The following is a 57,671-nucleotide window of genomic DNA, read 5'->3' as shown; positions in this document are numbered from 1 at the left end:
GTTTGTGCAAACATTTCCAGGCTACTTCAGTAAACGTGTTACTGAATGGCGCACCAATAAAGGTAAGGAAATGTATGCAAAACACAAAACGTTATTGCAAAAGCTCAATGACAAATACGGTGTTCCTCCTCACTATTTGCTAGCCTTTTGGGGCTTAGAAACAAACTTTGGAAACTACAAAGGCAAAATGCCGGTGCTCGACTCACTTGCCACTCTTGCCTGTGACAAGCGCCGCAGTAGTTATTTCACGCAAGAGTTTTTAGTGGCTGTTAAGCTCTTTGAGAGAGAAAAGCTAAATCGTGAAGAAATGGTAGGCTCGTGGGCAGGGGCTATGGGGCACACTCAATTTATGCCATCGGCGTATACCCATTACGCTATTGACGGCGACGGCGATGGGCAAATTAACCTTTGGGCCAGTGAGGAAGACGCACTATCCTCCGCCGCCAACTTCCTTTCCAACTTAGGTTGGGAGGCAGGGTTCAGATGGGGGCGTGAAGTACAGCTACCCAATGACTTTAATTACCAACTTTCGGGCTACAAAAACCGCCAGTCTCTCAGTGAATGGAATGACATTGGCATAAAGCGCACCGATGGCAGCGAGCTTGGTAACGCTGACACGTCTGCTTATGTGATTGTGCCAGCTGGTCATCAAGGGCCCGCGTTTATTGCTTATAAAAATTTCAGAGTGATCATGCGCTGGAATAACTCAGAGTTTTATGCCATTTCTGTTGGTGTACTGGCAGATAAAATATCCGGAGCGTCTGGTATTCAAGCACCTCTTCCAGATCTTCCAGCGTATAGCCGAAAAGACATCATTGCTCTGCAAGGAAAGCTAAACACATTAGGGTTTGACGTAGGTAAGCCCGATGGAATTATTGGGCCTGCCACACGTGAAGGGATCCGCAATTACCAGCTCGCAAATAAGATGATTGCCGATGGTTTTCCCGGGCTTGATGTGATGAATGCATTAGATATTTCGCTAGAAAAACGCTCTTCATAATGACAAAGCCGCGCCTTCGCTTACTAGAACGCGCGGCTATTATCTGTGATGCGGGTTTTGTATAGCGCTTAATGGAATTGTGTAAAAAGTTTAGAAATCACTTGGCCTTGCCTTAAGAGCTTTCTTGAAAAGCGCTTATTGCATCTCGCCATTGTGCTACGAAAGCGTAGTCACCGGCCCTTCTATCACCATTGCTCGGCAAATCGGCAAGGTTATTTTCGATGGGCTCATGGGCTAAACGGCGTGCCAAATAAAATACCTCAGAAAAGTGACCCGAACACTTCACCTCACTAGAGGCTCGAAAGATATCTTCAACTAAGCGCTCTTCAATACCCCACAATGTCAGCAAATAGTAGGTAATAAGCGCACTTAGAGGTTGCGACGCTTGCTGCAAGTCCTCGTTGTAGACAGTGTCGGGCGAACCAATTAAATAGAGTTCACCAATGCAAGCGAGCATACACATTGAAAACGCATATTCGGCTTGCTCGCTTGGAAACTCTCTTAACCGCATTAACCTGCTAGCGATAAATGCTGAGGCAAAAGCGTGCTCAACAATGTCGCGAAATCGCGAATCGTTGACATCGTATGTTTCACCCAGACTTGAAGCAATAGCAATAGATTTTATCGTATTTAAGCCAACTCGCTTTACCGCCTTATCAATAGACGACACTTGAGTGCGAAAGCCTAAAAATGGTGAGTTAGCAGCCTGCAAAACTACCGCTACTAACGTAGGATCTGTTTCTACTACCTTGGCGACGTCGCTAAGTTCGACATTTTGATTTTTGAACAATTCGTCTAGTTTTTGGCAGGTTTCGTTTAGTACTGGAAGATGTTCCAACCGACCGAGCGCTCTTCTTATATCGATGTTTAGGGGAAGCGCCTTAAGACGAATAACCCTGTTAAACACGTTATTAATATCATCGTGCTCGAAAGGTTTTGAGATATAGATATGTACATTTGAAGCAACAATCTCTTTTATATCAATGCGAGTGTCGCCAGTCATTAATAGTCTAATTGCCTCTGGATTATGCATTCTACATTCAAGCAACACATCGTCGCCACGCGTTCCAGGCATCAGCCTATCGCACATGACCAAATCTGGTTGAATGACACCACTTTTAAGATCGCTAAGCGCCTCTTGGCCAGACTCATAAAGATGGACCGTCCATAATGGCGCTATCCTTCTCAGCGCCCTCTTTAACGATTTTAAAATCAATTGTTCATCATCAACAATGAGCACCTGATTATTAGACATCCCTTCTCCTCATACTTTAAAGGGTTGTTGAGCTAACACCTTCAACAACTGCTCTTCCGTTAGCGGCCTACTGTAATGATAGCCTTGCAACTCCTCGCAGCCCATGTTCTTTAAACATAGCGCATGTTGCGCAATTTCAATACCTTCGGCCACTACTTTCATGCCGATAGACTGGGCCATCGCCACAACATTTTTCACCACGTTATAGCTTTTTTCCTCACTCTCAACACCTTGAATTAAGCTTCTATCTAGTTTTACCACGTGAGCAGGCAATTTTAATAGGTAGTTTATCGCGGTATGGCCTGTGCCAAAATCATCGATAGCCACTTGAATGCCCAAATCAGACAGCCTGGTTAGCTGTGTACAGCAGCGTTCAAAATCATCGATAGCTGCCGACTCTGTAATTTCAATACAGGTGTACTCAGGAATTAAATCGCCACTGTCGATGAGGGCTTTTACTTTATCAACGAAACAGCCGTCGAGTAGTTGTTTTGGCGACACATTGAAGGCCAACCTAAAACCATCTGATAACGTAAACGAACGCCATCTCATTTGGAAACGTGCGGTCTCATTAAGTACCCACTCGCCGATATCGTTAATTACTGAACCCTCTTCAGCAATGGGAATAAAAACATCAGGTGCTATAACTCCGGCAATGGGGCTATTCCAACGCAACAAGCTCTCCAAACCAACAATGCGGCCGGTTTTGGCGCATACTTTAGGCTGGTAAACTAAGCTAAATTCATTATCAAAATTAGCTGACTTGAGGTGCTGCAGTACGTCGTGAGATTGCGCTAGATTGTTCCCGGAATATTCGCCTACCGGTGGAGGCATTTTTCCTGAAGATTCATTAGCAAGTATTTGGCTTAATAAATGGGCTTTATCTCGTTTTCGCACTCCAGCGTTTACCTCTTCAACAATACGCTTATTGTCCCAGGGTTTACGCAAAAAACGTTCGGCAATATCATCGTTCATACACTCGATAACGTCATCGGTGTCAGCATCGCCACTTAAAATAAAGTTACATGAAAAAGGTTGGAAACGACGAGCCTCTCGTAAAAAAGTAACTCCGTTCATTATTGGCATTCGATAATCGGCAATGATCACATCAAACGATTGATTTTTAACAACTTCAAGAGCTTCTGCAGGGCAAGACGCTTTAACTACGTGATAGTCTTCGTAAAGAAGCACGCGCCCTAATGCTTTTAGTACACTTGCCTCGTCATCAACGAGCAGTACCTTAGATTGTTGCTGCTGCTTTAACATCATCGTTTACTCGTTACTTATAAACTGCTCACTACATAAGAACGCCGCTTATTCAAAAAACTCTCCAGCAGATTAGCTGCAAAATAGAATATGAGTGCGAACATCGTGTGCCCGATTTTACTAATATAAAAGAGGCTTAGAACTAATCCATTAGTACTTTCTTCTGCGCTAACATAAACCCCTTTTTATGGGCAAGTCACATATTAGATACGTATAAATTGCGTATAAAAACACCACAACTTTTGCAAATGCCAGCAAAAACTAGCTAAGAGTATATTTTACCAGCTAATTAGAAATAGACATCATTAAAAAGTTGATACATTTACGACAATAGCGACACAGCATGAAATTTCCACTCAAAAAATGGCTTTTTTTTGAAATTATCCCTTCTCTAACGCGACAATTCTGCACTCAAACCGTCAAAACGTCATATATAAGGCATTACTTATAAACAACCGAGTAGAGATTAGACAAAGTAAAGTATGCATTAAAATACTTAAACCGTTCTTTTTAACCACATTGTTACATTCGCTTTTTAGTCTTATTTGTAGGTTTAGCGATAGCAGGGTCGTCGGGCCAAAAGTGCTTTGGATATCGCCCTTTCATTTCCTTCTGTATCTCTTTGTAACTGCCCTGCCAAAATGTATTTAAATCACTGGTTGTTTGCAGCGGCCGGCCGGCGGGAGAGAGAAGTTCGCAGATCACAATAACCTTCCCACCAGCAATGACGATAGGAACTGATTGTGAGTACATTTCTGTGAGCTTTACGGATAAGACAACATCTCCATTTTCTCTGTAATCCAATTTACCCTCTCGCTGGGTTGGAAGAGTTACCGATGTCGGTAACATTTGCTCTAGCGCATGCTGTTGCGACCAAGTGAGGCCGTTGCTCAATGCAGTCTTCCAGGAAAGGCGTTGTAATGCTTTTAATGAAGTGCAGTTCGCAAGTTGCTCTGAAAGCCACTGCCTCGCATGCTGCACAAGGTCATTGAGTGAGTTTGGCCAAGTAGCATCACTGTCAAACCCTTGCTGTAAAGGCAGGTTGTGCTTCGCAGCTAGTTTTACCCGCCGCCACCACTGCCAATCAGAATCGGACAGTGGCCACTCTTTCAGCGGTATCGCTTCCAAATAGTTCAACCATGCCTCGACAGTGGATTGCTGCCAGTAAGATTTGTTTTTTCCCCGTTCCTCTTTCGAGACAGGTTTACTCTCAAGATCTATTGCATAAAAACCGGTAATAGTTCTTGCCTCCATGTCACCGGTTGCCTGATTAAGCCGAACTTGTTTTTTCTCATTGAAAGCGTTGGGAAAGACAGCGCGCAAATAGCTATTGGAAACAGGCTGGGCTAGACGAATTTTTATTGTATTGTCGATATGCTGTCCGTGCAAAACTGCTAGCCATTGATACGGCGATGCGGCTGTTAAGCTGTCAATAGTAGCTCCCTTTCCACTTGCTAACTTGTAATCTGCAGATACAGTATTGCTATGAGGCCCTTGTTTATGCCTTTTCTGCTGAAGCGATTTTATATCTTGCGTGCTCCCTGTGCGCAGATAAGCAACCTGTAACGGAAAGGCAATGGCAATACATAATCCAATAGCGTCATCATCAAGCATTGAAAGTGAGAGCCCGTTTTTTTCTAGGCCAACAAAGCGTTCAAACCGGCTTGCAAGCTTTAGAAGCTGCGCCCTATCTTTTGCACTCAACCCGCGAAGCGTGTCTCCTACCAATGGGCTATTTTGCCCCTGATTACGTTGGCCTAGTTCGGTGCTTTCGCTTAGTGCCACAATAAAGGGCGCTGCTTGCCTCATGGCGTTTTGCATGGCTTGACTTATTGAGGCTTCACCAAAAGCACGACCTCCCCGCTTACAGGTTAAGAGCAAATTTGCTAAATGAGGCTGACAAGGAAGCTCGGCTATTGATTTACCATAATTGGTTATTGCTCCGTTTTGGTCGACACATCCTAGCCGCTGCAACTTTTTAAGTGCTACAGATTCTTGAGTAGCACTAGGCGCCGTTAACAGCGCCAGCTCGCTTGGCCTGCTTCCCCACGCGTAAGTATCGAGTAACAAACCAGTAATATCTTCTTTTTCAATTTGCGCAGCACTGTGTTTGGCGAGACGTTCAAAGCTCTCTTTACTGCAAAGCCTGTAGCATACGCCTTCGCTTACCCTACCCGCTCTTCCCGTTCGCTGCACTGCAGATGCTTGAGAAATACGCTGCATAATAAGCTGTGTCATATCGCTAGAGGGGTGATATTGAGCGCTATTTTCCCACAAACTGTCTATTACCACGGTAACCCCTTCAATAGTTAGGCTGGTTTCAGCGATATTAGTGGCTAAAATAATTTTTCGACGACCGTACTCATCAGGAAATATAGCGCGCTCTTGGGCAGCTTTGCTCAGTGCACCATAAAGAGGTAGAACCACCGCGTCGTCATGGCGGCTCATGATGTCGATATCGCGCTCAACTGCATTAATAACACCGCGACTTGGCAAAAACGCCAATATATCTCCATGATGGCGTGACACCGCATTTTTTATGGCCAAAACAGTATTGCTAACAATATCTTTCGCTAGAGTGTCCTTACCATAAAACACTTCCACAGGATACGCGCGACCTTCTGTACTCAAGTGACTAACCGTGATTGGACTGTGCTCTTCAAGAAGCTGGTTTAACGGCTCAAGTTGAAGAGTTGCCGACATCACCACAAGTCGCAGGTCTTCACGAAGTCCTGCCTGTACTTCTAAGGCTAAAGCCAGCCCGAAGTCACTATGGATACTTCGTTCGTGAAACTCATCGAACATGATAACAGCAACACCCTGTAACTCTGGGTCTTGTTGAATCATGCGAGTTAACACACCTTCGGTGATTAACTCTATGCGAGTTTGTTGACTCACCTTAGTTTCACCACGAATACGATAACCTATGGTTTGTCCTACCGGCTCACCAAGCTGCTTTGCCAGAAAACCGGCTAGGTTTCTCACCACTACTCGTCGCGGCTGCATAAGCAACACCTTGCCTTTCAACTCGCTGGATAACAGCGCCAAAGGCAATATTGTCGATTTACCAGCCCCCGGTGGAGCACCTATAACGATGTTATTTTTTTGAATATCTCGGCATAATGACTCTACTAGAGAGAAGGCGGGTAGATGTGCAAGGTTGTTTGCCACTGCCTTTGACGAATGATTTGACAAACTATCTGATGAATTGGAATGCATAACGCCTAGTAACGAAGAACAAGCTGATATCGGCAATGTACCTTAAATATGCACCGCAAGTGTACCCATAGGCATGACTAATTGGGCTTTTCTACAGATTTTCTTAAGTTGCTCATTTCTATCGCAGTTTTTCCAATAGTTTGTGCCGATTAGCCTAGCTAGGTTACGCCAACATGTATTGCTGTCTTTGCTATTTTGTAAACCTTTGCCGTTATCAATTGGTAACTATAAAGGTGCAACTAGGGCGACAGGACAGATATCGGCAGCATGTATTAATGATGAGGACCAACAGATGAGGACCAACATATGCGATGCTTCATAGGTTTAGATTTAAGTGCAACACAAAAGTTAGCATTAGAAAGTTGGCAGCAAAAGGCGATGCCAGAAGTGATTCCTCGCCAAAAAGTGAAAAGTAAAGAAAGTACATTTACTGGTAAAAAGCGTGATAAAAAAGCCAAAGGAAACTTTGTCGCTAACGAGCCAGCTGCACCTTACGCTGTTCCAGCGGCAAACTATCATATGACATTGTGCTTTTTAGGCAGCATTTCGCACCGACAACATGAGTCACTGTTAGCTGAGTTAGATGCACTCTCTGAAGAACCTTTTGCATTTACCCTCGATAACGTTGGTGTATGGAATGGCCCTAAAATACTTTTTGCTTCGCCAACCTCCCCTCCCAAGCCACTCATGACTTTAGCGAAACAAGTTCGCAAATGTGCGAGACGTTCTGCAATAGAAATAGACAGTAAAGAATATAAACCTCACGTTACTATGGTACGAAAAGCGACATCTGCTATGCCGCTTCCGCTTTTTTCGCCAAACATTGATGTTCAGGTTGACGCATTTCACTTGTTTGAGTCGGTTTCAACACCACAGGGAGTCACCTATCCTATTCGCCATTCTTGGTCACTGGAATACAGTATGTCTGTTAGAGAAAAGCTCAGAAGAGGGATCACTGAGTAGGGTATTCATTATTATAGTCAAGGCTTACCAGACCATTGGTGCGCTAATTTCTTTACATCACTATCGTTGACAGGTAAAAAGGGGTCAACCTTTATCGAAGTCTCCTTTTATCAATGCAACAAACTTATAAATTAGTCATAGATTGTCCGGATCAGGTTGGTCTTGTAGCCAGTGTTTCTCAGTTCTTAGCAGACCATAACGCCACTATAGTAGAGGCAAGTCATCATACCGATCTGCAAACAGGCCGTTTCTTCATGCGCCATGAAATTGGTGCCAGTACGCTTACGCTGAATGCCGAAAGTTTTGTGAAAGAATTTACTCCTCTTGCCAACGAATATCAGATGAATTGGAAGTTTACTGATTCATCGAAAAAGCAACGAGTTGCGCTTCTGGCTAGCTTAGAGTCCCATTGTTTAGTCGATATTCTTCACCGTTGGCACACGGGTGAATTGTACTGTGACATCCCCGTCATTATTGGAAACCACCCGCAAATGAAACAATTTGCTGACTGGTATAAAGTCCCTTTCCACTGGGTAGACTTTAAAGCCTTGGGAAAAGAAGCCGCATTTGCTCAAATTAAAACGTTACTGCAAGAATACAAAATTGACCTAACTGTTCTTGCACGTTTTATGCAAATACTCCCCGATACGCTGTGCCAAGAGTTGCAGGGCAAAGCAATTAATATTCACCATAGTTTCTTACCAAGCTTTGCCGGCGCGAAGCCATATCAACAGGCCTACGACCGTGGCGTAAAATTAATTGGTGCAACGTGTCACTACGTTACTAAAGACTTAGACGAAGGCCCTATTATTGAGCAAAGTGTAAAGCGAATTAGCCACAGTGATAATGCAGCAGATATGGTGCGCAAAGGTAAAGATTGTGAAGTCACCGCTCTTGCTCACGGTGTGCGTTACCACTTAGAAGACCGTGTCATTATTCACAGAAACAAAACCGTGGTATTTGCGTAAACGTTCATTTTAAAGGAGGCAATCTAGCCTCCTTTAACTATGCTTTTGTTACACCGGACTCACACGCATTGCGCGTCTGAGTTTCATGTAATACCACAGGTTGGATAACGCAAATAGCGCTTCTGTAATAGCCAGTCCCCAGGTACCCGTTACTATGCCGTACAGAGTAAAGTTTAACGACCCCACTATCATGCAAATTCTTAACCCCGCCTCTTTGCAGTGAAGCTCACCGAAACGATACGCCATAAACGTAAATACAGGCATGGTTTCAATAAATGACGTTTTCCCCGTTAGGTTGTTCACCGTTAACACAAGGCACATCATAGATATCAGCGTTATATAAGTGGCAATAGGTGACAGCAGTTTCTGTTTTATTAGACGATAGCTGGTACTTAATCCCGCCACCGTAATAACGATTGCTCCTCCCCACGCTTGCTCAAATACCAGTAATGAACCAATGGCCACACAAAGACCCAGATTCAACAGCAGCAACTTGCGTTCTGTGTTGGACCAAAACGAGGCAACGGCAAACGCAACCGGAAAAGCATGTAACAAAAATTCAAACATCGCGCTTCACTCATAAAAATAAGAAGAAAAAAGGTTTTTAACGGCAGAGATTTTTACCGGCGAAGTGTAATTTTTAGCATTCAAAATGCCAATCAAAAATTAATCAATTTCGACGAACTACATACGCCTTCGCCGTGCTGCGAATTTGCCGTTTAAACCGCGATAGGCCTACGAATTACGGTAAAGAGCATTTATCTTATATTTGCATTGCCTTACTATGGGGTTACGTCGAAGTCATATAGCAATACGACGATATAAAAACATAACAAATGACAGGAAGTATCATGGGAAAATTTAAAGCCTCACTTACCGCTATGGCTGTTGTTGTAGCATTAAGTGCATGTTCAGAACAAAAAGTAGCCGAAACATCAGTAGCGCCAGTACCAGAAACAAGCACTGCAGACGCTTCAGGTACAGCACAATTCGATAATGTCTTATTACAAGAATTCAAAGGCCCCTACGGCGGCGTACCGGCATTCGATAAAATGTCGCTGGAAGATTTGAAGCCTGCGCTTGAAAAAGCTATGGAGTTAAACCTAAAAGAGATTAATGCCATTGCCAATAACGAGGCGCCACCAACGTTTGAAAACGTAATCGTTGCTATGGAGCGCGCTGGTGATGAACTAGGCCGGGTATTTACCTATTACGGCATCTGGAGTTCAAATAAATCTAGCCCTGAGTTTCGTGCAATTCAGGCAGAGATGTCTCCAAAACTTTCTGCTTTTTCGACAAAAATCACGCAAAACGAAAAACTGTTTGCCCGTGTAAAAGCAGTTTACGAATCTGATGAGTTAAACACGCTTACGCCTGAAGAACAGCGTATTGCTTGGATGACATATAACCGTTTTGCCCGCAATGGCGCAACGCTAGATGGTGAAGCGAAGAAACGCTATGCCGAGATTAATCAAGAGCTTGCTACCCTGCATACCAAGTTTTCTAATAACGTACTTGCGGACGAAGAAAATTACGTAACTTACATTACAGAAGACCAGCTCGACGGTCTTCCATCCTCGTTTGTTACTGCGGCGAAAGCGGCGGCTGAATCTCGTGGTGAAGAAGGCAAATATGCCATCACTAACACACGTTCTTCTATGGACCCGTTTTTAACGTATTCAACAAACCGTGACCTGCGCGAGAAAGTATGGCGTACCTATTATAATCGTGGCGACAATGCAGACAACTTTGATAATAACGAAATTATCAAACGCATTCTGACCTTGCGAGATGAGCGTGTTGAACTGTTAGGTTACGAAAACTATGCTCAATGGCGCTTAGAAGATCGTATGGCAAAAAACCCCGAGAACGCCATGGACCTTATGATGAAAGTATGGCCAGCAGCCATTGCTAGGGTTGAAGAAGAAGTCGCCGACATGCAGGCCATTGCCAACAAAGAAGGCGCAGATATTACGATTGAGCCTTGGGATTACCGCTTCTATGCTGAAAAAGTGCGCCAGGCGAAATATGACTTAGACTCAAATGAAGTAAAACAATATCTACAGCTTGATAAACTTCGTGAGGCTATGTTTTACGTAGCGGGTCGCCTTTTCAATTTTAACTTCACTCCTGTTGAGGAAGGAAAAGTGCCAGTATTCCACGAAGACGTAAAAGTGTGGGAAGTCACCGATAAAGACACCGGTGAACACATTGGTTTGTGGTATCTAGACCCCTTCTCTCGTCAAGGTAAGCGCTCGGGCGCATGGGCAACAACCTACCGCTCATACACAACATTCGATGGTAAGAAGACCGTTCTTTCTTCAAACAACTCTAACTTCGTAAAGGGTGCTGAAGGCGAAGCTACACTCATTTCTTTCGATGACGCTGAAACGTACTTCCACGAGTTCGGTCATGCCCTTCACTTCTTATCGGCAGACGTGAAGTATCCATCGTCACACTCTGGCGTTAGAGACTACACAGAGTTTCAGTCGCAACTTCTTGAGCGTTGGTTAACCACAGACGAAGTGATCAATAACTACCTTGTGCATCATGAAACTGGTGAGCCTATCCCTGCTGAACTTGTTGAAAAGATTAAGAAAGCATCTACGTTCAACGAAGGCTTCAAAACCACTGAGTATATGGCTTCTGCTATCATGGATCTGAAGTATCATACAACTGACCCAAGCAAGATTGAGCCAGATGCATTTGAAAGCGAAGAGCTGAAGAAAATAGATATGCCTGAGGAAATAGTGATGCGTCACCGTTCTCCACACTTTGGGCATGTTTTCTCGGGCGAAGGTTATGCTGCTGCATATTATGGCTACATGTGGGCAGAAGTGCTGACAGCAGATGCAGCAGAAGCCTTTATGGAAGCGCCGGGCGGTTTCTACGATAAAGAAGTAGGTGAGCGTTTAGTGAAATACTTATTCTCTGTACGCAATGCCATGGATCCAGGTGAGGCCTACCGCAAATTCCGTGGAAGAGACGCAAAAGTTGATGCACTAATGCGCGACAGAGGTTTTCCAATTCCATCAGACAGCGACCAATAAACAACCTGTTTACAAAGGTCACATTCCGCTTACAAAGCCGCCAAATAGGGCTGTCTCTTATACACAAATCCCTACTAAGTAATTAGTGGGGATTTTTTTGAACTCTTCCTTCCAACTCTGATCAGATCTTTCACTTAACTCATTGGGAAAGATTATGATTGATAATGTAGAGTGGGCTGAAAAAACGTTTGGAGAAGCAAATCTAGGAGATCCTCGTCGTACATCTCGTCTGGTAAAATTAGCTGCAACACTTGCCAATACACCAGGAAAGCCTCTTGTGAATATCACTGAATCCCCCGCCGATATGGAAGGAGCATACCGCTTCATTAGAAATGAAAGTGTAGATGCGACTTCAATCGCTGAAACTGGATTTAACGTTACAGCTGTACAAGCTGCGCAACACAAAACATTACTTGCCCTAGAAGATACTACGACCATTTCATACAGCCATAAAAGTATTCGAAACGAACTTGGACACGTGAATCAGGGTAACCGTTGCCGCGGTATGCTTGCCCATAGTGTCTTACTTTTTGCGCCGGAATCACAAGAAATAGTTGGACTGATTGAACAGTCGCGTTGGACACGAGACATAACAACGCGTGGTAAAAGAGCGAAACATGCATCGACACCATACACTGAGAAAGAAGGCTACAAGTGGGAGTCAGCATCAATCAATATGTCAGCAAGACTGGGCGCAAAGATAGATGATGTGATATCCGTCTGTGACCGAGAAGCCGATATCTACGAGTACCTACTTTATAAGCTAACAACTCAGCAGCGGTTTATTGTTCGTTCAATGCAAAGTCGGCACATTGAGGAAGGCGAAAACAAGCTATATCACTATGCCAGTCAGTTAAAAAGTGCAGGGCACAAGCAAATACATATTCCGCAAAAAGGAGGGCGCAAAGCACGAAACGTGACGTTGGATATTGTATTTGCTCCCGTTACGCTCAAGGTTCCTAGCAATAAACGTGGTGAATCACTTCCTTTATACTACGTCGGATGTGTAGAGCGCGGTAATTCAAAAGAGGCGTTATGCTGGCATTTACTGACAAATGAACCCATCACAAATCAAGCGCAAGCACAAAAAATAATTGGCTATTACGAGCATCGTTGGTTAGTAGAAGAATATCATAAGGCGTGGAAAAGTGACGGTACTAATATCGAAGCTTCGCGCTTACAAAGTAAGGAAAACGTTGAGCGTCTAGTCACAATAAACGCGTTTATTGCCGTAAGGATCCTTCAACTCAAATTCGCAAAAGACCGACCGGACGATAGTAGCTGTGAAGAAGTCCTATCACCTAAAGCATGGAAGTTATTATGGTTAAAACGAGTGAGTAAGACACCACCTGACTCAGCCCCCTCAATGAAATGGGCCTATACGGAGCTTGCAAAGCTAGGAGGGTGGAAAGATACAAAAAGAACAGGGAGAGCGTCTGTGAAAGTCATATGGCAAGGATGGTTCAAACTGCAAACCATCCTTGAAGGCTATGAGCTAGCCCTGTCTCTTGATATCGACTTGTGATCAAGAGACAGCCAAATAGGGCGGTTTTTTTCATTGACCCTATGGTCAATTATGCCGCACAATTACGAGCCTGATATTGTTACCACTTAAGGTTAACTTTAGCGGACACTGGTCGATATTCTCTATTCGACAGCTTTAAAAAAATCTGTGCGGCAAAATAATAAGAATACTGCATAGTGTAATCAGCCAAATAGCGCTGTTTTCATTCGGACGTTGCTATGCCTCAATGCCACGTCACTTTTTCAGCATTAACTTACGTGGTCGAAAGCTATGACTTTCAGTATTAAACAAAAACTCATTATTTCTCTCATTGTTGCTGTGTTAGCAGCATCCATTTTAGTTGGTTCCATTAGCCAATGGATTGCACGAGATCTCGTTAAAGAGAATATGGAAACCCTGCAACTTCCTGCACTCCTTAAACAAATTGGCAACCGGGTTGATAGTGAAGCAAGCGTAATGCTAACGGTAGCTCATGGCATAGCGTCGAACCCAGATATTCTCGCATGGTCGGCTGCGGGTGCCGACAGAAATGGCGAGCAAAGGTTGCTGAGCTATCTCAACAACATAGTGAATTTTAACGACCTCACCGTTGCTTCTTTTGTAGATAGAAACACCTACAAATATTGGAATCAAGACGGCTTTTTACGCACATTAAAAAATGATGAATTTGACGGTTGGTTTTTTGCCTACAAAGACAGCGGTGAGCCTATTTCGCTGAGCTTATATAACGAGCCAGGCGAAGGCTATCGACTGTTTGCCAATTATCAGGAGGTCAACGGTCGCGGTATGTCTGGCGTTGCAAAATCGGTAGACGAGTTACTTACTATCATCAATGCGGTTAAGATTGCACAAACAGGCTTTGTATATTTGGTTGATGGCTCGGGCACTGTGATTGCGCACCCCGATACAAGCTTATTGGGTAAAGCCAAGCTGGCTTCTGTAAGTGATAGCAAAACCGCCTCTACGCTTCTTACAAAGCAAGATTTTGCCATGGCCACTAGCGAGCAAAGCAACGGTAAAATGCTGTTTGCGAGTACCTATGTGAAAAAGGCGGGATGGTATGTCGTTGCTCAGGTACCAGAGAGCGAACTTTACGCTTCGCTAAACGCAGGTAGCCAACAAATTATTATTTGGGCGCTCATTATTGCTGCGGGTTTTGCTGTGATCGGAATTTGGTTAGCAGGAACGCTCACAAAGCCTTTAGAGTCTCTGGCGGATATTTTTCAACAACTAGGTCAAGGCGGCGGTGATTTACGGGCTCGGATTCCCGTGCCCGAGCAAAAAGAAATTGCCAGACTGGTAGAGGGTTTCAATCAGTTTATTGGTCATCTGCATGCCACTATCACTCAAGTCGCTACAACGAGCCAGGCACTTAAAAGCTCTGCTGCAGACGTAACGCAACAATCGCAGCAAACTGAGCTTTCAACCAAGAGCCAGCGAGACCAAACGCTACAAGCAGCAGCGGCTTTAACTCAAATGGGAAGCACAGTAAATGAGGTGGCGCAATCTGCTACCCATGCAGCACAAAATGCAAATCAAGCGAATACTAATTCTGTTGCAGGCCGCCAAATAACCCAAAAGGCCGTTATGGCCATTCAAGACTTATCAGGGCAGATTCAATCAGTATCTGGTGTTATTCAGTCTCTTGATGAGCATACTGCAGCGATTGGCGGCATTCTTGATACCATTCGAGGGATTTCAGAGCAAACTAATCTACTTGCGCTGAATGCGGCTATTGAGGCTGCGCGAGCCGGTGACCACGGAAGAGGATTTTCGGTGGTAGCGGACGAAGTGAGAACCCTTGCGCAACGTGCAGCACAGGCTACAGACGAAATTCAGGTGAAAATTGATAAATTTCAACAAGACTCCAAGTCTGCTGTAGATCAAATGGAAACCAGTCGCGCTAAGACTGACGACGTTGTATCTGCAACTAACGAAATTGATGTATTACTGCAAAAAATCACGCATGAGATCTCAACTATCAACGATGTAAACACACAGGTAGCTACTGCGACTGAAGAGCAAGCTGTAGTGGTTGAGGATATTAGTCGCAATATTAATGACATCAGTGCCTCAAGCGAAGAGACATTAAACGCTACACATATTTTGGTAAGCGTTAGCGATAAATTAGATGCACTTGCAAAGGCGCTCTCGGTAGAGGTTAACCGATTTAAAATATAATACTGCTCTTTTCTCGTGTGAGTCTGGCTTTAACCTGAAAGCCAGACTCACTAATGTGCTTGATGTGAGAGCTCCTCTAACTGGGCATTATTGCCAACGTGTTGGTATAAAAGCTATGTTGTATTGTGGGATTTTTTTACAGTTGTTGTACGGTTTGTATAAGTTGCTGCTATCGCTGCTATAAAACCTGGGCTTTTGAAAGTGAAGCAGCACGCCCTTCAGTGGCTTCTTCGCTGAACCAGTAAGCCCCTTCGCTATCTACGCATACCCCTTCAACTTGTTTGTATCCTTCCAGCGGCCAAATATTCACTACCGCAAATGTGCTAGAGAGTGATGCCATAAACGCTGCGAAATTTCCAAACGGATCTGACTTGTACCCTACAACCACATATTGATTTTTGCTTGCGTCATAATCGACGCCCGTTACTACACCCGGTAACCCTTCTATTGATGCGAAAGGTGTGAGCATTTGCGCTAGTTTTTCCTCATTAACTCGATCATTGATTTGGTAAATATGGGTATTACCAGAGCGCCAACTTTTCGAAAATAAAAGTAATTCACTGCCTTTCTTTACCAAAGCTTCAGCGTCAAAATCATGGGCATAGGGAATATTACCCGCAGGGTTATTATCTGCATATTTTATAACAAGGGGCGTTACATTATTGATGTCTTGACGACTAACCTTATACACTTCTAGCTGTTCTCGCTGCCCTTTATTGTTGCCAATGTCTGCAACAAATAAGTATTCGTCGTCTGCGGTAATGGCTTCCCAATCATTATTTCTGATCGATAGTGCTAATTCTTCTGTTATCGTCCCATCATAACTCACGCTATACACCACTGGTGCATTTCCAGAATCGTTAATAGACAATATTTGATTGTCGTCGGCACAAGACAACCCGGATGTTTCCGAAAGTGCTTTTGGGAGCATAATCGTCTTAGTAATATTTAAGGGAGTCGAGGGCACTGGAATCGAGGAGCACGCACTTACAAGTGCGGTTGCAGTAAAAGCGAAGGTTAAACCCAAGATTAATTTCACACGAATTCTCAATGTAGCGTATTCATTCCATTATATGAGGTTATCAGATATTGTTTATCCGTCTTGCAAAAAATCGCAAGTAATGAGGTATTGGTCTAAACATTGTGTGCTAGCGTAACCATAAACAAATATTAATAAAGTAGCAGCACGTAACGCATCGCTACGGAATTAACGGGTGTAAATAAGGAAATAATCGTGTCTGACCCCTTGCTCTCTCTTGTTTCTGTTGGTTTGCTATCTATTGGTTGCCAATACCTAGCCTATAGAATTCGACTTCCCGCTATTCTCCCCTTGTTAATAGCAGGTATATTAGTGGGGCCAGTTTTTGGCGTACTCGATGCAGACGCATTGTTTGGCGACCTTCTATTCCCAGTAGTCTCGCTGTCTGTTGCTATAATTCTTTTCGAAGGGTCTCTTACACTCAAATTTAAAGACATAGCCGGTCATGGCAATATGGTGCGTAACTTATGCACCGTTGGGGTATTAATTACCGGCGCTATTTCTGCTGCGGTTGCGCACTATAGTTTGGATCTTACTTGGCAGCTTTCGTTTTTGTTTGGCGCTATCGTAACGGTAACTGGGCCCACCGTGATAGTTCCAATGCTAAGAACGGTAAGACCGCATACTAACCTAGCTAACATTCTTCGATGGGAAGGTATAATTATCGATCCGATAGGCGCCCTGCTCGCCGTTTTGGTTTTCGAGTTCATTGTTGCCTCGCAAGAAAATGCAATCTCACAGACGTTTATTGCTTTTGGTAAAACTATCGGCATAGGCTCTGTGCTTGGGCTAGCATCTGGCTATTTCCTTGGGCTATGCGTTCGCAAAGATTGGATCCCACACTACCTTCTCAACACTGCGGTTCTAACAATTATCTTAGGTGTCTTTGCGGCCTCTAACTATGTTGCTCACGAATCTGGGCTATTAGCCGTCACGATTACCGGCATGGTAATGGCAAATATGAAAAATGTGGATGTGGAAGATATTCTTGAGTTTAAAGAAACCCTGAGTGTGCTTCTGATATCTGGGTTATTTATTTTGCTAGCCACTCGACTCAACCTTAATTCAGTTGCAGAAGTTGGCTGGGGCTCTGTGATAGTGCTGGCCACCATTATGTTTGTAGCAAGACCCGTGTCTGTTCTTATATCGAGTATTGGCACTGGCTTAAAGCTGAATGAAATAGCGTTACTAAGTTGGATAGCTCCTCGTGGTATTGTTGCCGCAGCAGTGTCGGCGCTTTTTTCCTTGAAGCTTGAAGAGATTGGTTATGAGGGCGCTGGTATCATAGTGCCCATTGTGTTTATGGTTATCATTGCCACTGTGGTTGTGCAAAGTGTAACAGCGCGAACGGTAGCAACTCTTCTTAAAGTGCGGGCACCAGCGCCAACGGGATATTTAATATTCGGTGGCAGTAAATTTAATCGAATGCTAGCCGCTGAAATGATCAATCAGAAACTCGACGTAATTGTTACAGATACAAATTGGGATGCCATACGCGAGGCCAGAATGATGGATATCCCTGTGTACTTTGGCAACCCTATGTCAGAGCATGCAGCGCGCCACCTAGATATATCGACTATTGGCACAGTGCTTATTATGTCACCGTACAAGCAGCTTAACCCGCCAATTGCCTACCACTTTGAGCATACGTTGGGAAAAGACAAAGTTTGGGCACTGACTAACAACGAACAATCCACGAGACCTAGCCATCAAGTTAGTGAGCAGTATGCAAAAAAACTTACCTTGTTTGATGAAGGCGTAACGTATGGCTATTTAGCCTCTGCCGTGGCTAGGGAGTCAACGATAAAAACAACGCCACTGTCAGAAGAGTTTGATTATGAGCAGTACATCCACAAATACGGCGATAGAGCGACGCCACTTATTGCCATAGATGCTGATAATAAGAGCTTTACTTTTGTTAACGGTAGAGAACTTGAACCTAAGCCGGGATGGCGTCTTATCAGTCTTGTGGAGCCTGAAAGAGTGTCAGTGTCTGAGGAGGCGTCAGCGGAGCAAGGCTAAGCGACAAAGCAGTGTATAAAGAAATGTAGTAAGAAAACCTCCTGCCAGCGGCAGGAGGTCTCTCCCTGGAAAACGCGTGAAACAGTGCCCATTAGTTTGTGAGCTTTGTTATTTGAGTTTTACCGAAGTCACGTCGTCTACCGTCTTATAGCAAAGGTCGAACCACTTTTAATATTCTTTTTATTTTCATGCGGTTACATAAAATTTAATGTAATTTAAGAGTATGGCGAATCATACAACGTCCCAATTCTGTGCAGGAGCGCACAGTTTCGGGGTTCGATTATTAGCCAAAAGTATAAGGTATCAAAGAGTAGGCTGAGTGTTTTACTCACATTACCGTTCAGTAAATCCAGCTATACACTCAATGGTCTTATCAAGCGCTCCACTGTTTTCTTCGAGCACCAAGCCTGCAGCTCTTCCTGCTTTTTTGCAAAGCTGATCAGAAGATAAAAAAGTATTGCACGCCTCGGCAATACTCACTGCATCTTGAATAATCGTTAGTGCCCCTCGTTCTACTAAATAGTGGCAGATTACAGGGTTATTATAAACGTTAGGCCCCATTAGAATGGGCAAGGAAAATGCGGCGGGCTCAAGCGCATTATGTCCGCCCTTTTGTGCAATAGAACCTCCAACGAACGCTATTGTAGCCACAGAATAAGCATCATTGAGTTTGCCCATCTCATCAAGTAGCACAACGCTCACGCCCGCGTGCAAAGTTGTCCCGACTGAACTACGAGTAAAAGGTATTTTTTTTGTCGTTAACAGCTCTGCTACTTCATCAAAACGCTCTGGGTGTCTGGGCACAATCACCACTTTCAAATTCGGATGCACGTTCCACAATATGGCAGCGGCTTCTAATATTTGAGATTCTTCGGGTGCATGGGTGCTTCCCGCCACCAATACGGGGCCATCATGCTGTTCTAGCTTCATGAACCCTTTGATATTCTGATTTACAGACGCTGCTTGATCGAACTTAATATTATTTGTCAGCGTTAGCTTGTTTGAAGAAAGCCCTAGAGAGAGGTAATTCCGGTAGTCATCTTGCCCTTGAGCACAAACGTGACTGATTTTGAGCAGTAGAGGTTTAAATAGCTTACCTATTTTTTTATATCGAACTGCAGATCTACTCGTCATTCGCGCGTTTATCACGATAACCGGGATGTTTTGCTTCCAACATATGTGTATTAGATTGGGCCATAACTCAACTTCAGTGATAAGCATAGCCTTTGGTTGTACACGCCGTAACATCAGTAACATGAAGATTGGCAAGTCGAACGGTAAATAGAAATGATTGACCTTGTCGCCGAAGATATCCCGCACTCGAGCAGAGCCTGTAGCGGTTGTAGTGGTCACCGTTATGCTTGTGTTAGGTTCTGCTACAAGTAATTGCTTGATAACGCAGGACGCCGCTACGACTTCGCCGACTGAGACACAATGAAATAAATAGCCATTCTTTTGACGAGGCGCAGGTACCATACCAAAGCGCTCAAAACGCCCGTGAGAATTGTCCGCACCTTGACTATTTTTCTTTCCCGCGAGTTTGAATAAAACCAGAGGTATGAGTAAAAGAAGAACGAGCGAATACAAATAGCGACATAGTTCATCGATGAGAGTGGGTTTTACACTGTCTCGCTGGTCAGCAGACATAATGTATCCTTAGTCCTTAACACAATGAGAATAGCTAACACGTTATGTGTTAACCATAAGGTATATGGTAGGTGAGTATACTCGTTTAAAGAGTTTCTATCAGCGCCAAAAAACAAAAAAGCCGCTCAAGAGCGGCTTTTTTAGAGACTAAAAAAGAGAACGATTAAACGCCTGCTTTTTCAATAACGTCTACAAGCATCCAAGTTTTGTTCTTAGATAGTGGACGACATTCACGTACTGTTACTACGTCGCCTTTATTGCATACATTACTTTCGTCGTGGGCGTGAAGCTTAGTAGAGCGCTTGATGAACTTCCCATAGATAGGGTGCTTAACAAAACGTTCAACTACAACAGTAATGGTTTTATCCATCTTGTTGCTAACCACACGACCTTGCACTGTACGAATTTTTTGCTCAGTCATTACGCATCAGCCTTTTGAGTCAGAATGGTTTTAACACGCGCGATGTTACGACGTACTTTTTTCAACTGGTCAGTTTTTTCAAGCTGGCCTGTTGAGTGCTGCATGCGCAGGTTGAACTGTTCGCGTAGCAGGTTAATCAACTCTGCGTTCAGCTCTTCTACGCTTTTTTCTTTCAGTTCAGTCGCTTTCATTACATCACCGTCCGAGTTACAAAGGTTGTTTTAAATGGCAGTTTAGCCGCTGCCAATTCAAACGCTTCGCGTGCAAGATTTTCAGGAACACCTTCCATCTCATAAAGAACACGACCAGGCTGAATTTGGCATACCCAGTACTCAACGTTACCTTTACCTTTACCTTGACGCACTTCAAGAGGCTTCTCAGTAATTGGCTTGTCAGGGAAAACTCGAATCCAAATTTTACCTTGACGCTTAACGTGACGAGTCATAGCACGACGCGCTGCTTCGATTTGACGCGCAGTCATACGACCGCGGCCTGTCGCTTTAAGGCCGTAAGTACCAAAGGCTACAGTGCTTCCCGCAGCCATGCCGCGGTTGCGGCCTTTGTGCATCTTACGGAACTTCATGCGTTTTGGTTGTAACATGATTAGCCCTCTCGCTTAGCGTTGCGGCCTTTCTTCTTAGGTTGAGCAGCTGGTTGTTGCTCTTGAGCTGTAGGTAGTCCACCTAGAACCTCACCCTTGAAGATCCATACCTTAACGCCGATGATGCCGTAAGTAGTTGATGCTTCTGAGGTTGCGTAATCGATATCTGCACGGAAAGTGTGCAGAGGAACGCGACCTTCACGATACCATTCAGAACGAGCAATTTCTGCTCCGCCTAAACGGCCGCTAACTTCAACTTTAATACCTTTAGCGCCTAGACGCATTGCATTTTGTACTGCACGCTTCATAGCGCGACGGAACATAACACGACGCTCTAGCTGGCTAGAAATGCTGTCAGCGACTAACTGACCATCTAGCTCTGGCTTACGTACTTCAGCGATATTAATCTGAGCTGGCACACCGGCTAGCTTAGACACATAGTTACGCAACTTCTCTACGTCTTCACCTTTCTTACCGATAACCACGCCCGGACGAGCTGTGTGAATAGTCACACGGATGCTCTTAGCAGGACGCTCGATCACGATTTTAGAAAGTGAAGCGTTCTTAAGTTGCTTAGTCAGATACTGACGTACCTGATGATCGTTATACAGGTTGTCCGCATAGTCTGCAGTATTAGCGTACCAGGTAGAAGTCCATGGTTTACTGATACCCAGGCGTATACCTGTAGGATGTACCTTCTGTCCCATTATCTACTCCTAGTTATCCGCTACAACCACAGTGATGTGACTGCTGCGCTTGAAGATGCGATCAGCACGGCCTTTGGCGCGTGTTTTGATTCGCTTCATAGTTGGACCTTCGTCAACAAAGATTTTGGCTACGACAAGCTCGTCGATATCCGCGCCTTCGTTGTGCTCTGCGTTAGCAATCGCAGACTCCAAAACTTTCTTTACTAGCGCTGCGCTTTTCTTCGGGCTGTACGTAAGAACTTCAAGAGCTTTCTCTACGTGTAAACCGCGAACCTGATCCGCAACCAAGCGTGCCTTTTGAGCCGACGTGCGGGCAAAACGGTGTTTAGCTAATGCTTCCATCTTCCTACCCCTTAACGTTTAGCTTTCTTATCCGCGACATGGCCGCGGTAAGTACGCGTTGGCGCAAATTCGCCCAACTTGTGGCCGACCATTTCGTCACTAATAATGACAGGTACATGTTGTCGACCGTTATGGACCGCAATGGTCAACCCAATCATATCTGGGATGATCATGGAACGACGAGACCAAGTCTTAATTGGTTTACGTTCGTTCTTTTCCACTGCAGCCTCTACCTTCTTCAGCAAGTGAAGGTCGATAAATGGACCTTTCTTGAGAGAACGTGGCATGGTGAATCCTCGCTATTACTTGTTACGACGACGTACGATAAGTTTATCGGTACGCTTGTTGCTTCGGGTTTTCTTACCTTTAGTAGGAACACCCCAAGGAGATACTGGATGACGACCACCCGACGTGCGTCCTTCACCACCACCGTGTGGGTGATCAACCGGGTTCATGGCAACACCACGAACGGTAGGACGGATACCACGCCAGCGCGTTGCACCAGCTTTACCCAATGAACGAAGCATGTGTTCTGCATTACCAACTTCACCAATAGTGGCGCGGCAATCAGATAATACCTTACGCATTTCGCCAGAGCGAAGACGTAGAGTAACGTAGTTAGTGTCACGTGCTAAGATCTGAGCGTAAGCGCCAGCAGAGCGTGCGATTTGTGCACCTTTACCAGGCTTCATTTCAATTGCGTGTACAACACTACCAACAGGAATGTTACGCATAGGCAATGTGTTACCAGACTTGATCGGAGCACCCGAACCAGACTGGATTGCATCACCAGCTTTCATACCTTTTGGAGCCAGAATGTAACGACGTTCACCATCTGCGTACAATACTAGAGCAATGTTAGCAGAACGGTTTGGATCGTATTCTAAACGCTCAACTTTGGCTGGAATGCCATCTTTGTTGCGTTTAAAGTCAATCACACGATAGTGTTGCTTATGACCACCACCAATGTGACGAGTTGTAATACGACCATGGTTGTTACGACCGCCAGATTTGCTGTTCTTTTCTAGCAAAGGTGCGTACGGTGCACCTTTGTGCAGGTCAGGGTTAGTAACCTGAACAACGTGACGACGACCGGCAGAAGTTGGCTTAGCTTTCAATAATGGCATTTCTAATCCCCTTCTTACTCAGCGCCACCGACAAAGTCGATGTCCTGACCTTCTTTAAGAACCACGTAGGCCTTTTTCCAGTCGCTGCGTTTACCGAAAGACATACCGTGACGTTTAGTTTTACCTTTAACGTTCACTGTGCGAACACCTTCAACTTCAACTTCAAACAGTTTTTCAACTGCAGCTTTAATTTCGGCTTTATTCGCGTCTTTGGCTACTTTAAATACAACTGTGTTGTTCGCTTCAGCAGCCATTGTAGACTTTTCTGAAACGTGAGGTGCTACTAGCACCTTCAGTAGACGTTCTTCTTTCATGCTAACGCCTCCTCAAGTTGTTTAACCGCATCAGCAGTAATTAGCACTTTTTCGAATGCAATCAAGCTCACTGGGTCAATGCCTGCTACGTCGCGTACGTCAACTTTATATAAGTTACGAGCCGCTAAGAACAAGTTTTCATCTACTTCAGGAGTAACGATAAGAACATCATTTAGTTCATATTCGTTAAGTGCAGAAATAAGTTCTTTTGTCTTAGGTGCTTCAACACCGAACTTTTCAACCACGATCAAACGATCTTGGCGAATTAGTTCTGACAAAATGCTCTTAATCGCACCGCGATACATTTTCTTGTTAACTTTTTGTTCGAAGTCACGAGGCTTAGCTGCGAAAGCACGGCCACCGCCAACCCAAATTGGGCTACGGATTGTACCAGCACGAGCTCGGCCAGTACCTTTTTGACGCCATGGCTTCTTACCGCCACCACGAACTTCAGCGCGAGTTTTCTGCGCTTTTGTACCCTGACGCGCGCCTGCACCGTAAGCTACAACGACTTGGTGTACCAAGGCTTCGTTGAATTCACGTCCAAAGGTCGCTTCGGATACTTCAAGAGCGCTTTGCGCGTCTTTCAATGTTAATTCCATCAGTTCACTCCCCAGACGTTACGCTTTAACAGCTGGCTTGACGATAACGTCATTACCAGTTGCGCCAGGTACGGCACCTTTAACAAGGATAAGGCCGTTCTCTACGTCAACACGTACAACTTCCAAAGACTGCGTAGTCACTTGCTTGTTACCAAGCTGACCAGCCATTTTCTTGCCTTTGAAAACTTTACCTGGTGATTGGTTTTGGCCAATTGAACCAGGAGCACGGTGAGACAAAGAGTTACCGTGAGTCATACGCTGAGAACTAAAGTTCCAACGTTTGATCGCGCCAGCAAAACCTTTACCTTTTGATGTACCAGTGACATCAATCTTTTTGGTATCGTTAAAGATTTCAACAGTGATTTCACCGCCGACTTCAATATCGTTACCTTCGTTATCTTCTAGGCGGAATTCTGCTAGAGTGCGACCAGCTTCAACACCAGCTTTAGCAAAGTGACCTGCTTCGGCTTTGTTGACGCGGTTAGCTTTCTTAGTTCCAGCAGTAACCTGAAGAGCGCGATAACCGTCTGTTTCTTCAGTACGTAACTGAGTAACACGGTTTGGGGTCGCTTCAATAACAGTCACAGGGATTGACGTGCCATCTTCAGTGAAGATGCGAGTCATACCCACTTTACGACCGATTAGACCAATCGCCATTGTTATAACCCTCTCTTGTTAGCCCAGGCTGATTTGAACATCAACACCAGCAGCCAAGTCCAAACGCATCAACGCGTCAACTGTTTTATCAGTTGGCTCGATGATGTCTACCAAACGCTTGTGAGTACGAATCTCATATTGGTCACGTGCATCTTTATTTACGTGAGGAGATGTCAATACCGTATAGCGTTCTTTGCGAGTAGGCAGTGGAATTGGACCGCTGACCTGAGCACCAGTACGTTTCGCCGTTTCAACGATTTCAGCCGTAGACTGATCGATCAACTTGTGATCAAACGCTTTCAAACGAATACGAATTCTTTGATTTGGCATCGATTAAGCTCCAATCGAAAGAACAAAAAAATTCACCCCTTCTTTTCTATTTTGTTCAGAAAGAAAGGATGTGCGTAAACCGATGGTTCCCAATTGGAACCCTGTTCTTATTTTTAGCACGCTTGTAATAGCTTGGTCGGTAAAGACAAATCTCTTACGTCGGCAGCCACCCTAAAAGCAGTGTGGTTGCGGCTAAAAAATCAATGCCCTATTCAGGCAGTGGGCGCGAATTATACAGAAGCGTTGAGGTAATGCAACTACTAGATTGCTTTTTGTTCTATATTTAGCGCATAAAATTTGAATTCAGTGAGGTTCCTCAACCCTAATGATTATTTTACGTCTTTGCTATTTTGTTGCTAAGTCATTAGTTCAAAGTTTTATATTCAAAGTAGACTTATTGCCCCACCTGACGTAAATGTATATTGTTGCTGATAACATAGCGAAACGCAGCGCTTGGTGTAATTTACGATCGTCTGCCTAGGTGCGATAAACAGGTAACATTGTTAAACTAAAGTTAAACGTGTCTGTAAGTCTTTTGTGCGCAAGTATGCAAACGCAAACCGTAAGGTCCAGCCGTTTATACCGTTGTTCTTAAAACTGGCTTTGTTGGCTTTGCTTAAGGTCGCGCCCGGGAATTTTTATTAAAGGAATGAGACAAAAGGTCTTACTCCGCAAAGTAGTGGGAATATGGAAGTAGTCAATAATCAACAAACGTTCTCTCAAATCAGGCGTATTCTGAATAACCATTCTACGCTGCTCGATGCTTATGGTTTGTTAGAGCCTATTATCTTAGAACTGTTTGGTGCTCAGCGCATGAGTATTTTTCAGCGCAGGCGCCAGCACCAAGACTTGGTTGCCCGTTTTAAAACTGGGAAAGAAACACAAGAAATTAAAGTGCCTATCAGTCCAATGTCTATTGCAGGGTACGTTGCACTTTCTCAGAAGCCTGTTGTTATTGACGACCCTTACAACACAACCATGCTTCAAAGTATTCACCCTCGACTCAGGTTTGCTGGCAAATTCGATAAAGACAGTGACTTCAAAACCTTAAATATTCTCTGTGTCCCTATAATGAATGCCGGAGTGCTAATGGGTGTAATCCAGATTATCAATAAGGTAGAAAGTGCCTTCTCCGAAGATGATCTTAAACTGGGTAACGCGCTCGCTTTAATACTGGGTGACAAATTTCGTTTTGAATTAGGGGGCACCAATAACCCATTCGATCTATTAGTTCACAAAAGTCTTATCGATGAAAACACCCTCGAAGAAATAAAGCTTTCGACACCAGATATACGAGCCCTTGTTCAACGTCTTGTTTCTGAGCACCGTATTTCAGAAGAAGAGATTGGTAACTCTTTATCAATTCACTACCAAGTCCCTTTTATTCCCTATTTGCCAGATAAATACCACCGCTTTGAAAATGAAAGTAAGCTCAATGTTTCCTATTTAAAGCGTAACTATGTTGCAGTTATAGCAGATGCTCACGAAAAGCCTATCGTATTGATGGCCGAACCTAACAACGCAGCACTTCTAATGGAAATAGAGAGTGCAATGGGCATTGAGAGTTATGAAATTGCGGTTAGCTTACCTAGCTTAGTCTTGCAATATCTCGGTGAAAACAGCGGGGGCGGTGGCCCTGGCGAGATGAGTGAAATACTGGATGAAATTGGTACCTCTAGCGACGAAAAAGAAGACCAATTTGATGAGTTATCCGATGATGCACCTGCGGTAGTTCGTTTAGTAAGCCGTGTATTGCACGATGCCAAGCGTCTTAATGCCTCAGATATTCACATAGATCCCGAGAAAAATGCGCCTACCCGTGTTCGTATGCGTGTAGACGGTGTGTGTAGAGACATGAACCAAGTTCCTCACTCGCACCATAACGCAGTGATAGCGCGTATAAAGATTATGTCGAATTTAAATATCGCCGAAAAACGTGTTCCGCAAGACGGTAAGCTGGCATTTAGAATGAACGGCCAACTTGTAGAGGTTCGCGTAGCCACTATTCCAACCGTTGCAGGCGAAGGCGTAGTAATGAGGATATTGGCCTCTGGTGGAGCCATGCCCATAGAAAAAATGAACTTGGCTCCCAACAACCGGGCTCGCCTTGAAGATATGATTAAAAAGCCTCACGGCATTCTTCTTGTTGTTGGGCCAACAGGCTCGGGTAAAACCACAACACTACACGCCATACTTGGGTATTTGAACACACCTGAGAAAAAGATATGGACTGCTGAAGATCCCGTAGAGATTACCCAGCCAGGTTTACAGCAAGTTCAAGTGAGCCCAAAAATTGGATTTACCTTTGCCAATGCTCTTCGCGCTTTCTTACGTGCAGACCCCGATATTATTCTTATTGGTGAGATGCGTGATAAAGAGACTGCCCATGCGGGTATTGAGGCCTCACTAACAGGTCACTTAGTATTGTCTACGCTGCATACCAACTCAGCACCTGAAACCATTACTCGTTTACTTGATTTAGGGTTAGACCCAGTTAACTTTTCAGATGCCTGTGTAGGAATACTTGCTCAGCGTCTTATTCGTACATTGTGCGGTAAGTGTAAAGAGAAATACGTAGCGACTGAAAAGGATATGGCGTTTATTGAACGCCAGTACGGCAAAGAGCACATGCACGAGCTAAACCTATCTGGTATTCCAGAGCTTTATAAAGCGAAAGGGTGCTCAGAGTGCGGTAATACCGGCTATAAAGGTAGAACCGGTGTGCATGAATTACTGGGTATGACACCAGAACTGCGCTCGTTAGTGTATAAAGAGTCAAGTGTAGCTCAAATGAAGAAGCAGGCTACGGACGATGGAATGCGCACCTTGGTTCAAGACGCTATATTCAAAGTGATAAAAGGCGACACTGATTTAGCGCAAGTTCAAATAGTCAGTGGAGATTAAACTACGCTAAAAATAAAACGCCCCTTCGTGATTTATTCACCAAGGGGCGTTTTTAACTCTACTTTATATACCTGACAACTCTACTTACGAAGATATTCTCGAATGACGTAATGTAAGATTCCGCCATTTTCAAAATACGTAAATTCGTTAGACGTATCAATTCTAATATCCATGGTAAATTCTTTTGATTCACCATCGTCAGTGGTCATGGTAACGCTCACTTCTTTTTGTCCACGCTCTACGCCACCAATTGAGAAGGACTCGTTACCCTTGATATCACGCGATGATGCCGAATCTCCCTTTTTAAACTGAAGAGGTAAAATTCCCATACCGATTAGGTTTGAGCGATGTATCCGTTCGTAGCTTTCGGCTAATACGGCTTTCACGCCCATCAAAGAAGGCCCCTTCGCAGCCCAGTCTCTACTTGAGCCTGTTCCATATTCTTTACCGCCTATGACTACGGCTGGTACGCCGTCATCTTTGTATCGCATGGCGGCATGGAATATCGACATGCTGTCACCACTTGGATAGTGAGTGGTTGCACTTCCCTTGGTCCCGGGCGCAAGCTGGTTTTGCAAGCGTACATTGGCAAACGTACCCCGCATCATTACCTCGTGGTTACCCCTACGTGATCCGTAAGAATTAAAATCTTTGGGATCGACGCCTTGAGCTTGCAAGTATTCTCCCGCAGGACTGTCTGGTGCAATGGCACCTGCCGGCGAAATATGGTCTGTAGTAATCGAGTCACCTACTTTTACAAGACAACGTGCATTATCAATTGACTGAAGCGCAGCAGGCTCTTTCTCCATCACCTCAAAAAATGGTGGATGTTTGATATAAGTTGAATCAGGCCAGTCGTAAACTGATGTTTCACTCACACTTAACTCGTTCCATTCACCGTTGCCTTTAAACACGTCAGCATACTTTTCTTTAAATAGCTTACCGGTCACATTTTCGGAAATATACTTTTGAATCTCTTCCTCTGAAGGCCAAAGATCTTTTAAGTAAACTGGCTCGCCGTCTTTTGACATGCCTAATGGCTCTTTAGAAATATCCGCATTCATATTGCCTGCGAGTGCGTAAGCCACTACCAAAGGAGGCGATGCTAGATAGTTTGCGGCAACATCGGGATGAATTCGCCCTTCAAAATTACGATTACCTGAAAGTACCGACGTTACCGTAAGTTTCGCTTTTCTTATCGCGTCGGTAATGGGGTCTGGAAGCGGCCCCGAATTACCAATACAGGTAGTACAACCATAGCCCACCAAATTAAAACCTAAGGCTTCAAGGGGCTTCATTAAATTAGCATCTTCGAGATACTGGGTGACTACTTGCGAACCTGGTGCTAACGAGGTTTTCACCCACGGTTTACTGGTTAAGCCCTTTTCAACCGCCTTTTGCGCAAGCAGTCCTGCAGCAACAAGCACAGATGGGTTAGAGGTGTTAGTACAGCTAGTAATAGCAGCAATGACTATTGCACCATCTTCTAAATTGAATTTGTTGTCTCTAAAGTTAACGAATGAGTCGTGCGCTTCGTCAACATCGCTACCACCGACTAGACCGCCTTCAGCGACGAACTCTGTTTCTTCATCCAGCACTTTTACGTCTATTTGAGAACGATGCCATTCATTGAATGCTTCTGCGGCTTTATCTAGAGCAATTCTATCTTGCGGACGTTTAGGGCCGGCAATAGAGGGAACCACGTCGTTTAAATTTAGTTCAAGCGTCTCGTGGTATTCAGCATCCTTCGAATGATCGTCATGCCATAAGTTGCTGTATTTAGCGTACTTCTCTACCAGCTCTATTTGCGCTTCGTCACGACCCGTTAAACGTAAATAATCTAGCGCGACGTCATCTATAGGGAAGATACCGCATGTGGCGCCGTATTCTGGTGCCATATTAGCAATGGTAGCTCTATCTGCAGTGGTAAGATATTTTAAGCCTGGCCCAAAAAATTCGACGAACTTTCCTACTACACCATGGGCTCTAAGCTGTTGGGTAATAGTGAGTACCATGTCTGTTGCGGTAACGCCAGCGGGTAGCCTACCGTCTAGCTTAAAGCCTACCACGTTAGGAAGTAGCATGGTGACAGGCTGACCAAGCATAGCCGCCTCGGCCTCAATTCCGCCAACACCCCATCCCAATACGCCTAAGCCATTTATCATTGTGGTATGCGAATCTGTACCAACAAGCGTATCTGGGTAGACAAAGTTTCCGTCTTCAGTCTCTTTGATAAACGCACAGCGCGCTAAGTATTCAAGGTTAACTTGGTGAACAATACCGCGACCGGGAGGAACCACCTTAAAGTTATCGAAGCTAGACTGTCCCCATTTTAAAAACTGGTAACGCTCTCTATTTCTTTCAATTTCAATGTCTGTGTTTTTCTGTAAGGCATTCTCTTCGGCGAAATGATCAACCATTACAGAATGATCGATAACCAGCTCTACAGGGTTGAGTGGGTTGATAGCTTGCGCATCTCCACCAAGACGGTCAACGGCGTCACGCATTGCAGCCAAATCGACAATGGCTGGAACACCTGTAAAATCTTGTAAAATAACGCGGGCTGGAACGAAAGAGACTTCAAGCTCTTCATTATTCGAGGTGTCCCATTTGGCTACGTGCTCTATATCTTCACTAGAGACGAATTCTTTATCTTCGTGACGAACGAGGTTTTCTAAAAGTACCTTAATACAAAACGGAAGGCGATCTAGGGGATATTTTTCGTTTATACGATCGAGGTTAATAGCCTTGAAAGTTTTACCCTTTACTTCAAGGTCTGAAAAAGACTTATAAGTCATATGGTCACTATCCTTTTTTGCCTGTTCGAAATTTATATCATTCGCTGAACGAAAGGACTGTAGGAAAGACCTATAGTGCAGCGTATACACCTAAACGTTCAGCTGCTATGTTCTTATACGGAAAATACATGAAAAAAAGTTCATGTAACTGCTAAGTTTTTGTCCGCTTAGCTAACACACACCGCTTCGAAAGCGTGTCCCCACCCTTTATTTTTGAATTAAAACCAAAACATCATTACCTTTTAACGATATGAGTACCCAAATATGCTTAAAACACCTGCGTTAACTCAACGCGCTTTATATAGAGTTTAGCGAATGCATACACTTATTCAAAAATATGGGCTAATGCCACATCCTGAGGGTGGTTATTACAAGCAAATATATCGTTCTTCAGACATTACAGCTTCGCACGTTCATGGCAAAAGTAGACCTGCACTAACACACATCTACTTCTTACTTTTAAAAGGGCAAGTGAGTCGGTTTCATCGTGTGTTGCACGACGAAGTATGGAATCATTATGAAGGCGCACCATTGCAATTAATTCAGTTTGAAACTGACACACTTGCACAAAACGGGCTTTCAAAAAAAATCATAGGCAACTCAGAAAATGGCTATGTACACATTGTACCGGCGGGTCATTATCAAGCCGCTTACAGCACCGGAGATTACAGCTTAGTAGGCTGTACCGTAGCACCAGGTTTTGACTTTGAAGACTTCAGCTTTATTGAAGACCCTTCCACAGTCAAATGGCTAAACGATCATCATTCAGGTATGAGTAAATTTATATAGGCTCAAAGTGACGAAGCTGATTGTACAAAGGTTGGTCTTACCTTTGATTTTATGGGGGTTAGCGCTGGATTTTTTGTTACGTATCAAGGATGATAATATGCAACTTCAATATACGTCTGCACGTCTATTCTAAAACAGACGGGCAGGCTTTTTTACTCAACCCCGCAGGTAACCCAACTATGTATAAATTGGTACTTATTCGTCACGGAGAGAGTCAGTGGAACTTGGAAAATCGTTTCACTGGTTGGCATGACGTTGATTTGACTGATACTGGCGTAGCACAAGCAAAGAACGCTGGTAAAATGTTAAAAGACGCAGGATTTGAATTTGATCAGGCTTACACGTCTGTATTACTTCGCGCTATTAAAACACTTAATATTGCGCTTGAAGAAATGGGACAGCACTACCTACCCGTTGAGCGTCACTGGCGTTTAAATGAGCGTCACTATGGCGCACTTACTGGCCTAGATAAGGCAGAAACTGCTGCCAAGCATGGTGAAGAGCAAGTTAAAGTATGGCGTCGTAGTTTCGATATTCCACCGCCAGCAGTAGAAACTGAAAGTGAGCATTTTCCTGGTCACGATCGTCGCTATAATAATGTTGATGCTGACATTCTACCTCGCGGTGAGAGTCTTAAGCTTACCATAGAGCGCGTATTGCCATATTGGCACGATGTAATTCGTCCGCAAATTCAAGATGGCAAACGTGTGATCATTGCAGCGCACGGCAATAGTTTACGTGCTTTGGTGAAATACTTAGACGGTATGTCTGATGAAGAGGTACTCGGCCTCAATATACCAACGGGCGTGCCTTTGGTTTACGAACTTGATAAGAATCTAAAACCTATTTCAAAAGACTACTTAGGAGATCCAGAAGCAATTAAAGCAATGATGGATGCCGTGGCGAAACAAGGTAAAGCTAAGTAATAGAGTTACTCACCGGTTTTGAATCGATGTAAAAAGACCCTTTCTAATTCATAGTAATCAGTAAGGGTCTTTTTTCTGCTAGTCATATTCTAAATATACAAACACACGCTGGGGGAGTTTTAGAAACTACTTTTCCTTTAGCAAGGCTTCCAACAAACCTTCAATGCGCTTTACGCTATCTATAAGAACTGACATTTCAGATTGCTTATCTTCAGACTGGCCGCTAGTAGAAGTTCCTGTAACCGATATCGCATCTTTTTGCGATAGTATTGTTTCTCGAAAATTAGCGGCGTCATCAATACCAAGAAGGGAAACGAGCGCGCCTTGGGCTGACTGTCCAGCCGTTTCAAATGACAGCCTGTAAAGGTTAAAAACACGCATTAAGGGCCCTTGAACCATAGCTACATCTGTAATCTTTTCCAAGGGTATAGACTTTTCTTCTTTATGAAATATCCCTCTTTTAACAACAAGTTTGCGTTCTGTGATCGTTGCCGACATTGCAGCCAACGTTCTATTGCTTATCACTAAAAATAAAGGGATTGATATAATAAGAAAGGGTATGCCAATCACTATTAATGTCGAAAACAGCAAAAGGCTTACAAGCCAGTAACGCTTCACCGCCGGATTAAATGTGGCTTCTAAAATAATTCGCTCTGCCATCGAACAGTCACTTATCAGTTATTCATGTATTAGCGCTCTAATATAATGAATAAACAAAGCAAGAACCAGATAAAACAGATTCAGATCCGAATTAGCACACTTGCCTGGTAGGAGGTAAGCTCTAGCGTGGGCTAGCATCACGTTAAGTCTTTAAGGAACGTATCGCTAGGCTTTGAAGGAGTGCTTAATGTGGATCTGACCCCGTTTATGATTTTTGGAGGGCTAGAAAGCAAAAAACCCGCCGTTAGGCGGGTTTTTCTTAATGGGACCTGGCAGTGTCCTACTCTCACATGGGGAGACCCCACACTACCATCGGCGCTAATACGTTTCACTTCTGAGTTCGGAATGGAGTCAGGTGGTACCGTATCGCTATGGCTGCCAGGATAAAACTTTTAGTGCAGAATCATGATGCTTTTTATCATGACTTCTGCGCAAGGAGGACCAACAGTACTCTCAAGAGTCTATTTAATCATCGTTGCTTAATAACTAACAAATCGGAAAGTTTGATATTAATTCAATCAGTGAGTAACTGACTTTCTACTCTACTGTCTTTATGTCTTTAGCTTGTCTTTGCTTACAACGCCAACTTCTCACCGAAGCCTTTTAGGCGTTGTATGGTTAAGCCTCTCGGGCAATTAGTACAGGTTAGCTTAACGCCTTACAACGCTTCCACACCCTGCCTATCAACGTCATCGTCTATAACAACCCTTCCAGACCTTAAAGGTCAGGGATGACTCATCTTTGGGCCGGCTTCCCGCTTAGATGCTTTCAGCGGTTATCCGTTCCGAACGTAGCTACCGGGCAATGCCATTGGCATGACAACCCGAACACCAGCGGTTCGTCCACTCCGGTCCTCTCGTACTAGGAGCAGCTCCCATCAATCATCCAACGCCCACACCAGATAGGGACCGAACTGTCTCACGACGTTCTAAACCCAGCTCGCGTACCACTTTAAATGGCGAACAGCCATACCCTTGGGACCGACTTCAGCCCCAGGATGTGATGAGCCGACATCGAGGTGCCAAACACCGCCGTCGATATGAACTCTTGGGCGGTATCAGCCTGTTATCCCCGGAGTACCTTTTATCCGTTGAGCGATGGCCCTTCCATACAGAACCACCGGATCACTATGACCTACTTTCGTACCTGCTCGACGTGTCTGTCTCGCAGTTAAGCTAGCTTATGCCATTGCACTAACCTCACGATGTCCGACCGTGATTAGCTAACCTTCGTGCTCCTCCGTTACTATTTGGGAGGAGACCGCCCCAGTCAAACTACCCACCAGACACTGTCCACAATCCCGATAAGGGACCAATGTTAGAACATCAAACATACAAGGGTGGTATTTCAAGGACGGCTCCACACAATCTAGCGACTGTGCTTCGAAGCCTCCCACCTATCCTACACATGTAGGTTCAATGTTCAGTGCCAAGCTGTAGTAAAGGTTCACGGGGTCTTTCCGTCTAGGTGCGGGTACACAGCATCTTCACTGCGATTTCAATTTCACTGAGTCTCGGGTGGAGACAGCGTGGCCATGGTTACACCATTCGTGCAGGTCGGAACTTACCCGACAAGGAATTTCGCTACCTTAGGACCGTTATAGTTACGGCCGCCGTTTACCGGGGCTTCGATCAAGAGCTTCGCTTACGCTAACCCCATCAATTAACCTTCCGGCACCGGGCAGGTGTCACACCCTATACGTCCTCTTACGAGTTTGCAGAGTGCTGTGTTTTTAATAAACAGTCCCAGCCACCTGGTCACTGCGGCCTCCATTTGCTTACCACGCGAAGTGTTCACAAACAGAGGCGTACCTTCTCCCGAAGTTACGGTACAATTTTGCCGAGTTCCTTCACCCGAGTTCTCTCAAGCGCCTTAGTATTCTCTACCTGACCACCTGTGTCGGTTTGGGGTACGGTTCATATAATCATAAGTTTAGAAGCTTTTCCTGGAAGCAGGGCATCAACAACTTCACTCCCTTGGGAGCTCGTCTCGTGTCTCGGCCTTTCTCTTTTAAAGAGCGTATCCGGATTTACCTAAATACGCAGCCTACTCACTTTCACTTGGACAACCAACGCCAAGCTTGCCTAGCCTTCTCCGTCCCTCCATCACTGATTATACAAGTACGGAAATATTAATCCGTTTCCCATCGACTACGCATTTCTGCCTCGCCTTAGGGGCCGACTTACCCTGCCCTGATTAGCATGGGACAGGAAACCTTGGTCTTCCGGCGTGGGAGTTTTTCACTCCCATTATCGTTACTCATGTCAGCATTCGCACTTGTGATATGTCCAGCAAGCTTTACAACTCACCTTCATCCACTTACACAACGCTCCCCTACCCAGCACAGTAAACTGTGCTGCCGCAGCTTCGGTATATTGCTTAGCCCCGTTACATCTTCCGCGCAGGCCGACTCGACTAGTGAGCTATTACGCTTTCTTTAAAGGGTGGCTGCTTCTAAGCCAACCTCCTAGCTGTCTATGCCTTCCCACATCGTTTCCCACTTAGCAATATTTTGGGACCTTAGCTGGCGGTCTGGGTTGTTTCCCTCTCCACGACGGACGTTAGCACCCGCCGTGTGTCTCCCGGATAGTTCTCATTGGTATTCGGAGTTTGCAAAGGGTTGGTAAGTCGGGATGACCCCCTAGCCTTAACAGTGCTCTACCCCCAATGGAATTCGTCCGAGGCTCTACCTAAATAGATTTCGGGGAGAACCAGCTATCTCCCGGTTTGATTGGCCTTTCACCCCCAGCCACAAGTCATCCGCTGACTTTTCAACGTCAGTCGGTTCGGTCCTCCAGTTGATGTTACTCAACCTTCAACCTGCCCATGGCTAGATCACCGGGTTTCGGGTCTATACCTAGCAACTCAACGCGCAGTTAACACTCGCTTTCGCTACGGCTCCGCTATTCGCTTAACCTTGCTACTAAATATAAGTCGCTGACCCATTATACAAAAGGTACGCAGTCACCCCATCACTAAGCACCCTGCTTGATTTTTTGCGGTTTACCGTTGGCTGCTTCGCAGGTCAACGTTGACGTTAAATCAAACTGGCTATTATGCTTTGTGAGTCACATCACTAAAGGCACTTAGTGATGGGGCTCCCACTGCTTGTACGTATACGGTTTCAGGTTCTATTTCACTCCCCTCACAGGGGTTCTTTTCGCCTTTCCCTCACGGTACTGGTTCACTATCGGTCAGTTAGGAGTATTTAGCCTTGGAGGATGGTCCCCCCATATTCAGTCAAGATAACACGTGTCCCGACCTACTCGATTTCACTGTAAAGCACGCTACGTGTACGGGGCTATCACCCTGTATCGCTCCTCTTCCCAAAGGATTCCACTACACACTAAACAGCTTAAGGGCTGCTCCCCGTTCGCTCGCCGCTACTAGGGGAATCTCAATTGATTTCTTTTCCTAAGGGTACTTAGATGTTTCAGTTCCCCTCGTTCGCCTCGTTACACTATGTATTCATGTAACGATACCTGTAAACAGGTGGGTTTCCCCATTCGGACATCTGTGGCTCAAATGCATTTTGTCGGCTCACCACAGCTTTTCGCAGACTTACACGTCCTTCATCGCCTCTAACTGCCAAGGCATCCACCGTATACGCTTCGTCACTTAACCATACAACCCTAAAAAGCCTTGAGTATCGGCCTCATGTCCGCCTTTTGAAATCGGACAAGGGTAATGTTGTATGCATGACAAGCTAATCGGAAGAATTGCCTTGCTATCTTCTTGCTAATCGGCTTGCCGATTGGCACGCTTTTCAGCGCTTTTAGATAACAAGCAATTCAAGTCAAGTAGAGTAAAAAGTGCGTCTTTCGACTTCTCAATTACTCTTCTGATTGATTACTATTAATATCAGCTTTCCAAATTGTTAAAGAACATAATCTTGTTCTAACGAACAAAACAATCTGTGTAGGCACTGCATCAAGGCGTCTTTCGACGTTTTTGGTAAGGAGGTGATCCAACCCCAGGTTCCCCTAGGGTTACCTTGTTACGACTTCACCCCAGTCATGAAACACAAAGTGGTAATCGTTCTCCCGAAGGTTAAACTAACTACTTCTTTTGCATCCCACTCCCATGGTGTGACGGGCGGTGTGTACAAGGCCCGGGAACGTATTCACCGCAATATTCTGACTTGCGATTACTAGCGATTCCGACTTCATGGAGTCGAGTTGCAGACTCCAATCCGGACTACGACATTCTTTAAGGGGTCCGCTCCACATCACTGTCTCGCTTCCCTCTGTAAATGCCATTGTAGCACGTGTGTAGCCCTACACGTAAGGGCCATGATGACTTGACGTCGTCCCCACCTTCCTCCGGTTTGTCACCGGCAGTCTCCTTAGAGTGCCCAACTAAATGCTGGCAACTAAGGACAAGGGTTGCGCTCGTTGCGGGACTTAACCCAACATCTCACGACACGAGCTGACGACAGCCATGCAGCACCTGTGTCAGAGTTCCCGAAGGCACCAATCCATCTCTGGAAAGTTCTCTGCATGTCAAGTGTAGGTAAGGTTCTTCGCGTTGCATCGAATTAAACCACATGCTCCACCGCTTGTGCGGGCCCCCGTCAATTCATTTGAGTTTTAACCTTGCGGCCGTACTCCCCAGGCGGTCTACTTATCGCGTTAGCTTCGCTACTCACGACTTAAAGTCACAAACAGCTAGTAGACAGCGTTTACGGTGTGGACTACCAGGGTATCTAATCCTGTTCGCTACCCACACTTTCGCACATGAGCGTCAGTCTTTGGCCAGGGAGTCGCCTTCGCCACTGATGTTCCTCCAGATATCTACGCATTTCACCGCTACACCTGGAATTCCACTCCCCTCTCCAAGACTCTAGTCTGCCAGTTCTAAATGACCGTCCCAGGTTGAGCCCGGGGCTTTCACATCTAGCTTAACAAACCGCCTGCGTGCGCTTTACGCCCAGTAATTCCGATTAACGCTCGCACCCTCCGTATTACCGCGGCTGCTGGCACGGAGTTAGCCGGTGCTTCTTCTGTTGCTAACGTCACGGTGAGCAGGTATTAACTACTCACTTTTCCTCACAACTGAAAGTGCTTTACAACCCGAAGGCCTTCTTCACACACGCGGCATGGCTGCATCAGGGTTTCCCCCATTGTGCAATATTCCCCACTGCTGCCTCCCGTAGGAGTCTGGGCCGTGTCTCAGTCCCAGTGTGGCTGATCTTCCTCTCAGAACAGCTAGAGATCGTCGCCTTGGTGAGCCTTTACCTCACCAACTAGCTAATCTCACTTGGGCCTCTCTCTGCGCCGGAGCCTAAGCCCCGTTTGGTCCGTAGACGTTATGCGGTATTAGCAGTCGTTTCCAACTGTTATCCCCCTCGCAAAGGCAAGTTCCCAAGCATTACTCACCCGTCCGCCACTCGTCAGCGATGTGCAAGCACATCCTGCTACCGTTCGACTTGCATGTGTTAGGCCTGCCGCCAGCGTTCAATCTGAGCCATGATCAAACTCTTCAATTAAATATATCGAATTATGAATCGTCGTATAGACACTCTTAACGAGTGCCCACACAGATTGTCTTGTCTAAATTGTTAAAGAACATAGCGACTTCGTCGCTATCTCACCGTAAGCCGTTGCTTCTTGGTGACTCACCCTGTTCGAGTGAGGTGCGCATTATACGCTGGAAGTTTTTACTGTCAACACCTTTTGAAAATTTATTTTCTTAAAGCTAACTTCGAAACTCCCGTCTTTACTGCCTTACAAAGGTAGTAGAGACTAACTTCGCGGTGTCTGCCGTTTGGCTTTTCCCCCGAAGCGGATGCGCATTTTAGGGATCTGAGCGCTCACGTCAACAAGTATTTTAAAAAAAGTGTCATTTATTGCTTTTTTGATTGCTGATTGAACGATCTGGCGTTTAAAAATACAAACACGCGTATGCAACGCATTCTATTTCCCTCTTTGCCGCAATACAGAAAGGTATTGTCCCGCATTTTGCAATTCATATAGGTTGTCGAAACCAATAAACGCAACTAATTTGTATATACGCCTATCTTCTATAAATTACATAGAAAACTATTTCTAAAGGGTGCACGACAAGCTATGAAGATTTCTGAATTCAAAACAGCCGGAAAGCTTATTACAGGCCCAGGCGCAATAAACGCTCTTGCCGACGAAGTGAATCGTCTTGAAATGACTTCCCTTGCGATAATTACAGATAAGGGTGTATCGCAGGCCGGCCTTTTTGAACAGCTGCTCACTAAGTTACCCATTGAACCTTCTATTGTAATTGACGATATCCCCCCTGAGCCTGAAGTAAATGTAATTGAAGAAAAAGTACGGCTACTTAAAAAATCAAAAGTTAATGGAGTTGTAGCATTAGGAGGTGGAAGTGCTATTGATGCAGCAAAAGTGCTTGCCGCTACTTATGACTATAGCGGGAGTATTCGTGACTTGTTTGGTGAGAACCTTATCAAAGAAAGAAATATTCCTCTTATTGTGCTTCCAACTACCGCAGGTACGGGGTCTGAAGTTACCAATATTGCCATTCTGTCTGACCCAATCGAACAGGTGAAAAAAGGCATAGTTAGCCATTGTTTGTTACCCGATGTTGCAATAGTTGCACCTGAAATGACACTTTCGTGTCCCAAAGCAATTACAGCCGCCAGCGGTGTAGATGCATTTGTTCATGCACTAGAAGCATTTATATCAGTTAACGCCAGCCCTATTACTGATGCATTAGCAGAAAAAGCGATGACCTTGATATTTAATGCATTGCCACACGCCTATAGAAATGGAGAAAACCTTGTCGCTAGAGAACAAATGGCAACTGGCAGTCTTATGGCTGGGCTCGCATTCGGCAATGCGGGGGTTGGCGCTGTGCACGCGTTGGCTTATCCCCTAGGAGGCCGCTTTCATTTGTCGCATGGTATGAGTAATGCTGTAATGCTGCCTCATGTACTACGAGCAAATGCGCCATTTTGTAGCGAGAAGCTTTTTTCGGTAGCCCTATTACTGAAAGTTTGTCCGCCTGATACTAGAAAGGAAAAGGCGATAGCTACGCTATTAGATGCCGTTGATAAATTATGTAGCGATGTAGGCATTCCCCGAACACTCAGAGAGTTCGATATTCCAGAGCAAGTTATTCCACAGTTAGCTGAGGATGCGAGTAAGGTTACTCGGCTTTTACGAAACAACCCTAAACAACTAACAGTAGAAGATATTGAGAACATTTATCGTAACGCATACTGACCACTCTTGTTAAAAGCGAACTAGCGCGATTGAAATTCGCGCCTACTTTTTTACTCATCGTTAAATTAGTATCATAGCGTTCTAGTTGTCAGCAGTAACAAAAAGCGCATAAGCTCTGCAGCGTTATTCTATCAATTGCCGCGGAGCGTCTAACCCCTTCCTTTACAGTAGTAGTTTTTATGAATGAATTATTAAATTCCCTATCTCGCGCATTAAGCCCTTACTACACGGAGATGAGCATTATGCTTATGGCGACAATATTAGTGGTTTACGGGGATATCATAAATGGCCATGTGAAACGACTTTTGGCGCCCTACCACTTTATTGTCCGTATCAGCCTATTTATTGTGCTATGTGCATTTGGTTACGGCGCGCTTACTTTATACGGCGCTCCTTTTTTAAAACACGTGCTCGCTTTTGTTCCTTGGCAGTATCGAGGTACTGCTTATATTGCATCTTTCATACTTATTGGTTTTCTAGCGGAAAGACGAAGGTATATTTAAGCTTTTTCTTGGGGCGTAATACTAGAGCTTTGCTCAACATACATTTTTGGGGGTACCCCCATTATTTTTTTAAATGTCGTGGAAAAATACGCTGATGTAGCGAAGCCAACGTCAAGACACGCATTTAGAATACTGCTACCACCTAAAAGAATAGGGATAGATTTTTCGATTCGGTAACGAGAAAGAAATTCACTGAAATTATAATCAAATAATTCAGCCATTCTGCGATTAAGACTTCTCGGGCTGATAAGAAGCGCCTGCGCTGCTTGGTCTCGATTAAACTCTTCGTCTTTGTAGTTATTTTCAAGCACAGCTATAAAAGAGAGGTAGAAGGCCATGTCTTTTTCTGTTTTAAATTCTGGAATATTTAAGCAGCCATATTTAAATATATTGGCTTCGCTTTGATCTTCTGTCTTTAAACGTGCGCCTCTTAACGAAAGAAGGTGCTCTACTCGTAATTCTATTTCTCTGTTTGAGCTTGGTTTCATTAAAAAGTAATCAACCTTCATTTCAAGAGCACGTTTTTCTACACTGGCATCAGAGCTTGCTGTTAGCATAAGTATTGGCGTGGTGCATAGAGACGCGTGCTCTCTTATCTTCTTAGTTAAAGACAGGCCGTCAGATTTACCCATCATCTGATCGCAAATTACCAAAGAAACAACGTGTGTTTTCATCACTTCGAATGCCTGCTTACCGTCTTTAGCCACTAAGCATCGGTATTTCGGTGATAGTAGATTAAACAAGTAAGTTCGAAACTCTCTGCTGTCATCTACAATTAGCAGCGTTTGCTTTGTTCCGCGCCATGCAGATGTATCTTGAAAACTTGATTGAGCGTTTATGTATTCGGTATCGTCAATGGGAAACTCCACGGAAACTTTAGTACCACCACCTTGTTTGCTATCTAAAAGAATTTCGCCTTGGTTTAGCTCTACTAAGTTTTTTACGATGGATAAACCTAATCCTTCTCCGCTTTCAGTGTTGTTAAATCGAACAAAGCGGTCGAAAATTGAAGCCTGCTGCTCTTTTGTAACTCCAACTCCGTTATCACTCACCGTTACCTTGAAGGATTTGTTCTCTATTAAAAACGTTACTTTTATTACACCGAGTTTGTCTGTGTACTTTATCGCATTTTCAACTAGGTTGATGATAATCTTCTCTAAGCTATCGGTCACGAGCGAGACCGAACCGTCCCCTCTGGATCGTATATCTAAACTCTGCCGTTTTGCTTTTGCTAAAGGCTCAAGTGACATAACAATGTGACGCATGTTTTCAATGTCATAAGACTGGTAATAGTTAGAAACCTTGGATAGTTGAGGACTATCACTTTGCATTTGCTCTATTAATTGCTCGACCCGCCGCATGTTAGACTGCACACTTTTCAGAACGCTGTCGCTCTCTTTTTCGCTATCACTCACGTTTTCTAGCGTACCCTGAATGATTTGAATAGGCGTTCGTAGTTCATGGGTTATCTCGCTAATATGCTCCTCTTTTGTTTTGAGCATTTTTTCAAATTTTGATTCGCCGTCTGTTATTTCGTAGCGAGTAAGTTGTTTATAGAGGGAGGTTTTTTTGAATGATATGAATAACTTTCCCAATATTCCTATTCGATACAACATGAGGATCAAAATTATTAAAATCGCGTAGAAAACGAAGGCGGGAAAAAGTAGGTATGTTGGCTGTTTAACTTCAAAGCTGATGCTATTTACGGGATTATTATCACCACTTACTTTTGCCTCGATAGCGTAATTGCCAGGATCGATATCAGATATTGATAAGAAAGCTTTTGATTCGGGATGTACTTTCCATTGTTCGCTGATCCCCATTATTCTGAATTCCAGCTTCTGTGTATGGTGCTCTACAAAATTGTTGGTGCTGAATTCAACTGTTAGTTCTTCGAAATCATTATCAAGCAATAAATTTTCGCTGTTTCCAAACTCATACTGACTATGCTCATTTGAGTCTGAAGACCTCCATATAGTCTTTGTAAAAATCACTTTGCTCTCTTTACTTCTTACCTCACTGAGTAACTTCAGCATTTTGTTTTCATCAATAAGGTATGAGTACTTGTCGCCTAAAACGACAATTTTCCCGCTCAGAACTATGATGCCCTGATATTCGAAGTCAGAATCATAAATTCCATCTGACGCGTTTAATAACCACTCGCTCCCGCTATTTGTGTGAACATATAGTCCCTTATTTGTAGCGATCCAAAGATTTCCTGCCTTAGTGAGGCCTGCACCTCTGACAAACTTAAGATTAAACCTCTTCAAAATATCAGAAGGCGAGAGCGCTCCTGTCTTTTTATTTACCTCTTGAATTCCTTGTCCCGCAGTACAGACGATAAAGCGATCCATATACTCAAGCAAACAGGTAACTCCATTCCACCCGCCATCATCAGGCGTTATTGATTTCCAATTGAACTTCGACAGTTGGATGTGAATAGTATTTTTTCTATCATAGCCAACAAGTTCTCCGGTGGAGGCTACGAAAGTTTCTTTCATATTATGAGGGGCAGGTATAGTGTCTATTACGTTACCGATTTCAGACTCGTCCATCAGCAAGTAAGATGAATTTTCACCATCGTCACGATAAATATAGAAAAGTCTTCTATCATCTGTGACTATATGTCCCATCAAGGACTCACAAAAACCTTTGGGGTTAGGCTGGCCTTCAGCGTAAGCTTTTACTCTGAAGTCAACACAATTATTCGTATTTGAAAAGCCCTTGTCTTGAAGAAGAAGTTTTCCAGTTTGAGTACTAAGCGTATATTCGTCATTTCCAATTAGCAGAATTACTCCACCACTTTTTGTGTAACCATTGCGCGTAACATTTCGTCTCAGTACAACATTTTCAGTATGGAGAAAATTTACCGCTTCTTGGCTCCGAGTAAGTGTGATAAGGCCTAACTGTGACGACGATAAAAGAACAGTGCCATTTGGTAATTCGTTAATTGCTACAACACTAAAAACGCCCTCTGATGTGAGTAGCGGTTCTAAAAAATCAGGAGTTTGAACAAACTTATTCTCAAGCGCGAACAGCCCACCTGCACCAACTAGAATCCTACCCGTTTTTGTCACAAAAATCGCAGACACTTTATCACGCAGTTTGATACTGGGATGGAATGGATAAAATGTTTTTATACCGCTTTTTTCATTCCATTCATATATCCCCTCATTTCCTCCAATGTAGACAATATCACCCTCCATAGTTACAGCATCGATAGATGAAAGAGAGCCAAACTCTGTAGATAATTCAAAACGAGAAACTACTTGAGCAACAGTGTCTACTTTTAAAAGAGCACTTTTTGATGCTAGATATACAACTCCGCTCTGAGCAGGTGAAATACTAAGTACGTCACTTACCTTTTCAACTCCGATTGAGTTTGCCCATGACTGAATCTCACTTGTCTGTTTATCAACAACGAGCACGCCTTGCATCAGCGTTACCACTAGAAATTTTCCAGCGTCTGATATCTTCCATGCGTATTTAGGCCAGCGAGCATTTGGGAACATTTCTATGGCTTTGTTTAACCGTAAATCTAAATAGAACACCCCCGCACCGTATTCTGCAATCCATATCCCGTTATCTCCATCAAATTCGACTTCGGATATTGTCCCAGATAGCGTATTATCGCTTTTATAGATTACTGTCTCGGCTGTCCCTCCTAGTAATCTAAACACCCCATTTTCAGCAGCAATGAATGCAGTGTCTCCTACAACTTCTATATCACGAATGATTCCCGTCGTAGTTCCCGCAAGTTTTGTTTGACCTTCTAACGTTTCACCGAAGGCTAAAACTTTTTTTGAGTAGGTTAGTAAAACAAATATGAAAATTGAGCCAATAAGACTCAATAAGTGAGAAGGGCAAGAGAGTGTCTTTTTTCGCATATCCATATGACCAATTGATTATTACCCTTTCTCTGCTTTACGAAAGCATCTAACTTATGAAAAAGGAAATAGTATGAATATCGAACAAAAAACCATCATGCAAGAGCTAACTGTTGAAGACTATACTAAAGTATATGGCGGTTATGATGCGAAACCGACTTTATGGAGACCTATACAGACTATTCTTCCAAAACACCCAACACCGCCAGACGGAAAATCAATCACTATCTAAACCAACAACCACTGCATTCCTGCATTCTCCGCAGCTTGCTGGTCATAAATAAAATCGCCAACGTAAAGGCAGTCCTCAGGTTGCAATTGCCATGTGCTTGCAACCATTAGTAACGCGGTGGGGTCTGGCTTTGCTGGCGCATCTTCTCTTGTTAATACGTAGTCGATGGGAATATCGTTATTGGCCAGTTTTATTGCAGTGGCTTCGCGACAGTTTCGAGTAACAATTGCCATTGGTAATTTGTGCTGTTGAGCTTTTTCAACCATTGCTCTGCCAACATTAAGCCACTTTGCATTTTGTGCATCTTCTATTTCATGTTGCAAAATAATATTGTGCGCGTCTGACTTTGCTTTTTCGCACTCAATGGCATCAACAAACATCAAAATGTCTTCATTTTGAGGACAGCCAATTGTTTCACGCATACTCGAAAAATCTAAGCTCGATTCCACCAATGTGCCGTCTAGGTCGAATATTACGCCCTTTATGCCTTCTAAATTCATACTATTTTTCTCTTTTTATAATTTTATACTGCGCCAAATAATGCCATTGATATACATACTCTTATAGTTACGTTTAGATTAAAAACAGACTTCTTATGTGTGAAATCGTACTTACGTAATGGCTTACTTTGAAGTAGCATTGCTGCTCTTTTTCGCGCAACAATATTTAACTAAAAGGAAAATAAATGGGAGTATTTGCCGCTTTAGGCACTGCGCTTTGCTGGGCTATAGCAGCTCGTTTGTTCAGTGGTACTGGCAATGCTTTTTCGCCACTTACCATGAATTTTTGGAAAGGCCTTATATCTATAGCGCTGCTCGCCATTGTTTTAGCTTTTGTACAGCCCTCATTATTTTCTACTTCCACCATTTTATGGCTTTTAGTAAGTGGCTTTATAGGTATAGGAATAGGCGATACCTGCTTTTTTAAAGCCCTGCAAAGTATTGGCGACAGCCAAGCGGTGCTTGTGGCTGAAACCCTTGCGCCGCTTTTTACAGCGCTTTTTGCCATGGCTTTTATTGGCGAGTGGATAACATGGCAACAATGGATAGGCGTTGCTGTTGTGCTGTTCTCTGTGGACATGGTGATTAAAGCACGTAAGCGCAATACTACGCATGTATTTGCCACCAGCGGATACCTCTTTGGCGTAGGTGCAGCTCTTTGTCAGGCTATTGGGGCTGTAGTTAGCAGAGATATCTTGGGGAGCGGTGATGTCGATGCGGCAAGTGCAGCATTTTTACGGCTTGTTGGCGGAATGGTGTTCGTAGTTCCTTTTATCGCTGTTACAAAAACAAAGTGGATGCCCGTTATCAATGAAGGCCAGCGAGTGTGGCCTGCCTTTGTATTAGCCACGCTATTGGGAACAACCGCAGCTATTTACCTACAAATGTTTGCTTTTGCCTATGCAAAGGCCGCTGTGGTGCAAACACTTATTGCCACCAGCGCACTAATGTCACTAGGCGTTGCATTCATACTGGGCGAAAAAGCGACGAGAGCAACCATTATATGGTCTGTATTTGCATTGTTAGGCGTCGGTATTTTAGTGAGCTTTGGCGAAGCCTCACTGCACTAACCAGTCTGTTTTTAGTTTGCATTTGCTTTACCCTGGGATAAAAACGACCTTATGCTGAACTGAGGTAGTAGTTCTCATCATTAATGGCTATGATAATTAAAAAATTAGAAAAGTATTAATATGCGTATGCGCGCGACATATTGTGTAACCTCATTCATTTTTATAGCGTTGCTTTTTAGCAGGTTTTCTTTTGCTAAAGATGGCGACGTGCGAGCAGTAATAGAAAAAGTAAGATCTGTTTCATACGACTGCCCAGACGCAAGCCTACTTCCAGAGCTAGACGCTACATTAGCTAAAGAAACGCTAACGGCTCAACAGCGCTTCGCCCTCTCCTCTGCAAGAACACAATTTCTTATTTGTGCAGGAAACTATGATGATGCTCAAAATACGCTGTTTGAAAGTATTGAACAGCCTAACATTAACAAAGAGTCTTACGCGTTTGCTTCAGCTATTTATCAAATAGGTTTCATTTATGACTCAAAAGAGCATCCTGCCCGCTGTCAGTTTTACGAACAAGCCAAGAGTTTATCCTCTCCTGTAAAGCACAGTGACATCTTCACCAGCGCCTCATTAGCCATTATCACGTATTGCTCAGATGAAGATTCTGTTTCAGAGCGTCTCGGTAAAATGTTCAACGTATTAGACCGCTATTCAGATAACGGAAGCCCCGGTGAACTTGCGCACATTCACAATAGTATCGGCCTTGTTTATGGCAGTTTAGGGCAACACGCACTGGCAGCTGAGCAGTATGTAAAGGCACATGAACTTGGCTTACAGGTGTATCAAGGCAGCAACAAAGTCTCTATTTTAATTAGTGCTATTGTATCTTTGGTCTCGAGCGGCCAAACAGAAGAAGCCTATCAACGTATACTTGAGCTAGGGCAGCTGAATCAAGAAATTGGAAACTCTTATACCAACTTTTTATATCAATACTCACTGCAAATTTACTACCGAAAGCAGCAAGACTATAACAAACTAGCGTATCATCTACCTGAGTTTAAAGAGGCTCTGTCTGCCGTTTCAAATTCTTTCTATCAATCGCTATATAACTGGCACTCTAGAGAAATATGTTTGTTTAAAAACGACCTTTCTTGTGTTGAAGAGTACCTAAGCAACATGAAAGCAAATGACTCTCTTATTCCTGAGAAATTTAGGATGAATTTGGATTATCTTAGTTTCAACTTATCAATGTTCATCGCACTAAACGACCTAGAGGGTGCAAAATCCGCACTTGAGGCTTACACGATAAGGGTTAATGAAAAGATTAAATCCAGCCAAAGCTCAGCAAAGATCCTTGGGGCAGCCAACCTTTACAATAAAATTTACGACCTCGAGTTTGAGATAGAGCGAGCTGAAAGACTGCGCCAAAATACACTGTTCATTGCTATTTTAGCATTTATCATATTTGTAGCTGGCCTCGCCATTTTCTTACGCAAAAAACATCTTGCCCGAAAAGCAATAGATCCAACAACCGAACTGTTGAATGCGCAAACTTCTATTAACCGCATTAATAAACTTGATGCTCCCGATAATGACCGAGCCATCGCTATCGCAGTTTTTGATTTAAGTAACTTCAGAGAATTAAATCGAAAGATTGGATCAACAAAAAGTGAATACGTGCTTCGAGAAATTGCAAAAACACTTCAGCACGTGGTGAGAGGCAGCGATATCCTTGGCCGGTTTGGCCCAGAACAGTTCATTTTGTGTCTGCATAATATTGAAGAGCGCAGTGCCCGAACATTTTTAGAAAGAGTGCAAACAGCCCTTGATAATACCTTTGAAAAAGATTTGTCTGTCGGTGATATCAAGGTTGAATCAAACATGAGCATTTTTATCACATCAGAAAAGCTCACCAACTTAAATGACATACTCGATGAAATGCTTATGTCTTTTAACATAAGCAAGGGATAGCCAGCGTACTGGAAAAGGCAAGTGTTTAGCTCTCTTATCAATGATATTAACGCCTGTAGCGATGGTATGAACATCTGCAGCGAGACAAAAGCCTGTCATAGCAGCACAAATGAAAGGTTACTACAATAATGATAAAAGCGTTGATATTTGATGTGAACGAAACTTTACTTGATATTGGAGCAATGAGGGCAGGACTCGCTTCTGTGTTAGACGGCAATGAAACGTTAGTTGATTTGTGGTTCGCAAATTTACTTCACCATAGTCTAGTAGATATCGCTTCGTCACAATTTCACGACTTTATCGATATTGGTGCTGCCGCTCTTGTTATGGTTGCGTACAGTAAGGGCATTAGCTTAACGCAAGACAAAGCAAAGGAGACAATAAAAAAACACATTACCTCTTTGCCTGCTCATGATGACGTTACGGATACTCTTAAAGCCCTCAAACATCAAAATATCACCCTGGTAGCACTTTCAAACTCTTCATCTAGTGGACTCGACGCCCAGCTTTCTTTCGCAGACATAAAAAAATATTTTGATTTAACGCTAAGCGTGGAGAATATTCGCACTTATAAACCCTTTCCAAGTGTTTATCACTGGGCGTGCCGACAAGCCAACGTTACACCAAGAGAAGCAATGATGGTTGCTGCTCACGGGTGGGATGTGAGCGGCGCAAAAGCCGCAGGCATGCAAACTATGTTTGTTGAAAGGCCGGGTAAAATGATGTATCCGCTAGGCTTGCCTGCAGATTACTCAGTTAAAGCTTTAGGCGATTTAATTGAAACTGTTTTTCCTCCGCTGTAAACAAAAAAACCTTGCCATAAGCAAGGTTTCTTTTATTCATTGTCTGAACAAAATTTTAAAGCTTTGCCAATTCTGGACGTTTCTCTTCAAACCCTTTTACGCTGCACGAAGAGCGCTTTGTATTTAAAGCGCTTAACTGGCGCTTAAGCCAAGATTTTTGGATACTCGACGTTGTGGTTTCCATCTCTCCGCTCACTCTAACTATTTCTTTGCCAACATTAACACATTCTTTTTTTGTTGGCTGAAAACCACCGTTGGCTAATGCTGAAGATGAAAAAACAATAGCTGAAAGTGCGATAAGTGTATGCTGCTTCATAAGAGTCCCCGATTGCTCGTATTTTTCTAGTATGCTTTCAAGCCTTTCTGGCCCTTGCTTTGCGCTAAATCTGGAAAAAACTATAGCAGGTCATTTATTATTTTTAGGTGTTGAAAATTATACGCAGTAATAAAACTGCTTATTCTTAACACGCCCTTATACTGACCCCATAGTATGGGTAAGACTAAACAACTCTTATTAACACGCCATACTTCTATCGTATAGATTTACGCTTTTTGCAAGTTTTGATAATTACCCCATCCCTAGAGGTAGCCACGAAACAGCAGTTTATGGCAATGTAATAAATTATCGCCGGTATTTAAACACCTAAAAAAGTAAGCCTCAACCTTTAACACCGAATTGGCTTTAACTTCACTTTTGCCTTGCTTAAACACACTCTTAGGTATTTGCAGAAATGCTAGTAACTAAAGTCGGCTGCTTGCTGCCATTTTATCGACCGTTTCTAGTATTTCTTTGCCCATCTCAGACAAAGCAACAACTTTTTTTGTTGCGCCCTTTTCTATCGCTACTTTAGGCATACCAAACACAATGCAGCTTGCCTCATCCTGGCAGATATTTAGCTTCTATTCTTTTAAAAATCATACTTTGATACGCAATTATACAAACCTTGCATATCGATTGGCTTAGCTAAGTGGCCATCAAATCCTATTGCTTTGTATTCTTTCAAGTCTTGCAACATAACGTTGGCTGTTAACGCAATGATAGGGACACTTTTATTCGTAGCTCGTATTTTTAAATATGCTTCTTTTCCATCCATCACTGGCATTTGAATGTCCATTAGTATGATATCGGGCCTTACCTCAGCATATAGCTTCAACGCCATCTTTCCGTCTTCAGCGAAATATAAATTTGCGTTGGTAGCCTCTAGCATGGAACGAACAACTTCTCGATTTATAAGATTGTCCTCAGCAATTAAAATTGTTTTTCCGGACAAATCTGGCGCTTTCAAAGTTTTTACCTCGGTAGAATCATCGAGTAGGGTGAGGCTTGCGCCTCATCCCTCTTATATGGACTCCCTGAAGTAATCAACATCTTTTGAAAAATTAGTAGTAGATGCGCTCTTATATACGGGCTTTAAATGGAGAGCTACTCCTGCCCTTCGATGTATACGCACCAACAGTTCAATTCTCACACACAGTGTTTAGTCACTTGAGAGGACTGGCTGAATTCTGCTGGTTGGTCTTACCATTTATTTTCGCAATTTGTTGATTTACTAACTCTTAGGCTGCTAACAGTATCGGATTGTAATCGTCATTATTCTTTATTAGAGCAACAGCGGTTCTCACCGTTTTATTTGCTAACGCGATGGCAGCAACCTTCTTTCCCCTTCGGTCAACTAACGCCTTCAGCCACTGCTCTTTCACAGTCTTAGGCTCTCTGGATACTGCTTTATTCACTACCGACATTGCTCCCTGATAGAGCAAACTTCGCAATCTTTTATCTGCACAGTTTTTAGAAATATGTCCCAATCGCTCTTTACCGCCGGTCGAATGCTGCTTCGGTGTCAAACCTATGCATGCTGATGCATCCCGGCCTGTATTGAACTCTGTCGCATTTCCCAATCGAACGGTTAACCCCAAAGCAATCAAAGGGCCTACGCCTTCGAGTTTACTTAATTTCTGGCAAACAGGATTATGCCGCGTGTGTTCTGCTATGAGCCTGTCATAACTTTCTATTTGAGTCGTATAGAGTTGTAACATTTGTGACTGCGCAGCCAAAGCCTGACGATAATTCATCGGCAAGCCGTTTTCTGCATCTTCTAAAATGTCAGGCAGCGCAGTGACTAAATGATTTAACCCCTTTGCTATCACAATCCCGAATTCCGTCAACAGTCCTCGTATCTGGTTTGCCAACGCCGTCCTTTGCTCCAACTGCAGCATTCGCACCCGCTCCAGGGCCTGAAGACCCTGTTCATCTTCCTCCATGATGCCACAAGAGTTTATATGAGGTAATTGAGCCGCAATACCGATAGCGTAGGCGTCATTTTTATCTGTTTTTTGCTTTAATTGCAGCCCTTTTACTGCGCGAGGATGAATGATTTTTACTTGATGACCATGCCGCCTCGCTAAACGCGCCCAGTAATTCGAGCCACCACAGGCTTCCATTGCCACTAACGCTGACACATGGTTTCCCAGAAGTGCTATCAATGCTTTACGACTCATTGCTTTGTTATAATCAATTTTTCCGTCACTGTTGAACTTGCAAACCTGAAAGGAATGCTTTGCAAGGTCAATTGCAATAATTGTATTCTTAATCATGTATGGACCCCTTTGGCTAATTTGACAATTAAGACCGTACCCCTTTCAGGGAAGGGAGTCCATACATCTCACAGAACCGTACGTACGGGCCTCGTATACGGCTCCTGCATACTTCATATCACTTGCTAAGTGACACAATGCTAATTTGCAATCTAGTATCGTGCGCCCTATGGACATCGTTCATTTTCTAACATTGTGGTAACTTTCATTGCAGGGTTTGGCGTTCTAGCACTGAGGCAATCTACCAAATTTGACTACAATTACTTCCCATATACGGCCTGTCTCACCAGACATCACTATTCCTAGCGCACCGATTCGACTTGTCCCGCTGATCTGGCGGCTTGTGTATCAATGATAAAAAAACTCACAACTCATCAGAGTCTTAAAGTCTGCTTCCCCCCTTCGCAATCCATTTAAGCTTTTGGCTAAAATAGATCCTATCAAACACAATGCTGATAGTCGGCTTGGTTTTACCCTCCACACCATTACTGGCTTTCATCGGCCTAGCCTTACTCACTACTACGGGTTCATCTGCCACCTCACACTCGCAACATTCTTGGATCACTCCTTGAACGATACGTCCAACCATTTGATTGGATCTAATGCCAGGCTTCCCCAGTTACTGCACTGGCTCCCTGTTAGAAATTCCACCCTCAAACACAAAACAGGACTGACTGAGTATCGGGCTTCGCGCTATTTTGCACGCTTACCCTCCTGTCTTGCCGAATCAGGTTCACTTGCGTTGTGTACCTCTAACTTCCTATGGCTTCCTTCAGACCCTGCCGTTGGCCAACAACGCCCTTGCCATTCGGATTATCTTCCCCTCAGTCAGGGTGATTCAGGTTTCTTTCAACCTGACGGGTTTGCCAGCTTCGCTGGGCAAACAAAAAAGCCCTGTACTTTCGTACAGAGCTCTTTGAATAATGGTGCCTCGACCCGGGATCGCAACGCGCGGTGCAGCCGCAGGGACACGCCAGCGTGTGCCTGCGTTTTTACAACCACCAAGATCAAAAAAGCCCCTGCATTTCTGCAAGGGCCTTGATGATGGTGCCTCGACCCGGGATCGAACCAGGGACACGCGGATTTTCAATCCCTACAAGCCTTGTAGTAACGATGCTACCTATTGATTTTAGCGGCCTGTAGCGCCGCTTCCCTGTGACAAAACACTGTGACAAAGCAAAAAATCGTCACACTTTTCTATTGGTAATAACATCGCTGTTAATTTCTGATTTTGATAAAAAACAGTCGCCAATGTAAGTTTAATAAGAGAGGCAGATGCCTCTCTTCGATTTGACCAATATTCTAGATTATTCCCGTTACAAATTTTGTTTGATCAACGCTTTGCTCGTCTTGTGGCATTAAATCCCACAGCCTGGCGTTTACGAGACCTAAGTCGCTCCATTGTTCGCTTTGGATTAAACTTTTACCAGTTTCTATAAGTGAATTGGCTTGAAGCTGATCGTTCATAGAAACTCTGTTATCTACCAAATGCTCGAATACGTTGACCAAAAATGCAGGGGTGCGGAACAGTATCGTGTTTTGAATCGAGGTTAACTCACTGATCGCGCTCTCGATGGTTGAATAACTATTTGAATTTAGGAACACCTCTTCTCTTCGAACAATGTCTTTCAAACGATGCTTCTCTTGATCATTGCCCGCTTCGTGGACGATTCCTGTTACAAGTTCCTTAACCTCTTTATACTCTTGTTTGCAGCTCTCAAGTCGCTTTCTCGATGTAATTTGATGAAGCTTCTGTGCCACATTTCGCTTTTTATCTTCAAGTTTAAACTTATCATCAGTTATAGAGTCTTCAGATAAATTTCCTGTTTCTAGTAACAGCTCTTGAACCTCTCTTTGTACTGCTGCCAACTCTTTTTCGGTCTCTATATTATCCGATGCTGACTCCTGCTCAGAGAGGATGGTTTCTTCTAATTTAATAATGTCTGAACCCAACTGCTTTGGAGAAACATCACGTTTCGTCGGATTAAAGATTTGAGAAAACTCTTGCCCTGTACCGTTAAAATAAGCAGATACAGTTAGGTCTCTCGAAGTGGAAATCTCGAAAGTGATATCGATCTCTGTACCTTTCAGCAAATCCTTCGTTAACTGATGCCCATCTACTTCTAGCGTACCAATAGGTTTATTGCTCAAAAAGTGATTATTAGAGTCTCCCTCAACCATCATTATCTTTAATGGCAAATCATTTGAACCTTTCACTATAGTTTTGGCAACTTCAACTGTTCGTGTTGCTCTCGTTGGTAGAATACAATTACGTTCAAATATCTTGTCTAAGACTGTATCACTAGAAGCAAGATCGTCCTTAACCAAACTCAACTCTTCTGGAAGAACTTGGCCTGCGACACTGTAACGACCTTGTGCAATTTGAATCTGTTCGTGTGAATGTGGAACGGTATTGCCAGTTGAATCCAAGATAGTGAATGAGAATATATTGAATTCACCTTTCCTAAGCGGTAATTCTTCATTTATACGAGCAGTAAGAGGTTTTGTGCCGGAATCGAAAGATCCGTCTACACTATGGATTCGGTAAGTATAGTCCTCGAAGTCACCAACAACCTTAGCAGCAAATATTTCTTCCTCATCTTGAGTGCTGGTCACATACGTTGCTTTTACCTTTATAGAGGAATTACTGCCAGTTTTTTCTGATGAAGCATTGGTTTCTGATTTTTGGCAGCCTCCAGCATAAAATGCTGAACCGATGGCAATAGCATTTGTAGGGTCAATATCGGTATTTACAGGTATGTTCATTAGCTCTTCAATTAAGCTTCGAACATAAGGTATGTAAGTAGAGCCACCCACCATCAACACAAACTCTAAATCACTAGGCTGAAGAGACTGGCGAGTTAAGATCTGCTTCAACATTGTTGCAGTGCTTTCAATTTTTTCCTTAATTAAAGATTCAAATTGAGAACGGGTGACAGTTACAACCCCTTCAACCTCTTCACCATCATCGTCTTCCAGTTCAAATTCAATTTCAGTTGACATGTCTGTAGAGAGTTCAATCTTTGCGTTTTCGCAAGCATCTAGCAGCCTGTACCAACTTTTTTCATGTTTGCCTGAAGCGCTTTTTAATTCCGCTAGAAAGTTATCAAATCGGCCCAGAGTCTCGATATGAGGAGCGACAATCTTCTCGACAATCAATGAATCCAGATCTGTTCCTCCAAAGTAGTTATCACCTTCGTGATCAACCACAGTAAGCTCACCCTCAACAATTTTTACAAGTGCCACATCAAAAGTACCACCACCTAAATCATAAACAATCCACTGACTATTCTTAAGATCGATTGAATTGTCTTTATTTGCATATGCCAAGCTAGCAGCAATCGGTTCTTGAAGAAGTATAATTTCTTTTAAGCCTGCTAGTTTTCCAGCTTCTTTGGTAGCGTTAGACTGGATAGTATCGAATGAAGCTGGGATGGTTATCACTGCTGATTCAACATTCTCACCTGACTGTACAAATCCTTTTAATTCTTTCAGTACGAACGATGAAAGCTCCTCTGGGGTTTTAGAGGCCTTAATGGATTCTATTTTAAAAGTTTCAGATGTACCCATCTTACGTTTGAATCGAGACTTAACATTTTTAGGATCTTTAGCTGAAAAATCTCTAGCTTTGTCACCAACGAGAATTTTGTCTTTTCTAAAACCAACAATAGATGGAAGACCTTCTTTATGGCCCCTAGGGTTTTTAAAAACTTGAACTTTACCGCCACTAAATTTTGCAATCAGAGAATTAGTGGTTCCCAGATCTATCCCGAAATCTATTGTTTTTGACATTATTTTTCATCCTTGATGTTTTCTTTTGATGTAACTGAAACGAGGCCACGCTGAATAACCTGCGTTAAGCCTAGCTGTCTATTGCCATAACGGATTATTGGTTTAATGACATCCACGACAATCAAATCCTGTGTATTCTCGCCGACGATGTGTACTTCAAGGTCATTTCTTGTCTCTGAATATTCTTCACCTGTCGGATCTTCATAGAAAATTTCTCCGCTTTGATTATCTTGAATTAGTGCAGATTTTATTCGTTCGATATTTCTGGCGATCTTATCGAGATGACCATTTTCTTTTGACTTTCTTTCTATCTCAAAAAGTTGATTTAAAATTGTGATTATTTTTTTGTCTACAGATATGTTTTTGTTATCTAAAATCATGTTCGATCTTTCCCTATAAGCAAGAGCATGAATGCATTATCAACATCCCTTAAAACAAGAGATGTCTTTGCGCCCCCCCTCTTACTGAAAACTATTACTTCGCCATTCTCAGCCTTAACTTCATAATCCGACCATTGAATGAAGTTTGTTTTTGAGAACACGAACCAACCACTCTCGAACTCAATACCTTTTGGCGTTAGGGTAATATGTCCAATCTTAATTGAAGCTCCTTTTTCCAATTGAGACGAAATATTAGACATCACAACTGGTAAAAGATAAGCGAACAGAGCATTATTCAAATCATCAACCAATTCTTTATCCAGTTCGGCACGTGGGCTATTATGCTGAAAGGAGTAATTGACGGTGATTACTTCACCTTTGTTTGACTTAAATACGAATAGAGAGTTGGTTTCTACTCCAGATGCAGTTCGTGTATTTAAACCTCCCCATCTCAGGGACACTAGATCTTTAGTTGCAATACGCTTTGAATCTCTCTTAATTTCACTTTCAGTAATAGAAAATTTTGAACCAGAATCAAATTCAAGGTGCACTTCGTCTTTCTTTTTTTCCTCAATAATTTTATTTATCGCGTCAATATCTTGCTCAATTTTTTGCTTAAACATTCCAGATTTGAAATCGAACAAGTGCGTCATTTCGATGATCTTCTTTGATAACTCAGCATCACCGTGCAAATTGAATGTAGAGATTGCGATATCTCTAATGTTACTTACAACATGGTCTTGTTGTTCCCAGAAGAATGAGGGCATGAGATTTAGTAAGCTTAAGAGGCCATTATTTTTCAGATATTTCTCGACTTCTTTGTAGCTAACCTTTTGCGATTTCGATTTATCGACTAACGCATCAAGCTCCTCAGCTAAAAACTCTAATTCTCTTTTGGCTGACTTAAAGCAATGCTCGCTATCTTCTACCGTTACCCATCGCCGTCCATCTAGCAATACTTCTACAATCGTAAATGATTTTTTCTTGATCGCTCTAGATAGAACCCTGTCAAATTGAGCACTGAAATACTTACTCAGCCATGCTTTAAACCCAGAGTCTTGTTCATCAAGGACTTTTATCAACTCTGTAGGTGAGTCATTTTGATCGACGCAAAAATGCTTGTGGTTTCCCGTTGAAAGGAAATCAAGGAGAGGTTTGTTGTTAAAAACTAAAGAGTGATAATAGCGCTTTTTTTCATCATATAATTCGTCACAAAGCCCTATCGCGGCTGACTTGGATATTTCTATATCACCAAGCCAGTAAACTTTACCGTCCTCTAGTGAAATTTCTTGCAACAAGTGCTTACGGAGTTTCTGAGCCTTTTTAAAGTCAAATTCACCTTCAACATCCACAAACCCAGAGTAATTGAGAAGCATAAATGGATTCAAATAGACATCATAGTAAAGCTCTTTTTCTAAAACAGTTTCACATTCATTTTTAGCATTTTCTGCCAGGTCTAGTAATCTTG

Annotated in this window: 46 protein-coding genes and 3 rRNA genes (2 of these 49 cut by a window edge); 17 read left to right on the top strand and 32 right to left on the bottom strand. The window is 43.6% G+C overall.

The annotated features are described in order from the left end of the window. Positions 1 to 1,000 carry the 3' portion of a lytic murein transglycosylase gene (locus tag CW735_RS01725; RefSeq protein WP_100970799.1) on the top strand. It extends 290 nt beyond the left edge of the window, so the window shows 1,000 of its 1,290 coding nt (coding positions 291-1,290); its start codon lies off the left edge, out of view; the stop codon is at positions 998 to 1,000. 112 nt (positions 1,001 to 1,112) lie between these two features. On the opposite strand, the gene CW735_RS01720 is transcribed toward CW735_RS01725, so the two are convergent. From CW735_RS01720 to hrpB, 3 genes are all read right to left on the bottom strand, one after another. Then, entirely contained in the window at positions 1,113 to 2,255 is a 1,143-nt protein-coding gene (locus CW735_RS01720; RefSeq protein ID WP_100970798.1) for an HDOD domain-containing protein, read from the bottom strand. A gap of 9 nt (positions 2,256 to 2,264) precedes the next feature. Continuing rightward, positions 2,265 to 3,524, bottom strand: coding sequence for an EAL domain-containing response regulator (locus CW735_RS01715; protein WP_071978429.1), 1,260 nt, complete (start codon positions 3,522 to 3,524; stop codon positions 2,265 to 2,267). Positions 3,525 to 4,043: 519 nt separating this feature from the next. After that, complete coding sequence (hrpB, locus tag CW735_RS01710) at positions 4,044 to 6,740, bottom strand: ATP-dependent helicase HrpB (RefSeq protein WP_100970797.1); 2,697 nt, start codon at positions 6,738 to 6,740, stop codon at positions 4,044 to 4,046. Positions 6,741 to 7,046: 306 nt separating this feature from the next. Between hrpB and thpR the strand changes: the two genes are divergently transcribed. After that, positions 7,047 to 7,703, top strand: coding sequence for an RNA 2',3'-cyclic phosphodiesterase (thpR, locus tag CW735_RS01705; RefSeq protein ID WP_100970796.1), 657 nt, complete (start codon positions 7,047 to 7,049; stop codon positions 7,701 to 7,703). Between the two features lie 113 nt (positions 7,704 to 7,816). Next, positions 7,817 to 8,671, top strand: a complete 855-nt coding sequence (gene purU, locus CW735_RS01700; RefSeq protein WP_071978427.1) for a formyltetrahydrofolate deformylase — start codon at positions 7,817 to 7,819, stop codon at positions 8,669 to 8,671. A gap of 48 nt (positions 8,672 to 8,719) precedes the next feature. Here purU and CW735_RS01695 read toward each other — a convergent pair whose 3' ends face one another. Next, on the bottom strand, positions 8,720 to 9,238 hold the full coding sequence (locus tag CW735_RS01695) for a YgjV family protein (protein ID WP_071978426.1): 519 nt from the start codon (positions 9,236 to 9,238) through the stop codon (positions 8,720 to 8,722). Positions 9,239 to 9,522: 284 nt separating this feature from the next. Between CW735_RS01695 and CW735_RS01690 the strand changes: the two genes are divergently transcribed. The 3 genes from CW735_RS01690 (at position 9,523) to CW735_RS01680 (ending at position 15,427) form a co-directional block, all read left to right on the top strand. Beyond that, positions 9,523 to 11,721, top strand: a complete 2,199-nt coding sequence (locus CW735_RS01690) for a M3 family metallopeptidase (RefSeq protein WP_100970795.1) — start codon at positions 9,523 to 9,525, stop codon at positions 11,719 to 11,721. A gap of 154 nt (positions 11,722 to 11,875) precedes the next feature. Further along, the gene (locus tag CW735_RS01685; protein WP_100970794.1) at positions 11,876 to 13,246 is read left to right on the top strand and encodes an IS4-like element ISUnCu9 family transposase; all 1,371 of its coding nucleotides are present in this window, start codon (positions 11,876 to 11,878) and stop codon (positions 13,244 to 13,246) included. Positions 13,247 to 13,516: 270 nt separating this feature from the next. Beyond that, the gene (locus tag CW735_RS01680; protein WP_071978424.1) at positions 13,517 to 15,427 is read left to right on the top strand and encodes a methyl-accepting chemotaxis protein; all 1,911 of its coding nucleotides are present in this window, start codon (positions 13,517 to 13,519) and stop codon (positions 15,425 to 15,427) included. 178 nt (positions 15,428 to 15,605) lie between these two features. On the opposite strand, the gene CW735_RS01675 is transcribed toward CW735_RS01680, so the two are convergent. After that, positions 15,606 to 16,358 (bottom strand): hypothetical protein, encoded by a 753-nt coding sequence (locus CW735_RS01675; protein ID WP_232230548.1) that lies wholly within the window; start codon positions 16,356 to 16,358, stop codon positions 15,606 to 15,608. Positions 16,359 to 16,661: 303 nt separating this feature from the next. On the opposite strand from CW735_RS01675, the gene CW735_RS01670 reads away from it, so the two are divergent. After that, entirely contained in the window at positions 16,662 to 18,488 is a 1,827-nt protein-coding gene (locus CW735_RS01670) for a cation:proton antiporter (RefSeq protein WP_071978422.1), read from the top strand. 333 nt (positions 18,489 to 18,821) lie between these two features. Here CW735_RS01670 and CW735_RS01665 read toward each other — a convergent pair whose 3' ends face one another. The 12 genes from CW735_RS01665 to rpsJ form a co-directional block, all read right to left on the bottom strand. Continuing rightward, on the bottom strand, positions 18,822 to 20,135 hold the full coding sequence (locus tag CW735_RS01665; protein ID WP_100970793.1) for a 3-deoxy-D-manno-octulosonic acid transferase: 1,314 nt from the start codon (positions 20,133 to 20,135) through the stop codon (positions 18,822 to 18,824). 163 nt (positions 20,136 to 20,298) lie between these two features. Continuing rightward, on the bottom strand, positions 20,299 to 20,556 hold the full coding sequence (gene rpsQ, locus CW735_RS01660) for a 30S ribosomal protein S17 (RefSeq protein WP_071978420.1): 258 nt from the start codon (positions 20,554 to 20,556) through the stop codon (positions 20,299 to 20,301). Continuing rightward, positions 20,556 to 20,747, bottom strand: coding sequence for a 50S ribosomal protein L29 (gene rpmC, locus CW735_RS01655; RefSeq protein ID WP_071978419.1), 192 nt, complete (start codon positions 20,745 to 20,747; stop codon positions 20,556 to 20,558). Before rpmC ends, rpsQ begins: the two co-directional genes overlap by 1 nt. Next, entirely contained in the window at positions 20,747 to 21,157 is a 411-nt protein-coding gene (gene rplP / locus CW735_RS01650) for a 50S ribosomal protein L16 (RefSeq protein WP_032095149.1), read from the bottom strand. The genes rpmC and rplP overlap by 1 nt, the downstream gene beginning before the upstream one ends. A gap of 2 nt (positions 21,158 to 21,159) precedes the next feature. Continuing rightward, positions 21,160 to 21,864 (bottom strand): 30S ribosomal protein S3, encoded by a 705-nt coding sequence (gene rpsC, locus CW735_RS01645; protein WP_071978418.1) that lies wholly within the window; start codon positions 21,862 to 21,864, stop codon positions 21,160 to 21,162. Positions 21,865 to 21,873: 9 nt separating this feature from the next. Beyond that, complete coding sequence (gene rplV, locus CW735_RS01640) at positions 21,874 to 22,206, bottom strand: 50S ribosomal protein L22 (protein ID WP_032095147.1); 333 nt, start codon at positions 22,204 to 22,206, stop codon at positions 21,874 to 21,876. Between the two features lie 11 nt (positions 22,207 to 22,217). Then, positions 22,218 to 22,493, bottom strand: coding sequence for a 30S ribosomal protein S19 (rpsS, locus tag CW735_RS01635; RefSeq protein ID WP_012516961.1), 276 nt, complete (start codon positions 22,491 to 22,493; stop codon positions 22,218 to 22,220). 15 nt (positions 22,494 to 22,508) lie between these two features. Beyond that, positions 22,509 to 23,333, bottom strand: a complete 825-nt coding sequence (gene rplB / locus CW735_RS01630; RefSeq protein WP_100970792.1) for a 50S ribosomal protein L2 — start codon at positions 23,331 to 23,333, stop codon at positions 22,509 to 22,511. 14 nt (positions 23,334 to 23,347) lie between these two features. Continuing rightward, on the bottom strand, positions 23,348 to 23,647 hold the full coding sequence (gene rplW / locus CW735_RS01625) for a 50S ribosomal protein L23 (protein WP_012516959.1): 300 nt from the start codon (positions 23,645 to 23,647) through the stop codon (positions 23,348 to 23,350). Beyond that, a complete protein-coding gene (rplD, locus tag CW735_RS01620; RefSeq protein ID WP_071978416.1) occupies positions 23,644 to 24,249 on the bottom strand; it encodes a 50S ribosomal protein L4 in 606 nt (201 codons plus the stop codon). Before rplD ends, rplW begins: the two co-directional genes overlap by 4 nt. Before the next feature lie 18 nt (positions 24,250 to 24,267). Beyond that, the gene (gene rplC / locus CW735_RS01615) at positions 24,268 to 24,906 is read right to left on the bottom strand and encodes a 50S ribosomal protein L3 (RefSeq protein WP_032095144.1); all 639 of its coding nucleotides are present in this window, start codon (positions 24,904 to 24,906) and stop codon (positions 24,268 to 24,270) included. An 18-nt stretch (positions 24,907 to 24,924) separates the two neighbouring features. After that, on the bottom strand, positions 24,925 to 25,236 hold the full coding sequence (gene rpsJ / locus CW735_RS01610; RefSeq protein ID WP_006012796.1) for a 30S ribosomal protein S10: 312 nt from the start codon (positions 25,234 to 25,236) through the stop codon (positions 24,925 to 24,927). 687 nt (positions 25,237 to 25,923) lie between these two features. Between rpsJ and CW735_RS01605 the strand changes: the two genes are divergently transcribed. Next, positions 25,924 to 28,140, top strand: coding sequence for a GspE/PulE family protein (locus tag CW735_RS01605; protein ID WP_071978415.1), 2,217 nt, complete (start codon positions 25,924 to 25,926; stop codon positions 28,138 to 28,140). A gap of 80 nt (positions 28,141 to 28,220) precedes the next feature. Here CW735_RS01605 and acnA read toward each other — a convergent pair whose 3' ends face one another. Continuing rightward, positions 28,221 to 30,938, bottom strand: a complete 2,718-nt coding sequence (gene acnA / locus CW735_RS01600) for an aconitate hydratase AcnA (RefSeq protein ID WP_071978414.1) — start codon at positions 30,936 to 30,938, stop codon at positions 28,221 to 28,223. Between the two features lie 315 nt (positions 30,939 to 31,253). Between acnA and CW735_RS01595 the strand changes: the two genes are divergently transcribed. Next, a complete protein-coding gene (locus tag CW735_RS01595) occupies positions 31,254 to 31,727 on the top strand; it encodes a cupin domain-containing protein (protein WP_071978413.1) in 474 nt (157 codons plus the stop codon). A gap of 179 nt (positions 31,728 to 31,906) precedes the next feature. Beyond that, on the top strand, positions 31,907 to 32,653 hold the full coding sequence (gpmA, locus tag CW735_RS01590) for a 2,3-diphosphoglycerate-dependent phosphoglycerate mutase (RefSeq protein WP_071978412.1): 747 nt from the start codon (positions 31,907 to 31,909) through the stop codon (positions 32,651 to 32,653). Between the two features lie 126 nt (positions 32,654 to 32,779). On the opposite strand, the gene CW735_RS01585 is transcribed toward gpmA, so the two are convergent. The 4 genes from CW735_RS01585 to CW735_RS01570 form a co-directional block, all read right to left on the bottom strand. Next, the gene (locus CW735_RS01585; protein WP_071978411.1) at positions 32,780 to 33,313 is read right to left on the bottom strand and encodes a PH domain-containing protein; all 534 of its coding nucleotides are present in this window, start codon (positions 33,311 to 33,313) and stop codon (positions 32,780 to 32,782) included. A 267-nt stretch (positions 33,314 to 33,580) separates the two neighbouring features. Beyond that, positions 33,581 to 33,696: ribosomal RNA gene (rrf, locus tag CW735_RS01580) — 5S ribosomal RNA — on the bottom strand. Positions 33,697 to 33,927: 231 nt separating this feature from the next. Continuing rightward, positions 33,928 to 36,937 (bottom strand): 23S ribosomal RNA (locus tag CW735_RS01575). A gap of 331 nt (positions 36,938 to 37,268) precedes the next feature. Beyond that, positions 37,269 to 38,801, bottom strand: a 16S ribosomal RNA gene (locus tag CW735_RS01570). Together the 16S, 23S and 5S rRNA genes form the textbook arrangement of a ribosomal RNA operon. Before the next feature lie 580 nt (positions 38,802 to 39,381). On the opposite strand from CW735_RS01570, the gene CW735_RS01565 reads away from it, so the two are divergent. Next, positions 39,382 to 40,530 (top strand): iron-containing alcohol dehydrogenase, encoded by a 1,149-nt coding sequence (locus CW735_RS01565; RefSeq protein ID WP_071978351.1) that lies wholly within the window; start codon positions 39,382 to 39,384, stop codon positions 40,528 to 40,530. 179 nt (positions 40,531 to 40,709) lie between these two features. Then, a complete protein-coding gene (locus CW735_RS01560) occupies positions 40,710 to 41,033 on the top strand; it encodes a DUF3392 domain-containing protein (protein ID WP_071978350.1) in 324 nt (107 codons plus the stop codon). Here CW735_RS01560 and CW735_RS01555 read toward each other — a convergent pair. After that, positions 41,030 to 44,926 carry a hybrid sensor histidine kinase/response regulator transcription factor gene (locus CW735_RS01555; RefSeq protein WP_083595161.1) on the bottom strand — a complete coding sequence of 1,299 codons (3,897 nt, stop codon included), beginning with the start codon at positions 44,924 to 44,926 and terminating at the stop codon, positions 41,030 to 41,032. The genes CW735_RS01560 and CW735_RS01555 overlap by 4 nt on opposite strands. 67 nt (positions 44,927 to 44,993) lie before the next feature. Here CW735_RS01555 and CW735_RS19475 point away from each other — a divergent pair, with 67 nt between their 5' ends. Further along, the gene (locus CW735_RS19475; protein WP_156844018.1) at positions 44,994 to 45,152 is read left to right on the top strand and encodes a hypothetical protein; all 159 of its coding nucleotides are present in this window, start codon (positions 44,994 to 44,996) and stop codon (positions 45,150 to 45,152) included. Here the strand turns inward: CW735_RS19475 and CW735_RS01550 are convergent. Further along, positions 45,149 to 45,652, bottom strand: a complete 504-nt coding sequence (locus CW735_RS01550) for an HAD family hydrolase (protein ID WP_071978349.1) — start codon at positions 45,650 to 45,652, stop codon at positions 45,149 to 45,151. The two genes, CW735_RS19475 and CW735_RS01550, sit on opposite strands and share 4 nt — an antisense overlap. 185 nt (positions 45,653 to 45,837) lie before the next feature. Between CW735_RS01550 and CW735_RS01545 the strand changes: the two genes are divergently transcribed. The 3 genes from CW735_RS01545 to CW735_RS01535 all read left to right on the top strand — a co-directional run bounded on the left by CW735_RS01545 (position 45,838) and on the right by CW735_RS01535 (position 49,436). Next, on the top strand, positions 45,838 to 46,722 hold the full coding sequence (locus tag CW735_RS01545) for a DMT family transporter (RefSeq protein WP_071978348.1): 885 nt from the start codon (positions 45,838 to 45,840) through the stop codon (positions 46,720 to 46,722). Positions 46,723 to 46,929: 207 nt separating this feature from the next. Continuing rightward, positions 46,930 to 48,633 carry a GGDEF domain-containing protein gene (locus CW735_RS01540; RefSeq protein ID WP_332249003.1) on the top strand — a complete coding sequence of 568 codons (1,704 nt, stop codon included), beginning with the start codon at positions 46,930 to 46,932 and terminating at the stop codon, positions 48,631 to 48,633. Positions 48,634 to 48,761: 128 nt separating this feature from the next. Then, positions 48,762 to 49,436, top strand: coding sequence for a haloacid dehalogenase type II (locus CW735_RS01535; RefSeq protein ID WP_071978346.1), 675 nt, complete (start codon positions 48,762 to 48,764; stop codon positions 49,434 to 49,436). A 55-nt stretch (positions 49,437 to 49,491) separates the two neighbouring features. On the opposite strand, the gene CW735_RS01530 is transcribed toward CW735_RS01535, so the two are convergent. From CW735_RS01530 to CW735_RS01515, 5 genes are all read right to left on the bottom strand, one after another. After that, the gene (locus CW735_RS01530; protein WP_071978345.1) at positions 49,492 to 49,752 is read right to left on the bottom strand and encodes a hypothetical protein; all 261 of its coding nucleotides are present in this window, start codon (positions 49,750 to 49,752) and stop codon (positions 49,492 to 49,494) included. A 425-nt stretch (positions 49,753 to 50,177) separates the two neighbouring features. Then, positions 50,178 to 50,291, bottom strand: coding sequence for a hypothetical protein (locus tag CW735_RS19470; protein ID WP_157812728.1), 114 nt, complete (start codon positions 50,289 to 50,291; stop codon positions 50,178 to 50,180). A gap of 53 nt (positions 50,292 to 50,344) precedes the next feature. Then, positions 50,345 to 50,722, bottom strand: a complete 378-nt coding sequence (locus CW735_RS01525; RefSeq protein WP_100970791.1) for a response regulator — start codon at positions 50,720 to 50,722, stop codon at positions 50,345 to 50,347. A gap of 271 nt (positions 50,723 to 50,993) precedes the next feature. After that, the gene (locus tag CW735_RS01520; protein ID WP_100970721.1) at positions 50,994 to 52,031 is read right to left on the bottom strand and encodes an IS110 family transposase; all 1,038 of its coding nucleotides are present in this window, start codon (positions 52,029 to 52,031) and stop codon (positions 50,994 to 50,996) included. 382 nt (positions 52,032 to 52,413) lie between these two features. Beyond that, positions 52,414 to 52,620: a hypothetical protein gene (locus CW735_RS01515; RefSeq protein ID WP_015068459.1), complete on the bottom strand. Its 207-nt coding sequence runs from the start codon at positions 52,618 to 52,620 to the stop codon at positions 52,414 to 52,416. Between CW735_RS01515 and CW735_RS19465 the strand changes: the two genes are divergently transcribed. Further along, entirely contained in the window at positions 52,621 to 53,073 is a 453-nt protein-coding gene (locus CW735_RS19465; protein WP_157812634.1) for a hypothetical protein, read from the top strand. A gap of 260 nt (positions 53,074 to 53,333) precedes the next feature. Here CW735_RS19465 and CW735_RS01500 read toward each other — a convergent pair whose 3' ends face one another. The 3 genes in view from CW735_RS01500 to CW735_RS01490 are tightly spaced (each overlapping or abutting the next) and all read right to left on the bottom strand, a layout consistent with a single transcriptional unit that may run on beyond the window. After that, the gene (locus CW735_RS01500) at positions 53,334 to 55,823 is read right to left on the bottom strand and encodes an Hsp70 family protein (protein ID WP_100970790.1); all 2,490 of its coding nucleotides are present in this window, start codon (positions 55,821 to 55,823) and stop codon (positions 53,334 to 53,336) included. Next, complete coding sequence (locus tag CW735_RS01495) at positions 55,823 to 56,203, bottom strand: hypothetical protein (protein WP_100970789.1); 381 nt, start codon at positions 56,201 to 56,203, stop codon at positions 55,823 to 55,825. The genes CW735_RS01500 and CW735_RS01495 overlap by 1 nt, the downstream gene beginning before the upstream one ends. After that, positions 56,200 to 57,671: the 3' portion of a hypothetical protein gene (locus CW735_RS01490; protein WP_100970788.1), read on the bottom strand. The gene runs 676 nt beyond the window's last position; the window shows 1,472 of its 2,148 coding nt (coding positions 677-2,148); its start codon lies off the right edge, out of view — the gene reads right to left on this strand; it ends in the stop codon at positions 56,200 to 56,202. The genes CW735_RS01495 and CW735_RS01490 overlap by 4 nt, the downstream gene beginning before the upstream one ends.

The sequence above is a fragment of the Alteromonas sp. MB-3u-76 genome (assembly GCF_002831605.1).
Lineage (GTDB): Bacteria > Pseudomonadota > Gammaproteobacteria > Enterobacterales > Alteromonadaceae > Alteromonas > Alteromonas hispanica.
This window is presented reverse-complemented; position numbering and strand designations above follow the sequence as displayed.

Excerpts from the sequence above, each read along its gene's own strand:
- CW735_RS01720 (WP_100970798.1), bottom strand. The coding sequence starts at position 2,255 with ATGTCTAATAATCAGGTGCTCATTGTTGATGATGAACAATTGATTTTA.
- CW735_RS01715 (WP_071978429.1), bottom strand. The coding sequence starts at position 3,524 with ATGATGTTAAAGCAGCAGCAACAATCTAAGGTACTGCTCGTTGATGAC.
- hrpB (WP_100970797.1), bottom strand. The coding sequence starts at position 6,740 with ATGCATTCCAATTCATCAGATAGTTTGTCAAATCATTCGTCAAAGGCA.
- thpR (WP_100970796.1), top strand. The coding sequence starts at position 7,047 with ATGCGATGCTTCATAGGTTTAGATTTAAGTGCAACACAAAAGTTAGCA.
- purU (WP_071978427.1), top strand. The coding sequence starts at position 7,817 with ATGCAACAAACTTATAAATTAGTCATAGATTGTCCGGATCAGGTTGGT.
- CW735_RS01695 (WP_071978426.1), bottom strand. The coding sequence starts at position 9,238 with ATGTTTGAATTTTTGTTACATGCTTTTCCGGTTGCGTTTGCCGTTGCC.
- CW735_RS01690 (WP_100970795.1), top strand. The coding sequence starts at position 9,523 with ATGGGAAAATTTAAAGCCTCACTTACCGCTATGGCTGTTGTTGTAGCA.
- CW735_RS01685 (WP_100970794.1), top strand. The coding sequence starts at position 11,876 with ATGATTGATAATGTAGAGTGGGCTGAAAAAACGTTTGGAGAAGCAAAT.
- CW735_RS01680 (WP_071978424.1), top strand. The coding sequence starts at position 13,517 with ATGACTTTCAGTATTAAACAAAAACTCATTATTTCTCTCATTGTTGCT.
- CW735_RS01675 (WP_232230548.1), bottom strand. The coding sequence starts at position 16,358 with ATGCTCCCAAAAGCACTTTCGGAAACATCCGGGTTGTCTTGTGCCGAC.
- CW735_RS01665 (WP_100970793.1), bottom strand. The coding sequence starts at position 20,135 with ATGTCTGCTGACCAGCGAGACAGTGTAAAACCCACTCTCATCGATGAA.
- rpsQ (WP_071978420.1), bottom strand. The coding sequence starts at position 20,556 with ATGACTGAGCAAAAAATTCGTACAGTGCAAGGTCGTGTGGTTAGCAAC.
- rpmC (WP_071978419.1), bottom strand. The coding sequence starts at position 20,747 with ATGAAAGCGACTGAACTGAAAGAAAAAAGCGTAGAAGAGCTGAACGCA.
- rplP (WP_032095149.1), bottom strand. The coding sequence starts at position 21,157 with ATGTTACAACCAAAACGCATGAAGTTCCGTAAGATGCACAAAGGCCGC.
- rpsC (WP_071978418.1), bottom strand. The coding sequence starts at position 21,864 with ATGGGACAGAAGGTACATCCTACAGGTATACGCCTGGGTATCAGTAAA.
- rplV (WP_032095147.1), bottom strand. The coding sequence starts at position 22,206 with ATGGAAGCATTAGCTAAACACCGTTTTGCCCGCACGTCGGCTCAAAAG.
- rpsS (WP_012516961.1), bottom strand. The coding sequence starts at position 22,493 with ATGCCACGTTCTCTCAAGAAAGGTCCATTTATCGACCTTCACTTGCTG.
- rplB (WP_100970792.1), bottom strand. The coding sequence starts at position 23,333 with ATGCCATTATTGAAAGCTAAGCCAACTTCTGCCGGTCGTCGTCACGTT.
- rplW (WP_012516959.1), bottom strand. The coding sequence starts at position 23,647 with ATGAAAGAAGAACGTCTACTGAAGGTGCTAGTAGCACCTCACGTTTCA.
- rplD (WP_071978416.1), bottom strand. The coding sequence starts at position 24,249 with ATGGAATTAACATTGAAAGACGCGCAAAGCGCTCTTGAAGTATCCGAA.
- rplC (WP_032095144.1), bottom strand. The coding sequence starts at position 24,906 with ATGGCGATTGGTCTAATCGGTCGTAAAGTGGGTATGACTCGCATCTTC.
- rpsJ (WP_006012796.1), bottom strand. The coding sequence starts at position 25,236 with ATGCCAAATCAAAGAATTCGTATTCGTTTGAAAGCGTTTGATCACAAG.
- CW735_RS01605 (WP_071978415.1), top strand. The coding sequence starts at position 25,924 with ATGGAAGTAGTCAATAATCAACAAACGTTCTCTCAAATCAGGCGTATT.
- acnA (WP_071978414.1), bottom strand. The coding sequence starts at position 30,938 with ATGACTTATAAGTCTTTTTCAGACCTTGAAGTAAAGGGTAAAACTTTC.
- CW735_RS01595 (WP_071978413.1), top strand. The coding sequence starts at position 31,254 with ATGCATACACTTATTCAAAAATATGGGCTAATGCCACATCCTGAGGGT.
- gpmA (WP_071978412.1), top strand. The coding sequence starts at position 31,907 with ATGTATAAATTGGTACTTATTCGTCACGGAGAGAGTCAGTGGAACTTG.
- CW735_RS01585 (WP_071978411.1), bottom strand. The coding sequence starts at position 33,313 with ATGGCAGAGCGAATTATTTTAGAAGCCACATTTAATCCGGCGGTGAAG.
- CW735_RS01565 (WP_071978351.1), top strand. The coding sequence starts at position 39,382 with ATGAAGATTTCTGAATTCAAAACAGCCGGAAAGCTTATTACAGGCCCA.
- CW735_RS01560 (WP_071978350.1), top strand. The coding sequence starts at position 40,710 with ATGAATGAATTATTAAATTCCCTATCTCGCGCATTAAGCCCTTACTAC.
- CW735_RS01555 (WP_083595161.1), bottom strand. The coding sequence starts at position 44,926 with ATGGATATGCGAAAAAAGACACTCTCTTGCCCTTCTCACTTATTGAGT.
- CW735_RS19475 (WP_156844018.1), top strand. The coding sequence starts at position 44,994 with ATGAATATCGAACAAAAAACCATCATGCAAGAGCTAACTGTTGAAGAC.
- CW735_RS01550 (WP_071978349.1), bottom strand. The coding sequence starts at position 45,652 with ATGAATTTAGAAGGCATAAAGGGCGTAATATTCGACCTAGACGGCACA.
- CW735_RS01545 (WP_071978348.1), top strand. The coding sequence starts at position 45,838 with ATGGGAGTATTTGCCGCTTTAGGCACTGCGCTTTGCTGGGCTATAGCA.
- CW735_RS01535 (WP_071978346.1), top strand. The coding sequence starts at position 48,762 with ATGATAAAAGCGTTGATATTTGATGTGAACGAAACTTTACTTGATATT.
- CW735_RS01530 (WP_071978345.1), bottom strand. The coding sequence starts at position 49,752 with ATGAAGCAGCATACACTTATCGCACTTTCAGCTATTGTTTTTTCATCT.
- CW735_RS19470 (WP_157812728.1), bottom strand. The coding sequence starts at position 50,291 with ATGCCTAAAGTAGCGATAGAAAAGGGCGCAACAAAAAAAGTTGTTGCT.
- CW735_RS01520 (WP_100970721.1), bottom strand. The coding sequence starts at position 52,031 with ATGATTAAGAATACAATTATTGCAATTGACCTTGCAAAGCATTCCTTT.
- CW735_RS01515 (WP_015068459.1), bottom strand. The coding sequence starts at position 52,620 with ATGGTTGGACGTATCGTTCAAGGAGTGATCCAAGAATGTTGCGAGTGT.
- CW735_RS01500 (WP_100970790.1), bottom strand. The coding sequence starts at position 55,823 with ATGTCAAAAACAATAGATTTCGGGATAGATCTGGGAACCACTAATTCT.
- CW735_RS01495 (WP_100970789.1), bottom strand. The coding sequence starts at position 56,203 with ATGATTTTAGATAACAAAAACATATCTGTAGACAAAAAAATAATCACA.